This window comes from Rhizobium moroccans (assembly GCF_057559155.1).
The window spans coordinates 30,816-86,467 of record NZ_JBHFJG010000046.1; the positions used below are offsets into that span (position 1 = coordinate 30,816).

Consider the following 55,652-nt stretch of genomic DNA (forward strand, 5'->3'; position numbering starts at 1 on the left):
CGTCTTGAGAGATGCGGGGCGCTGTTTGCGTCTGGGCAGGCGATGCCTTGCCACGTCGAGTATCGGCCGCCCTGGTCATGAGGGCTTCGCCCCGGCTCTGCCTTGTTGTACGCCTAGCTTAATGCCTGATTCGCTGTCCTCACAGGGGCGGGGCAGACACGAGGCTTTGAAGGAGAGAGCAATGACGGACGCCAAGAGCGGTATTTCCGGACTACGGCCGCATATTACTGTGATCGGCGTTGGCGGCGGAGGCGGCAACGCGGTCAACAATATGATTGCGGAAAATCTGCAGGGTGTGGAATTCATCGCGGCAAATACCGACTCCCAGGTGCTCGCCACATCCAAGGCGTCGCGCCGCATCCAGCTTGGCGCAAACGTCACAGAGGGGCTTGGCGCAGGTTCGCTGCCGGATGTCGGCCGCGCCGCTGCGGAGGAGTCGATCGACGAGATCATGGACCACCTGAGCGGTTCGCACATGTGCTTCGTGACCGCCGGCATGGGCGGAGGAACGGGTACAGGGGCCGCTGCCGTGATCGCGCATGCCGCGCGTTCGGCCGGCATTCTGACGGTGGGTGTCGTCACAAAGCCCTTCACCTTCGAAGGAAATCGCCGCATGAAAACTGCGGAAATCGGTATCGAGGCGCTTCGTCAAGCTGCCGACACCGTGATCGTCATTCCCAACCAGAACCTCTTCCGCATCGCTGATGCGAAAACGACTTTCGCCGATGCCTTCATGACGGCCGACCGCGTGCTTTATTCCGGTGTCGGCTGCATCACCGATCTCATCGTCAAGGAAGGCCTGATCAACCTCGACTTTGCCGATGTGAAGTCTGTCATGCGCGGCATGGGGCGCGCAATGATGGGCACGGGCGAAGCCGCCGGAGATAGCCGGGCGATGAAGGCGGCGGAAGCGGCGATCGCAAACCCGCTTCTTGACGATGTCTCGATGAAGGGCGCCAAAGGCGTGCTGATCTCCATCTCGGGCGGTTCGGATATGACGCTCTTCGAAGTGGACGAGGCGGCAAGCCGCATTCGCGACGAGGTGCAGGATTTTGCCGATATTGTCGTGGGGGCGATCTTCGACCGCAACCTCGATGGTCGGTTCCGCGTCTCGGTTGTCGCGACTGGCCTGGAAGGGGACGGACTACCCGCCGCCGTTTCGGGCGCCGCCGAAGAGATCGAGATCCGCACACTGCAGTAAAGTCGCCGGGCGGTGACCTGCCGGATTCGAAACGGATGAAATCGAGGGTGTGGTAGGGGATCACGTCATCCCGTTGGCCGCACCCTCTTTCCGCGCCAGGTCGCGTTCAGAGCGCAAAGAACGGCAAGCCCGACCAGAATGCATCCCGCCCAGGGCAGCGCCTGCAAGGAAGCGCGTTCCAGGATCAGGCCTCCGGCAGCGGTCCCGAGCGCCACTCCGATATGCATGGCGGAGAGATTGAGACCGATGCCAGCCTCCGCAGTCGCGGGATCGGCGGATATCAGGAAGCTCTGCACGACGGGCGATATCATCCAACTGATGCAAGCCCAGACCGCCATGATGGCGATGAAGGCCGCCGGCGCGTTTGAAAACAGCGGAATGGCTGCGAGCGCCAGCAGGTAGAGAAACGGCGTCACGACGATTGCCATGCGCGGCGTGAGCCTGTCTGCAAGCCATCCTCCGCAATATCCGCCGCTCACGCCCGCGGCCCCGAAGGCTATGAAAGCCAAAACGACATGCGGGCCTGCAATGCCGACGGCTTCGGTCAGATATGGCGCGAGATAGGCGAAAAGGACGAAGTGGCCGCCTATCATGAGAATGGATACCAGCTGCGCTGACTGAAGCCTGTAAGATTTCAGATGCGACTTGTAATCGGGGTCGCCCTGCAGGCGCTGCCCCATCCTCGGCAGGAAGGATTGGGCGAGAAACAGGACGATGAGCGCGGCAGATGCCAGGGCGAGGAAGACGGCACGCCAGCCGAACCATTCATTGATCAGCATTCCCGCCGGAACACCCAGCACCATCGACCCGCTGATGCCCATGAAGATGATGCCGATCGCGCGCCCTCTCATGCCGCTGTCGACCAGTTCCGTGGCCAGCATCGTGGCGATCAGGCAAACCACGGCGCTGGCGGCAGCCATGCCGATGCGGGCGGCAAACAGAATGGAGTAGCTGGGGCTGATGCCGGCGACGACATTGCTGAAAGCGAAGACCGCAAGTGCCGAAAGCATGATGCTCTTGCGCTCGAAGCGCATTGTCAGGCCAAGAGCCAAGGGTGCGGTAAGCGCGAAGGTGATCGAGAAAACCGAGGTAAGCTGTCCGGCGATCCCGACCGAGACGCCGAGGCTCGGCGCTATGGTGGGAAGGATGCCGACGATGATGTTCTCCGCCGTGCCTGTGGCGAATGTCGCGAGGGCGAGAAGAAAGAGCCGAAAATACATTTGCCGTTCCCTTCATGGCAAAGCCATGCGGGAAGCGGCGATCCCGGCACGGCATGTTGCGAGCCGGGTTTCGAGGCAGTGCTTCGGTTATCCCTGATGCCGTTTCATAACATCGGCTGGAGCCATTGACTACGGGTTTATTCGGCTAACCCCGTCCTCCCAGACGGGCCTGAATTTGGTTCATCTGCTCGATCTCCTCGCGCTGGGCACGTGAGATCTCGGAGCAGAGCGTGACCAGTTCCGAATCCGTCAATCCTGCTTCCCTGCACATGAGGATAGCGCCCGAGTGATGCGGGATCATCGAGGCGATAAACTGCCGGTCGCCCACCAGCGCCTGGGTACGGGTGCCCGACAAAGCTGCCAGGAAGAGGATTGCTAGGCCGACGTGGATGGCCGCGTTCAGCCTCCCGTTGCCGTACATGCCCCTCATCGTCGCGAGCATGATGATGCCCATGGGCGCCACCATCGTCAGAGCCATGTAGAACATGTTGAGATTGTTGCGAAAGTCCCCCCAGCCGTCGATCATCGAGAACATCACGAAATACATGACGACGAGGCTGAGGATCATGTTCACGGCGAACATGGCATATGGATGCCTGCTCGTGTGTTCATGTGCATTGTGGTGATCGCGCATACCGCCTCCTTCTGGCCGCTATGAGCAGCGGCCGACGCGAGATGCTTCCCTGGCAATGGCGCCAATCTCCGGGAAGAGGCATGCGGCGTAAACCCTCCCATGATCGGTTTGGTTCCGATTCCCGCTGGCTTCGCAGCATCGCCAACGACAATCCATATGCTCGCGGGTGCGGTATGGACACAGGACGTTGCCCGGGCTCTCCGGATAGAATCCCAGGTGCGGGCTGGCACCTTCTGGATCAACGGCTACAAGAAAAAAACCGCACCTTCGTTTCGAAGGCGCGGCTTTCGCATTCCCGATCGGCGGCAGACCACCGATTTGATGTCATCTCAATGGCGCAGCGGCCGAACCCAGTGGCGCCCGCGCTATATACAGCATACCGCCGGATCAGCTGCAGCCGCTGGTCGCGCCGCAGGTGTCGCACTTCTCGCAGGTACCGTTGCGCACCATGGTGAAGTTCTGGCACTCGGAGCACATGTTGCCCGTATAGCCCTGAGCGATGGAGCGCATGCGCCGCTCGTTCTCCACCTTCTTGGCTTCCGCCTTGGCCGAGGCTGCGTCGGCGGCGGCCTTGTCGGAGAAGAGGGCGGTGGCTGCCTGCTGCTCTTCGGAAGCGACGTCGTCGAGCACTTCCTCGGCGATCTCTTCGGCCAGTTCCTTGGCGCGCTCCTCATAATCCCGTTTGAAGGAGACGATTTCGGAGGTTGCTGCGGCAACCGTCGGTTCCAGCTTGCGGGCCGTATTGCCGGCAACGCTGCCGGTGAACGAGGTAACCGTTGCAGAAGCGCGGGCAGGGGCTGCGGTTGCGGCACCCTTCGCTTCGGACGAAGGGCCGGTCTGGCCGCCCTGGATCAGGGTCGGCTTGTAACCGCGGGTCCAGCCGGTCGAGACGAGCTGGGTCTTGCCTTCCTTGATACCCTTGCCGAGTGCGGTGTTGGAGAAGTCCGACGTATCGACATGCGCGAGGTCGTGACGGCCGAGATAGGAGACGGCGAGTTCGCGGAACACGTAGTCGAGGATCGAGGTGGCGTTCTTGATAGCGTCGTTGCCCGTCACGATGCCGGCCGGCTCGAACTTGGTGAAGGTGAAGGCCTCCACATATTCTTCCAGCGGCACGCCGTACTGGAGACCCAGCGAGATGGCGATGGCGAAGTTGTTCATCATCGCGCGGAAGGCGGCACCTTCCTTGTGCATGTCGATGAAGATCTCGCCAAGCCGGCCGTCGCCGAATTCGCCGGTGCGCAGATACACCTTGTGTCCGCCGACATTGGCCTTCTGGGTATAGCCCTGGCGGCGGTTCGGCAGCTTTTCACGTTCGCGGGTAATGCGCTCGATGACGCGCTCCACGATCCTCTCGGTGATCTGCACGGCCTGGGCCGCGGTCGGAGCCTGTACCAGTTCCTCGATCGCGTCCTCCGCATCGTCCTCGTCGATGAGCGAGGCATTGAGCGGCTGGGAAAGCTTGGAGCCGTCACGGTAGAGAGCGTTGGCCTTGAGAGCGAGCTTCCAGGACAGCATGTAGGCCGCGCCGCAATCCTCGACGGTCGCCTCGTTCGGCATGTTGATCGTCTTGGAGATCGCGCCCGAGATGAACGGCTGGGCGGCCGCCATCATGCGGATATGGCTTTCGACCGAGAGGTAGCGCTTGCCGATCTTGCCGCAGGGATTGGCGCAATCGAAGACCGGCAGATGCTCGTCCTTGAGGAACGGTGCGCCTTCCAGCGTCATCGCACCGCAGACATGGATATTGGCGGCGTCGATGTCCTTCTTCGAGAAACCGATGTGCTCGAGCAGGTTGAAGCTCATGTCGCCGAGTTGTTCGTCGGTGACCTTCAGCACGTCCTTCAGGAAGTCGGCGCCGAGCGTCCACTGGTTGAAGACGAACTTGATGTCGAAGGCCGCTTTCAGCGCGCCGTTGACGGCCTCGATCTTCTCGTCGGTAAAGCCCTTGGCCTTCAGCGTGCCGGGGTTGACGCCGGGCGCCTGGTTGAGGTTGCCATGACCGACCGCATAGGCCTCGATCTCGGCGATCTGCGATTCCGAATAGCCGAGCGAACGGAGCGCTTCAGGAACGGCGCGGTTGATGATCTTGAAGTAGCCGCCGCCGGCGAGCTTCTTGAACTTGACGAGCGCGAAGTCGGGCTCGATGCCGGTCGTGTCGCAATCCATCACGAGGCCGATCGTGCCGGTCGGCGCGATCACCGTCGTCTGGGCGTTGCGGTAGCCGTGCTTCTCACCGAGTTCCAGCGCCTTGTCCCAGGCGGCCTTGGCATGGGCGGCCAGGTCCTGGTCCGGGTTTTCCGCATGGAAGAGCGGGACGGGGTTGACCGACAGCTGTTCGTAGCCGGTGGTTTCGCCGTAAGCCGCGCGGCGATGGTTGCGCATGACGCGCAGCATGCTCTCGCGGTTCGGCGCGAAGTTCGGGAAGGGGCCGAGCTCGCCGGCGATTTCGGCGGAGGTCGCATAGGCGATACCGGTCATGATCGCGGTGAGCGAACCGGCGATCGCGCGGCCTTCCTTGGAGTCGTAGGGAATGCCGGTGGACATCAAGAGGCCGCCGATATTCGCGTAGCCGAGGCCGAGCGTGCGGTACTGATAGGAGAGTTCGGCGATTTCCTTCGACGGGAACTGCGCCATCATGACCGAGATTTCGAGCACGACGGTCCACAGGCGCACGGCATGTTCGTAATCGGCGATGTCGATGCGCTTCGTCGCCTTGTCCTTGAACTGCAGGAGGTTCAGGGAGGCAAGGTTGCAGGCCGTGTCGTCGAGGAACATGTATTCCGAGCACGGGTTGGAGCCGCGGATCGGGCCACCGGCAGGCGAGGTGTGCCAGTCGTTCATCGTCGTGTTGAAGTGGATGCCCGGATCGGCGGACGCCCATGCGGCATAGGAGATCTGTTCCCAGAGATCGCGGGCCTTCAGCGTCTTCATCACCTTGCCGTCCTTGCGGGCGGTGAGGTTCCACTCTCCGTCGTTCTCGACGGCCTTGAGGAAGTCGTCCTTCAGCGAGACGGAGTTGTTGGAGTTCTGGCCGGAGACGGTCAGATAGGCTTCCGAATCCCAGTCGGTGTCATAGGTCTTGAACTCGAGGTCCTTGTAGCCTTGGCGTGCGAACTGGATGACGCGGCCCACATAGTTTTCCGGAACCATGTCCTTCTTGGCGGCCTTGATCTCGCGCTTGAGCGCCGGGTTCTTGGCCGGGTCGTAGCAGTCGTCGCCATCCGCTTCGCAGTTGACGCAGGCCTTCATGATCGCCTTCAGATGCTTGGCGACGATCTTCGAGCCGGTGACGAGGGCCGCCACCTTCTGCTCTTCCTTGACCTTCCAGTTGATATATTCCTCGATATCCGGATGGTCGATATCGACCACCACCATCTTGGCGGCGCGCCGCGTGGTGCCGCCCGACTTGATGGCGCCCGCTGCGCGGTCGCCGATCTTGAGGAAGCTCATCAGGCCGGACGAACGGCCGCCGCCGGAAAGCTTTTCGCCTTCGCCGCGCAGATGGGAGAAGTTGGAGCCGGTGCCGGAACCGTACTTGAAGAGGCGCGCCTCGCGGACCCACAGATCCATGATGCCGCCTTCGTTGACGAGGTCGTCGCCGACGGACTGGATGAAGCAGGCATGCGGCTGCGGATGCTCATAGGCCGACTTGGACTTGGTGAGCTTGCCGGTGAAGGGATCGACGTAGAAATGGCCCTGGCCGGGACCGTCGATGCCATAGGCCCAGTGCAGGCCGGTGTTGAACCACTGCGGGCTGTTCGGAGCGACGCGCTGGGTGGCGAGCATGTAGGCGAGCTCGTCCATGAAGGCTGCGGCGTCGTCTTCGGACGTGAAGTAGCCGCCCTTCCAGCCCCAGTAGGTCCAGGTGCCGGCGAGACGGGTAAAGACCTGGCGGGCGTCGGTCTCGGAACCGTAGCGCTCACCTTCGGGGAGCGCCTTCAGGGCTTCAGTGTCGGCAACGGAGCGCCACAGGAAGGAGGGGACGTCGTTTTCCTCGACCTTTTTCAGGATTTTCGGCACGCCCGCCTTGCGGAAATACTTTTGGGCAAGCACGTCGGTGGCGACCTGGCTGAACTGCGCCGGCACGTCGATGTCGGCCAGCCGGAAGACGATGGAGCCGTCCGGGTTGCGGATCTCGCTCACCGCCTTGCGGAATTCGATCTCCGCATAGGCGCCCTGGCCCGGCTTGGTGAAACGACGTTCTATACGCATTGCCCTATCCTCGCGTTGGCGCCCGTTTTCAGACGCAAAAATTCTGATGCCGGCGGCCGTCGATCAACGACCTGCAGCCAGTGTCCGTTCCGTTCCGTCGGTCAGGTTATCCGGAGATGGTCAACCTGTATCTTGTGGCGATGCTGGCTGCAAACACTAAATATAGTATTAACAACTTCTTTCCGCCAGTCTTTTCGTGCTTTGACAGCCCACGAAAATCAAGACAACAAAGCCCCACGGCGGCACGCGCTAAATCAAGGCGAGCCCCCGAATACGGGTACAGGATTTCGTAGATGGGAACCGGCCTCGTTAGATCCGGTCCAGTCGCCGCCGCAACATTGGAACACTGTTGTCCGAGCCAACAGATTCGTCAAGGCGTAGATTGCGACGCTTTTATAACCACAAGATATTGTGCTCGCAGACTGTGGAAAACGGGGATAGAAAAATAATCGAAGAAACTCAGGCATTTGGGCCGAGCGCTTCAAGCTGGCTTGGATGCGATCACAAAATCTTTCAACCCGCGGTCGTTCTTTTGAGGGAATATTGGCCGAGGCTTTGAGCCGCGCGCCGTAGCGCTTTGAAACAGCCCATGAATCCCGGATTACATCAGTTCCGACAATACCATGATGAGGAGGAAGCCGCAGCCGGTGGCAATCGCCGAGGATTGCTGGAAATGGTGCGATTCTGCCTCCGGAACGAGGTCGGTGATCGTCAGATAGAACATGCCGCCGGCGCCCATGGCGAAGAGAAAACCTTGCGCCGGTTCTGGCACGCCCTGGAGAAAGAACCAGCCGGCCATGGCGGAGATGAAGAGCGATGCGCCGATCAGCGACGTCCACAGGGTGATTCGCCGTCCCGCATGATCCCGTCTTTCGCCCAGCACCAGTTCTCCGATGCTCATCGCCTCGCTGATATTGTCGATGAAGATGGCAAGCCCGACGATGACCGCAATGCTCGGGTCGAGCGCGGCGCCTATCCCGATCGATACGCCTTCGATGAGTTCCTCGGCGCTGGTGCCGCCGGCAAGCACGGCGGTGTTGCTGCCGCGCGGTTTCAGGCGCCGGTGCATGCTCTTCACCGCCTCGTTCTGTGCCGCCTCCCGGCCGGCCATTTTCCAGCGGTTGACATAGAGGTCGAGCAGGTAGACGAGCGCAAAACCGAGGGCGAAGCCGCAGGCGGCAAGCGGGATCGAGGAAAGCTCCAGCGCCTTCGGCATCATTTCGAAGGCGAAGGTGCCCAAAAGCACGCCCGCTGCCAGGCCGACGACAAGCGATAGCAGAAGGCTGGAAGGTTTGAGCCAGATGGAAAGTGCCCCGCCGAGCGGCGAGGCGAGGGCGGCGGCAAGCGCCACGCCGAAAACGATCGAAAACTGACTGTCCATCCCAAACCTCGTCGGCCACGGACGGTCAACGGTGCAGGGACAGGATTGTTTCCTCGGGCGAAGGGCCCCGAATCAGCCCTTGGTGCCCTTGGCGATCGGCTCCTGATAGGTGAAGCCCATGTCCCAGGGGAAATAGATCCAGGTATCCTGGCTGACTTCGGTCACGAAGGTGTCGACCGTCGGCACGCCCTTGGGCTTGGCATAGACGCAGGCAAAATGCGCCTCGGGCATCATGGCGCGCACTTCGGAGGCCGTTTTGCCGGTGTCGGTGAGGTCGTCGACGACCAGCACGCCCTTGCCCCCATCCTTGGTGAGATCCGGGCTGATGCCCTTGAGCAGGTTCATTTCGCCCTGGTTGACGTAGTCGTGGTAGGAGGCGATGCAGACCGTCTCGATCAGGCGGATGTTGAGTTCGCGCGAGATGATGGCGGCCGGTACGAGCCCGCCGCGGGTGATGCAGACGATGGCGTGGAAATCCTGGTCGAGGCCGGCAAGCCGCCAGGCAAGTGCGCGGGCATCGCGGTGGAACTGATCCCAGGAAACGGGAAAGGCTTTATCGGGAAGGGACATGTCTTTTTGCCAATTAGCGGGAGCTGCTTTGGCTCTCGCTAATAGCGGCATTCCCGCCCTGATGGCAAGCGGGTGATTCGCGACTGATGGGCCGTACGTTAAAGCGCCGATGTCTGCTAATGTAATCCGAAAGTTATCCTGGATGTCTCGGAGTTCGCATGACGAAGCATCGCGTCTATTCGATCGGCATCGCAAGCGTCTATCCCCACTATGTCGCTAAGGCGGAGAAGAAGGGGCGCACGAAGGCGGAGGTCGATGAAATCATCCGTTGGCTGACGGGACACAGCCAGGAGACGCTGGACGATCAGCTGGCGAAAAACACCAGCCTTGAGGATTTCTTCGCGCAAGCGCCGAAGATGAATCCCTCGCGATCGTTGATTACGGGCGTGGTCTGCGGCATCCGCGTGGAGGAGATCCAGGAGCCCACCATGCGGGAAATTCGCTACCTGGACAAACTGATCGACGAACTCGCGAAGGGGAAGGCGATGCAGAAGATCCTGCGGAAATAGCCGGGCAGGAGTTCAGGAGCCCACCCGGAGCTTGATGCGCGAGCTTGCGCGGGTTGCGTGAGGCCTCAGCGCGACAGGAGCGAGAGCGCTGTCATCGAATCGAGCAGGCTGCGCGTGACGCCGCCGAACAGCATTTCCCACCAGCGCGAATGGCCGTAGGCGCCCATCACGAGAAGGTCGACGCCTCCTTCCGAAAGCCGGTTCTCGATCGCCGCGGAGGCCGAAAGTCCGCCGCTGTCCTGCGTGGTCAGCGTCACGTTGACACCGTGGCGGGAAAGCGCGGCGGCAAGTTCCACGCCCATCATGTCGCGCATCTGATCGCCTCTTTCCGGCGGGTCCACGCAGAAGACCTCGACGCTTTCCGCCTCCTTGAGAAGCGGCAGGGCATCGAAGGCGGCGCGTGCGGCTTCGCGCGAACCGTTCCAGGCGATCAGCACGCGGCGGATCGGCGCCGGCTGTTTCATCGTGTAGGGCACCAAGAGCATGGGCCGGCCGCTTTCGAACAGAAAGGTTTCGAGATCGGCGCGATTGTCGGAGGAATGGGCGGGATCGCTCTGGCTGGCGACGATCAGGTCCACGGCGCGCGCCGTTTCCATCACGGTATGGGCGCCGTAACCGGCAGAGGAGAGGAAGCTGCGCCATTCCATGGAGACGCCGTCGTGGCCGGCACGCTCCTTGAAGATGCGCTCGACCTCGGCGGTTTCGCGGTGGGCCGCCTCCTGCAGCGCCTGGACAGCCGCCGGATCGGGGATTTCCATGGGTGCGATCAGCGGCACGGCGGCCAGCGTCTCGGCGTGGACGCCGATCAGGTGCCCGGAAAACTGGTCGGCGAGCGCGACGGCGAAATCGGTGATCTGGCGCGCATTGCGGGGTGTGTCGAGAACGGCGAGTATGGTCTTGTAAGCCATGGCGGTATCTCCTCAGCGACAGGCTTTCCCCAAGGGATCAAAGACTATCTCAAGATAACGTGGGGCTCCCATTGTTCCCGGTCAAGCAGCCAGCAACAAAGAGGTGATAATGCCGCAGTCGTTCAGGCGTCCGCGGTCGGGTTGGTGCGCGCCTTGCTGGCCTTTATGCCGGCGATCATGTCCGCCACCGCATTGGCGGCGGCATCCAGCGCCTCCTGGTCGCGGGCGCGCACGACGATCTCCGTCGAGAAGCGCTGCCCGTCATATTTCGGGTAGGAGCCGATGTTCGTCTGCGGATGCGCCTTCTGCACGGCCGTAAGCGGCGTGCCTATGTCGCCCTCGCCATAGGGGCAGGGAAGGGCGCGGCTCAGCATCTTCGTACCCGATTTCAGCGTCGGCAGCACGTTGTCGATCATTGCCTGGAAGACCTGCGGCACGCCGGCCATCACATGGACATTGCCGATGACGAAGCCGGGGGCGGTCGAAACCGGGTTGGGAATGTGCCGGGCGCCCTCGGGCATGCGCGCCATGCGCTGGCGCGCCTCGGTGAATTCCATTTCGCGGCGCCTGTACATCTCGGCGAGTAGGCGCATGGCCTCGGGATCATAGATGCAGGGAACGCCGAACGCCTTGGAAACCGCATCCGCCGTGATGTCGTCATGGGTCGGGCCGATGCCACCGGACGTGAAGACGTAATCATACCGGCCGCGCAGCGCGTTCAGCGCCTCGACGATCGCCTCTTCCTCGTCCGGAACGATCCGCACTTCCTTCAGGTCGATGCCGGAAAGCGTCAGCACATCGGCGAGGTGGCCGATATTCTTGTCCTTGGTGCGACCGGAAAGAAGTTCGTCGCCGATGGCAAGCATGGCGGCGGTGACGATAGGCGTATCTGGCATGGCGTCCTCCGTGGTCGGATGATGCTCTACGCCGAAATCGCCGGGCGCAGAAGTGGTTTCCTTCGCCAGACCGGCAGATTGCCGGATAGTCATGATTTTGTGACCGTCCATCGGAAAACGTCGTCAAAAATTGAACGGTGCGTTGAGCGGGCCGGGGCTGTCCGCATTCGGCGAACTTGCTACATCTCGTCATCGAGATCCCAAACGCATTCCACACAAAACGGAGACATGTGATGGCAAAGGTTCTGGTTCTTTATTATTCCGCCTACGGTCATATCGAGAAGATGGCATATGCCATGGCGGAAGGCGCCAGATCGGCGGGCGCCGAGGTGGATGTCAAGCGCGTTCCCGAACTCGTCCCGGAAGAGGTCGCCAAGGCCTCCCATTACAAGCTCGACCAGCAGGCGCCGATCGCCACCGTCGACGAACTGGCGAATTACGACGCGATCATCGTCGGCGCCGGCACCCGTTTCGGCACCGTTGCCTCGCAGATGCGCAATTTCTGGGATCAGACCGGCGGCCTATGGGCCAAGGGCGCGCTGGTCGGCAAGGTCGGCTCGGTCTTCACCTCGTCCGCGACCCAGCATGGCGGCCAGGAATCGACCATCCTGACCTTCATCCCGACCCTGCTCCATCAGGGTTTGGTCGTGGTCGGCCTGCCTTACTCCTTTGCCGGCCAGTCGGGCCTGGATGAGATCAAGGGCGGTTCGCCTTATGGTGCGAGCACCATTACCGGCAGTGACGGTTCCCGCCAGCCCTCGGAGATAGAGCTGGAAGCCGCGCGATATCAGGGCGCGCATGTGGCGAAGATCGCCGGCAAGCTCGCCGCCTGAAATCGTTCATCGCACTCGAATCAAAAGGACGCGGCATGTGGATGCCGCGCCCTTTGCCGTGATTGGCTCAGCCCAAAATGGAAGACTCAGGAGAGGAATGTCCAGGCGGGGACGGTGGCAAGCGCCGTCAGCGACACGCAGAAGGCCGCGATCTTCAGCCGTTTGATCCGCATCGTCCTGACGCCCGTCCAATCATACCGCATTCGAAATCCTCATGATTCTCGGCAAACAACTGCCCGCCTAATTTAGAGGGCGCTTATTGTTCGCGAGGCTTGCGCGAAGCTTGCGGGGGCTGAAGCGGGCCGGCGTCTCGGGATCGAAGATATCCCCGCGCCAGCCCTTGCCGCGGCCACGCCGGAGGGGAGCAGCAGCCCGCAGCAAGAGAAGGTTGTAGCGGCGGGCCGTTTGGTTCCAGAGATGTCAACGGACATGGTGAACGATCGGTAAATTTCCACAGCTCCGTACCATTTTGGGGCAGGTATGCTCGTCGTGGATGCCAAGCTGGAGTGAATCCGGGGGCTTGAGCTGACCTTGGGCGGCGGCAGCGTTGCGCGTTCGGCGAATCTCGCAGAGGCTGGAGTTGGCCGAACGACATCTTTCCGGCAAGCGGCCCTTCCATTTCGTATTCGGTCACGATATTGAAATCGCGCCTCGCGGACGTGGCGAAACTGGTAGACGCAAGGGACTTAAAATCCCTCGGGCTTGCCCGTGCGGGTTCGATCCCCGCCGTCCGCACCAGGCTCATCTCCGAATATTAAAAGCTCTCAATGCCGCCAGAAGACCGGTGTCAGCAGCACGAGCACGGTGAGGATTTCGAGACGGCCGAGCAGCATCATCAGCGAAAGCAGGTAGAGCGCCGGATCGCTGATGGTGGAGAAATTACCGACCGGGCCGATGATCGGGCCGATGCCGGGGCCGACATTCGAAAGCGCAGTGATGACGCCCGACATCGATGTGAGAATATCGTAGCCGAGGGCCGCCATGGCGACGCTGCCCGCCACCCACAGGAAGAGATAGAGGCTGACGAACAGGAAGACGCCTCGTTGCGTTTCGGCATCCACCGTCAGGTTGCCGTAGCGCACGGTATGGACCGCGTTCGGATAGATCAGCTTGGCAAGCCCCGCGCGCACCACGTTGAAGATGATGACGAAACGGTAGGCCTTGATGCCACCGGCCGTCGAGCCGGAACATCCGCCCATGAAGGTCGCGAAGAAAGCCGCGAGCACCGCAAACGGTCCCCAGAGCGTATAATCGTCGCTGGAGAAACCGCCGGTGGAGAGAATGGAGGTGATGTTGAAGAACGCATGGATGAGGGCGTCATCCAGCTCTACGCCGTTATTGAGATGGTGGTAGACGCCGACCGCCACCGAGATGGCGACGAGATATCCGAGGAAGACCACGATCTGCGGATCGCGCAGGGTCTCCAGCCTTCCGCGCACCGCCAGAAGGATGATGACCGAGAAAGGCAGGCTGCAGATCGCCAGGAAAATCGTGCCGATGACGAGAATCGCAGTGTTGTCTTTGAAATAGCCGAACGAAGCGTCATGCGTCGAAAACCCGGCCGTCGCGATTGTCGACATGGCATGGTTCAGCGCGTCGAAACGGCTCATCCCGGCAAAGTCGTAGGCAACCGCACAGGAGATCGTCAGAAGCACGTAGACTGCGAGGAAGGCGCGGGTGAAGCTCGCAAGCCGTGCGAAGGGCTTCTCGTTGGAGGTCTCCGATGATTCGAGCTTGAAGATCGACATGCCGCCGACCCGAAGAAACGGCAGGATGAAGAGGCCGAGGCCGACGATGCCGATGCCGCCGAGCCAGGTCAGCAGTGAACGCCACAAAAGAATGCCGGGCGGCAGATCGTCGAGTCCAACGATGATGGTCGAACCGGTCGTCGTGATACCCGAGACCGATTCGAACAGTGCCTGCGCGAAGGTCGTCTTGTATTCCGCGAGATAGAGGGGAATGGCTCCGACGATGGAGAAGACCAGCCACAGCACGTTGACGAGCAGGAAGCCGAAGCGTTTGTTGAACACCGGCGGCGGTCCGCGCGTTGCGAGCGCCGCGGCCGCCGAAAATCCGCCGACCATCAGCCCGGAAAGCGCAAAGACCTGCCAGTCATCGTGGCCGTAATAGAGATCGAACATCGCCGGCAGGAACATGGCGATGGAAAGATAGAGCCCGCATAGGGCCGCAATATAGACGGTGGGCCGGAGAAGACTGCCGTTCAAGAAGAGATCCCGCGTTTCGTGCCGATGCCGTCGCCGTGGAAAGAAGCTTTGTCTCTCCCGATTGCCTATGGCATAGCGGGACCGTCTAAGGATTTCAATGGATCGACGAGCGTGAACAGATCGGATGTGGATGAAGCGAGGATGGCGCTGCGGGAGATATTTGCCGAAACGCCCCTCCAATTGAATGAGCATCTCAGCCGCCGCTACGGGGCCGAGATCTGGTTGAAGCGCGAGGATCTTTCGCCGGTGCGCTCCTACAAGATACGCGGAGCCTTCAATTTCTTCCGCAAGGTGATCGCCGGCGGGGCCACGGACAAGACCTTCGTTTGCGCCTCGGCGGGCAACCATGCGCAGGGATTCGCCTTCGTCTGCCGACATTTCCAGGTGCCAGGCGTCGTCTTCATGCCGGTCACCACGCCGCAGCAGAAGATCGACAAGACGCGCATCTTCGGCGGCGAGTTCATCACCATCCGCCTCGTCGGCGATATCTTCGACCAATGCTATGCGGCAGCGCGCGCGCATGTGGAAGAGGTTGCCGGCCTCATGGTGCCGCCCTTCGACGATCTCGACATCATCGAAGGCCAGGCGACCGTCGCGGCTGAAATCATCGACCAGCTTCCGCAGGGCACGGTGCCCGATCTCGTCGTCATGCCAGTCGGGGGAGGAGGGCTTTCCTCCGGCATGACGGGTTATCTGAAGGACATCGTCGCTCCGGAAGGTTTCGTCTTCACCGAGCCGGCGGGAGCGCCGAGCCTGAAGAAGAGCCTGGAGGCGAAGGAGCCCGTGACGCTCGCCAAGGTCGACAATTTCGTGGACGGCGCGGCCGTGGCGCGGATCGGCGACCTCAACTTCGAAGCGCTCAAGGAATTTTCACCGGATCAGGTGCTGCTTCTTCCGGAAAACGCCATCTGCGTGACGATCAGCGAGATGCTGAACGTGGAAGGCGTGGTGCTGGAACCGGCGGGCGCGCTCTCCATCACGGCGCTGGAGGCGCTCGGGGCGGAGCGGCTCGAGGGCAAGACGGTCGTCTGCGTGGTTTCGGGCGGCAATTTCGACTTCGAACGCCTGCCGGACGTCAAAGAACGCGCCATGCGCTATGCGGGCGTGAAGAAATACTTCGTTCTCCGCATGCCCCAGCGTCCCGGCGCGCTGCGCGATTTCCTCAACCTGCTCGGACCGGAGGACGATATCTCCCGCTTCGAATACCTGAAGAAATCGGCGCGCAATTTCGGCTCGATCCTGATCGGCATCGAAACGTCGCAGCCGGAGAACTTCTCCGCCCTGATCGAGCGTCTCGAGGCCGCCGGCATGGGCTACGAGGACATCACCGAGAACGATCTCCTCGCAAGCTTCATTATCTGAACATCAGCGTGCGCAGATCGCCGGCGGGGCGGAGAGGGCACAGAAGCCACGGCGCTCGACTTCCGGGCGCGCGGCCTCGATCCGGTTCGTCCAGACGAGGCCGGGAAAGCCGGCCGGCACAAGATCCCAGCTTTCCGCATCGTCGATGCCGGAAGTGCCCGCATCGCCTGCCTCATACGGTCCCATCAATATGACGTCGGAACCGGCCGCCTGCATGCGTGTATAGAATCGCTCCGGCCATCCCCAGAGAAGGAAGGCGTAATTGGCGGGCACGGCGACCAGCGTGTTGCGGCAGTCTTCCGGCACATGGCCGCTCCAGCCGAGCGCGAGATAGTTGAGAAGGCAGGATTTGGCGCTGCGGTTGGAAAAGCCGGCCATGTTTTCGACCAGCGCAACCGTTCTTTCGGTCGGCTCGCCGCCGCCATAGACGCCGAAGACTGCCTGTCGGAATGCCGGCTCGGCGGAAAGCATGGCGGCGAGCGCTTCGCCTTCCTCGGTGCGGCGGCTCTTGAAGTTGACGAGAAAGCGATTTTCGGGAAGCGCCTGGAAAACCTCCGGCAGCGTCGGCATCAGGCCGATGCCCTGGCCGCGAAAGGGAAAGGTCGCGCCGCCATCGGCCGTGTAGCCGTAGCCGATGTCCAGCGCCTTCAGTTTGGCCATCGGCGTCTCCTCGGTCACGCCGGTGCCGTTGGTGCGGCAGTCGAGCGTCCAGTCGTGGAAGACGGCGAATTGCTTGTCCGGCGTCAGATGCACGTCCAGTTCCACCACGTCCGCGCCCGCCTCGAAAGCCGCGCGCATGGAGGGAATGGTGTTTTCAAGGAAGCCATGCGTCGGCGGCAGCATGCGGCTCGCCGTGCAGGTGTCGCTCGCGAGATCGGTGCGGTCGAAGAGTTGGTGCTGGCCGCGATGCGCGATCAGCCTGAGCGGCTCGTCTTCCGGAAACCGCGAAAACACCGAGGTATTGCCGGCCCAGAGCGCCAGCGCGGCGACGGCAGGCACGGCGAGGATGACTTTCCACTTCATGGAGGCTCCGAATCAGGTTGGGGAGAGCACAACCTTCGTCGAATCCGATTGCGACTTTTCCGGGATGAACGCACTTCCGGCATCGCCTGGAATGTGTTAGGCAGCCGCCATGGCTTCATTCCTGTCCAATCTCCTGTCGATGTTCTCGGGCGGCTCCAAGGATGCCGCTTCCGCAACCTCCGCCGCCGAGCCGCAGGCCTATGGTGACTGCACCATCCATGCGACGCCGATCCGCGAAGGCAACCAGTACCGGCTGGCGGGCCGCATCGAGAAGGAAGTGAACGGCGAGGTGCTGGTCAGGCACTTCGTTCGTGCCGATGTCTTCACCTCGATGGACGATGCGGTCGAGTTCACCGTCCGCAAGGCCCAGCAGATCATCGACCAGAACGGCGTTTCGCTGTTTGCCGACGGCGAGAAATCCCGCTCCGCTTAAACCGGCTTCCAGTTTTTCAAAACCAATAACGGCCGGGACGAGGTCCACGGCCGTTATTGGCTTGGGCGGGGCAGGGTGTGGTGGTTAGGCGGCGAGTGCCAGCTCTTCCGAGCGGGCCTGTGCGGCGGCAATTGCCTTCTGGGCCGCTTCCGGACCGAAGGCCACGCCTTCGACATAGATGACTTCGATATCGGTCATGCCCATGAAGCCGAGCACCGTCTTGAGATAGGGTACGGCGTGGTTCATGCCGACTGCCGGGCCTTCGGAATAGACGCCGCCCGAAGAGAGAACGACATAGACCTTCTTGCCGGAGGCAAGGCCGATCGGGCCGTTTTCGGTGTAGCGGAAGGTAAGGCCGGCGCGGGCCACGTTGTCGATCCAGCTTTTCAGCGTGGAGTAGATGTTGAAGTTGATGAGGCCGGTGGCGATGACGACCGTATCGGCCGCCATGAGCTCGTCCACGAGCTTGTCGGAATATTCGGCGGCAGCGGCTTCCTCGGCGTTACGGGCCTCGGCGGGCTTGCGGATGGCGGACGTGGTCACCGTGTCGAGATGCGGGATCGGGTTGGCACCGAGATCGCGGTGGATGACGGAGGTGCCGTTGCCCTTGGCGCTGAGCGTATTGGCAAGGTCGATCGCGACCTTGCTGGAAAGCGATTCGTCGCCGCGCGGGCTGGAGGTGACGAGCAGAATGGAGGACATGTTTTCTTCCTTGCCTGAAGTCTTGAGAGTGGTGAACGAGGCGTTGCCCCGTTGCTTCGATCAGGAAGATAGGTGTGGACTGCTATCGAGAAAACTGTGATAATATCGAAGTCTTTTATCGATAGTTTGGATGATGCCGATGGATGCCAATCCGACCCTCGACCAGCTGCAGGTGTTCCTGGCCGTTGCCGAAACCGGCAGTTTTTCCGCCGCCTCGCGCCAGCTCAACCGCGCGCAATCGGTGGTGAGCTATACCATCTCCAATCTCGAGGCGCAGCTCGAAGTGCCGCTGTTCGAGCGCGGCGGCGCGCGCCAGCCGAAACTGACGGAAGCCGGCAAGGCCATGCTGACGGATGCGCGCCGCATCGTGGCCGACCTGCAGGTCATGCGCGCCCGCGCCAAGAGCATCAAGCAGGGGCTGGAGGCGCAGGTCTCGCTGGCCATCAGCATCATGGTGCCGTCAGAAGCGGTGGTTGCGACGCTGCGCGGCTTCCGCGAAAAATTTCCCGCCGTTTCGCTCAATCTCAATGTCGGCGAGCTCGGCATGGTGATGGGGATGGTGATCGACGGCAAGGCGGATGTGGGTATCGGCGGCGCGCTTTTGAAGCAGGATGATTCCGTCACCGCGGAAAAGATCGGCCATTCCTTCATGTTGCCGGTGGCCTCCGCCGATCATCCGTTGGGGCTAATCGAGCGGCCCCTGACGCTTGCGGATGTGCGTGAGGAAGTGCAGCTCGTCGTGACGGACGCATCCGGTCTGACGAGCGGGCGCGATTTCAACGTGCTCTCCTACAGGACCTGGCGCGTCAGCGACATCGCCACCAAGCACCAGCTCATAAGGGGCGGTCTTGGCTGGGGTGGTCTGCCGGCCTCATTGGTCAGGAAGGACATCCTGAAAGGCAAGCTCGTGGCCTTGAAGCTCGATGCCTACGAACAGGGCGAATATCCGCTTTACGCTCTCCGCAAGGCCTCCAATCCGCCCGGACCCGCGGCAGGCTGGCTGATTGACTCCTTCCGCAAACGGCTTTCCGCATGTCCCAACCATGCGGATTTCACGGCGATTCTGGAGGCCGGGAAAGGCATGCTGGCCGCTGCCGAATAGGGCATCGGCGCCGCTAGCCTCCGATTTGACCGGTCTCCCTCCGCTTGCTATAAGCGCGCCACGGTCTGCAGTTCACCGAGGCGTCGCCGTCCCGAAAGGGAAGCTAAACCTGCCATGCTCCATTGAAGATGATCAGCACTTATCCCGTGCCGAAGTCGGAAGCCGGCGACCACAGACACCTTTTCCAGGGAACGGCACGTTCGAGGATAAGACATGCCGAGATCCATCTTTTCCATGGAGATCGCCGACCTTTCGGCCTTCGCCAAATCCGTTCGCGGTGAGATCGACAAGCTCGAGCGCAAGCCGAGCCATGTGGAGATGCTCAATCTGCTGACCCGCGCTGCGGGCTTCCGCAATTTCCAGCATTTTCGCGCCACCAGAAAGACAGCCGAAGCTCTGCAGGAGTGGAACGTGACGTCGGAGGCTCCGCCGGCGCCCGACGAGGCGCGCGTGCTGAAAACCCTCCGCGTCTTCGATCGGGAAGGCTGCATAACCCGCTGGCCGACCAAACGGTCTCAACAGGAGCTTTGCCTCTGGTTTCTCTGGTCGAAAATTCCCGCGGAACCGATCTTCACTGAGCGTGAGATCAGCGAGTTCCTGAACACGCTGCATCTGTTCGGTGATGCCGCGCTGCTGCGCCGGGATCTCTTCGACCTCGGCCTCGTCACCCGCAAGCGGGACGGCAGCGATTATCGGCGCGTGGAGAAGAAGCCGCCTCCGGAGCTCGGATTGCTGCTTCGGCGGCTCGAGGCGAGGGTGGCTGAGGTCGTCTAGCAGCCGGCAGTCAGAGATCGACCGTGCCTTTGATGCAGGTGGTGACCTCTCCGCCGATCCATATCTCGTCTCCCACCCGGTTCACGTGGACACGGCCTGCGCGTCCGAGGCGCGTACCCTGGGCGGCGATATAGTTCGACGGGGCGATGCCGCTGCCGAACAGCCATTGGGCGAGCCCGGCATTCAGGCTGCCTGTCACAGGGTCCTCGAAGCCGGCGGCGGTGAAGGCGCGCACCTCAAACTGCGCGTCCTCCCCGTCCCATTCGGCGTCGAAGGGGCCGACCACGCCCACCCGCAGGCCGGAGAGAGCGGCAAAATCAGGTTCGAGAGCCAGCACGTCCTGGCGGGACCGCAGGAGAAACCCCATCCAGCCAGGCCCGTTGTCCACCCATTGGGCGGCAAGGATCGCCTCCCTCGGGATGGCCAAACCTTGCGCGACCCTCTCGATGACCGCGTCTTCTATAACGCCTTCTCGCTTCAATGGCGGAGCGAGGAAGGCGAGCCGGCTGCCGTCCCGGCGGATACGGACGAGGCCCGCTTCGCATTCCTGCAGGATTTCATCTTTGTCCGTCGAAGCCGATTGCGCCAGCCAGGCATGGCAGCTTCCGAGCGTCGGATGCCCGGCGAACGGCAATTCCTGCTTCGGGGTGAAGATTCGAACTCTGTAGTCTGCCTCGGGATTTCGAGGTTTGAGAAGAAACGTGGTCTCGCTGAGATTGGTCCAGCTGGCGAATGCCTGCATCTGGGCATCATCAAGCGAATCCGCGCCCACGACGACGGCCAGCGGATTGCCCCGCATGGGCTCGCTGGAGAATACGTCGACTTGCTGGAAGGCAAAGGTGGGCATGGCGCTCACAAAGCTGTTTTACGGGGAAGCAAATGGGCGTCATCCTCACCCTCGGGTTCATCCCGAGCGCGAGGATGACGCCCAGATGGATCACAGCACCAGGCGGAACTTGGCGAAGCCGTTCTCGCCGTCACCGGCATCCTCGATCTTCGCGCCCTTCACTTCGGCCGCATATTGCCGCCCCTTCGGTCCGGTCTCGAACACCGCCGTCGTGCCGGACAGAGGCTTGAACGACCAGTTGGCATCCGCCGATGGGTTGATCGTCCCCTGCTCGACGATATAGCGCACGATCACGTCTCGGTTGGTGTCGGGGGCCACGAAGATCACCTTGTCGCCGGCGATTTCCGGGAACTTGCCGCCGCCGCCGGCGCGGTAGTTGTTCGTCGCCACCACGAATTTCTGCGCCGGATCGATCGGCTTGCCGTCATATTTCAGGTCGACGATGCGGTGGGCGTCGGCGTTCAGGAGCTTGCCGTCCTTGTCGAATCGAACCGGCTGCGAAAGATCGATCTGGTAGGTGACGCCGTCGATAACGTCGTAATTGTAAGAGGGGAAATCGCCGTTCAGCAGCGGCGCATCCTTCGATCCCGCCTTCACCTGGTTGAACATGCCGGCCGACATTTCCAGCCAGTTCTTCACCTGCTCGCCGGTAACGAGCACCGCCTGCACCGTATTCGGGTAGAGATAGAGGTCGGCGACGTTCTTGATGGCGATGTCGCCCGAGGGGACGTCCGTATAGTATTCGGCGCCGCCGCGCCCGCCCGCCTTGAAGGGGGCTGCGGCCGAAAGGACGGGATAGTCCTTGTACTGGCCTTCCTTAAGCATGTCCTTGATGTACCACGTCTGCGCGTTGGAGACGATCTGCACGGACGGGTCGTCCGCCACCAGCGCGAAATAGGAGTAGAGCGGCGCGGAGGTCTTGCCCACTGGCCGTCGCACATAGGCAAGCGTCGCCTCATGCTCTGCCTTTGCCGCGGCTGTGACTTCGGGCTTGTCTGCGACGTCGGCGACGATCTTGCGGTTCTCGTCGCGGTGGTAGATCGGCCGCGCCTCGGAGGTGGAATCGACGATCTTCCAGCTATTGCCGTCCTTTTCGAGCAACAGGTCGATGAGCCCCATATGCGAGCCCCAGAAGCCCGCCATCACGGCCGGCTTGCCCATCAACGTGCCCTTCTTGGCATCGGCTCCGGTAATGCCCTCGAAATCCTTCGGGCCGGGGAAGACGAGATGCTGGTGGCCGGTGAAGACGGCATCGATACCCTCGACGCCGGCAAGGTAGAGCGAGGCGTTTTCCATGCGCTCGCTGAGCCCCGTTCCGTCGATGCCGGAATGGGAGAGCGCGATGACGATATCGGCGCCTTCCTCCTTCATCACCGGCACCCAGGCCTTGGCGGCGTCCACGATGTCGCGGGTCTGCGCCTTACCTTCGAGGTTCTTGGCGTCCCAGGTCATGATCTGCGGCGGCACGAAGCCGATGAAGCCCACCTTGATCGGGCTCGTCGCACCGGAGCCGTCGCGGATCTGCTTCTCGATGATGACATAGGGTTTGAAGAAGAGTTCATCCTGTTTGGGATCGGATGCCAGCAACCCTGTGGTAAGATTCGCACAGACGTAAGGGAAGCCGGCGCCCGCCAGCACCTTGAACATGAAGTCGAGGCCGTAGTTGAACTCGTGGTTTCCGAGCGTTCCGACGTCGTAACCGAGCACGTTCATGGCCGTGACGACCGGGTGCTTGTCGCCGTCCTTCATGCCGCGCTCATAGGCGATGTAATCGCCCATCGGGTTGCCCTGCAGGAAGTCGCCATTGTCGATCAGCATCGCATTGCCGGCCTCGGCGCGAATCGAATCGATGATCGAGGCGGTGCGGGCAAGCCCCATCGTGTCGTTCGGCTTGTCGCCGTAATAGTCGTAGGGGAAGACGTGGACGTGGATGTCGGTCGTTTCCATGATGCGCAGATGCGCCTGGTTGCCTTGCGCGCGTGCGGCGAACGGATGCAGCATCACGAGCGCCGAGGAGGCTGCGATCCCGCCGAGCAGAGAGCGGCGCGTGATCGGGTGAAGGGCGGTGAACGACGACATTATGATCTCCCTCTGGATCGTTTTCGCCGGCAGATTATGCGCAATCGCACAGGCTTGCATCAGCAAAATGACAGGGGATGATCGCAGATTGGGGAAGGGCCGGAGATTGCCTCCGGCCGCTCGGATTTACCGCGTCAGCACCGGCTTCACATCCTGGTGGAAGAAGCGGAAATAGGAGGAGACCTGAGCCAGCGCATTGCTGTTGAGGTTGAACTGCACGCCCACCCGGCCGCCGCGGCACCATTTGACGGTGCCTTCGAGGATGCCGAGTTCCTCGCTTTCGATGCGCACGCGGCTGCCGTTTGCCGCATGGAAAGGGCCGTGGAGTTCGAGAGCCATTCCCGTCTCGGAAAGATCGACGACGCGCCCCTGTGTGGCCTGGTTGAAATAGCGGATGGTGCCGAAGATGCGGGTTCTGCTGCGCTCAGCACTTCGGGTCTTCATGTCGAAATTGGCGTTATCCATGACGAGCATCCGGGTTGTGTTGCCTGCAGCGATAAGTAGCAGACATTTCTTGAACTCCCCTTTTGGGAAAGATTAAAAATCGAACGGTCGCGCTAGGCATTTCTTCGTTCTGGCCGCTCGCCCCTTTGACAAATCCGATGGGGCGTCCGACGCATGGAAGATGCGTTCAACTGATTCCCTCGGGAATGAATTATGACAGGGCGCCCCGCCGGCCATTCGGCTGGATATCCAGGGAAACCGGCCGGGAGCCGGGCCGATTGTGACGGGAGCGGGTAATGAGCACCATCGTCGTCGCGCTGGCCCTTTTCGCCGCTATCCTTCATGCGAGCTGGAACGCTTTCCTGCGCTCCGGTGCCGATCGTTTCTGGATGATGACGATCATGATGCTCGCCATGACGATCGTCGCCATCCCTATTGCTGTCGTTCTGCCGTTGCCGATTGCCGAGGCCTGGCCTTACCTGATCGGCTCGGCATTGTTTCAGGTCGCTTACGGTCTGCTGCTCGTAGCCGCCTATCGGCAGGGAGAACTCGGGCAGGTCTATCCGATCATCCGCGGCAGCGCGCCGCTTCTGGTGACGCTTGCCGGCCTCGTCTTTGCCGGCGACGTGTTGCTGCCGCTGACCATGCTCGGCATCAGCCTCGTAGTCCTGGGGATCATGTTGCTGTCGTTCGGGCGGGGCCGAGCCTCTTCCGGCTCCATGTTATATGCGCTTGCGACGGGCATTTCGATCGCCGGCTACTCGACCGTCGACGCAATGGGTATCCGGATTTCCGGCAATCTGAGTTCCTACATCACCTGGGTTTTCCTGCTGCCGGGCATCCTGATGACGGCCGCCTTCGTCATCCTGCGGGGCCCGTTGCACGTCGATCTCCGCTCGCGCGAAACGTTGAAGGCCGCTGGAGGTGGGCTGGTCTCGCTGGTTGCCTACGGTGTCGTGCTGGTGGCCTATTCCATGGCGCCGGCCGGTCCCGTATCGGCGCTGCGTGAGACCAGCGTGGTATTCGCCGCCCTGATCGGCTGGTTGTTCCTGGGCGAAGCGCTTTCGGCCAAGCGGATCGCCGCATGTCTGGTCGTAACGGCCGGCGCGATCCTCATCGGCATCTCATAGGCCGATATTCGGCCGGTCGATCACCTCGCGGAGCGCAAAGCTGGAATTGATCTTGACCACATGCGGCAGGGCCGACAGCCAGTCGCGGTGAATGCGCTCGTAGTCTTCCAGATCCTTCGCCGCCACGCGCAGGATGTAATCGTACTCCCCGGACATCAGGTAGCAGACGAGCACATTGGGGCAGAGCTTCACCGCCGCCTCGAATTCGGCAAGCGTCTTTGCGAACTGGCCCGATAGCGAGATGTGCACGATCACCATCATCTTGTAGTCGAGCGCCTTGTTGGAAAGGCGCGCGTGATAGCCGCTGATCGTGCCGTTCTTCTCCAGGATATCGAGACGTCTGGAGCAGGCGGAGGGAGACAGGCCGACGCGCTGCGCAAGCTCTGCGTTGGAGATGCGGCCCTCCTGTTGAAGAATGCGCATGATCGCAAGATCGATGGCATCTATCCCGCTCATTCGATGATCCTTCGAAAAAATTTCAACTCATGCAATAATCTGCGAAAATCCGCTTTGTGGCAATTCCTCTTCGCAAGGACATTCTTCCGATTCTCTGTTTTGCTTGATCCGTTGAAAACGAAACGGCTGAAAGCCAAGAGATAGAGAGGAACGCTGAATGCGTGTCGGGTGCCCGAAGGAAATCAAAAACCATGAATATCGTGTCGGCCTCACGCCGGGCGCGGTGCGTGAATACGTGGCGCACGGCCACGAAGTGCTGATCGAAACCAAGGCGGGCGCCGGCATCGGCGCAGATGATGCCGCCTATATCGCGGCGGGTGCCAGGATCGTCGGCACCGCGAAGGAAATTTTCGAAAAATCCGACATGGTCGTGAAGGTCAAGGAGCCCCAGCCGAACGAATGGGTGCAGCTCCGCGAAGGCCAGCTTCTCTATACCTATCTTCATCTTGCCCCGGATCCGGAGCAGACCAAGGGCCTGCTCGCTTCCGGCGTCACCGCGGTCGCCTATGAAACCGTGACCGACGAGCGCGGCGGTCTTCCGCTGCTTGCTCCCATGTCGGAGGTCGCCGGGCGCCTGGCGATCCAGGCCGGCGCGACGGCGCTCCAGAAGGCGAATGGCGGGCGCGGCATCCTGCTCGGCGGCGTTCCGGGCGTTCTGCCGGCCAAGGTGGCCGTCATCGGCGGCGGCGTGGTCGGCCTGCATGCCGCCAGAATGGCCGCCGGACTTGGCGCCGATGTCACCGTCATCGATCGTTCGCTGCCGCGCCTGCGCCAGCTCGACGACATCTTCAATGGCCGCGTCCATACCCGCTACTCGACCATCGACGCTGTGGAAGAGGAAACCTTTTCCGCCGATCTGGTCATCGGTGCCGTCCTCATTCCAGGGGCCGCCGCACCGAAGCTCGTCAGCCGCGAAATGCTCTCCGGCATGAAGCAGGGCGCGGTGCTGGTGGATGTCGCGATCGATCAGGGCGGCTGCTTCGAGACCTCGCACGCCACCACGCATTCCGAGCCGACCTACGAGATCGACGGCATCGTGCATTATTGCGTCGCCAACATGCCGGGCGCGGTGCCGGTCACCTCGGCCCATGCGCTCAACAATGCGACCCTCTATCATGGTCTCGCACTTGCCGATCGCGGCCTGCGGGCGATTGCCGAAGACAGGCATCTTCGCAATGGCCTCAACGTCCACAAGGGCAGGGTGACCAACAAGCCGGTCGCCGAGGCGCTGGGCTACGAGGCCTATGCGCCCGAGAGCCTGCTGAGCGTAGCGTGATCGTTTAGATATATCGAAATATATCGATACGCTAAACACTCCTTGGAACGCCGGCGTATCTTCGCCGGCGTTTCCGATTTTGCCGGAACGTCATCCTCCGGCTTGTCCCGAGGATCTAACCCCGTCAATAACATCCTGCGTTTGCAGATCCTCGGGACAAGCCCGAGGATGACGGCGGGACAGGTACGAACCATGTCAGCAGCCCCGACATGGGCGTTTTCTTTCGTTCAAAATCAGTAAGATATGATTTAGATATAACGAAGACATTGACGAAATCTCTACCTTGACTATCTTTAGATATATCGAACGATAGTCAAGGAGACATGTGATGTTCGGACACAAATTTGAAGGCCGTCAGGGCTGCCATGGCCGGGGACGCAGGAATTTCGAGGAAATGTTCGCGATGGGCGGCGGGCCGTTCCGCCGTGGTTTCGGCGGTCGTGGTGGCCCCGGAGGCGGACGTGGTTTCGGTGACGACGGCGACGGCCGTATCGGCCGTTTCCTCATGCAGGGTGATCTGCGCCTGGTCGTATTGGCGCTGATCGAAAAGGAGCCGCGCCACGGCTACGAGATCATCAAGCATATCGAGGATCTCACCTACGGCTTCTATGCGCCGAGCCCCGGCGTCATCTACCCGACGCTCACCTATCTCGAGGAAGCCGGCTATGTCGTCGCCGAGGCGGAGGGCAACAAGAAGCGCTACGCCATCACCGATGAAGGCCGCAAATATCTCGACGAAAACAGGAGCTTTGCCGCGACGATCCTCGACCGCCTCACCGAGCTTGCGGAGCGCATCCGCCAGAAGCAGGAGCGGATGCAGGCCCGCGGGGCCGAGGGTGGCCCGGCATTGCCGCGCAGCATCGATGCAGCCCTCCTGAACCTGCGCGAGGTGATTGCCCGCAAGCTGGAGGCCGACGAGAAGAAGGCCGGCGAGATCGTCAGGCTCCTCCTGCAGACCGCGGAAGATCTGGATCGGAACGGAAACCAGGGCAATGCCTGATCTGCGTGTCGGGAGGCGTCGAAAAGGTGCCTCCCAGCACGTCAAGCGGCTGCATTCTGCGTGATGACTTCGAGCAATTCCTGCGTATCGTAATAGAACGGTATGCCCTCGATAAGCCGTCCGTCCCGGAACCGAAGGCGCTCGCAGAATGGCTGAATGACGGTTCTGCCGGTCGCCCGTGAAACCATCGTCAGGTTGCAGGACAGATGGATTTCCTCCGATGACCCGGTAACTAGGAGCCCGTCCACTTTCATGTCGCTCCAGACCTCGCCCATCTTCGCGAAAAGGGCGGCGATGCCGTCCAGGCCTCTCCAGTTTCCGCGATAGGGCAGAGAGGCCGGCTCGCGAACGATCACGTCCTCCGCGAATGCTTCGGCCAGTTGCCGGATGTCTTTCTCCTCCGACGCCAGAAATGCCATTTCAACGGAAAACATCCGTTCGACAATTGCCTGCGGGCCGAGACCTGCCGTGCCGTGCACCGTTGCCCCGGACGGTGTGGCGGCATTCTCCAGGTCCGGCACCTTGGTGCCGTCGATCCGGCATTGGAAGCAATTGTTGCGGGCCGAGCGGACATGCACATAGGCGATATCCTCGCGCGCCAGCAGATCTTCCGCCCGCGCGGCGATTTCGCCGGTGGGCGTGACCGCGCCGCTGCCGTAGACGATCCGGTCGTCACGGCCGTAGCCGCGCACGATATAGTCGGGGCTTGTCAGGATCGGCGGTATGACCTCTCGCGCCGCATAGCGCTCGCACGGCTGCTTGTGCAGGAAGATCGGTCCGGTTTCCGCATAGGGCTGCAATTCCGGAAACGGGCGATAGGCGAAGACGAGGAATTCCTCGCCGGCGCCGATATTCCGCAGGCAGTGACGGCAGGGATGGCCGGGACCGTCGGAAACCCTTGTCTCCGGCTGAAGACCATAGGCGTCGGGGCTGCCGCTCCACAGATAAGCGGCATGTTCGGTCGGCATGGCGTTGAAGGTGATGGTCATGGCGATCTCCTTGTCTGAGAACGCCTGTGATGCGCCGAGAAAAACCTCGAAACCACCCGTTTCTTGCGGGCCGTCAGCCGTCCAGCGCTTTCAGAAGCTCCGTGTCCGTCATCGGTTCGATCAGCGCTTCGCTGGTGCCGACGGGGGAGAAACCCATCATCTGGTAGAGCTGCAATGCGCGCGGATGGTCGAGCGTATTGGTGGTAACCGTCACCTTTTGCGGATTGCTCTGCCAGGCGGCATAAAGCGCCTGCAGCAGGAACCATTTTCCGATGCCGAGCCCGATCGCCCGCTCGAACAGGCCGAAATAGGAAAGCTCGACCACATCTTCGCTTTCCTGCAGGAGCTCGAAGAAGCCCGCCGGCGCGCCGTCGACGTAAAGAACCGTCACCGAGACGCGCGGGTCGTGGATCGTCGCGGCAAGCTCCTCGTCGTTCATCTTCAGCCGCTTGTACCAGTGCCAGCGCTTGCCCACCTGCCGGTAGATATAGCGGTAGTAATGCAGCGGAATATCCGACGCGCGGATGATCGCCGTCTGGATATTCGCCGGCACCGGCAGGCTCGTCTTGGGTGGAGCCGTCATTTCGAGGCTCGTCACATGCGCCTTCAGGGGAGCGGGCTTCTTCGCCATGAGTCAGGCCGTTTTCGGCGTCGGCGGGCCGGCAACGATCGGCGTATCTTCCCGGCTGCCCCATTCGCTCCAGGAGCCGTCATAGAGCGCGTTGTCCTCGTGGCCGAGGGATTCCAGCGCAAGCGTGATGATTGCGGCGGTGATACCGGAGCCGCAGCTGGTGATCACCGGCCGGCCGAAATCGATGCCGGCATCCTCGATCGCCTGCCGGAGTTCGGAAAGCGGCCTCAGCTTGCCGCTCGTGGAAAATGTGCCGGAAGGCAGGCTGCGGGCGCCCGGCATATGGCCGGAGCGCATTCCGGCGCGCGGCTCGGGCTCGGTGCCGGCAAAGCGGCCGGCGCTGCGGGCATCGGCGATCTGCCGCGATCCTTCGCCGACGATCGAAAGCATCGTCTGGAAATCGATCACCTTGTCGACGCGGAAATTGGTTTTGAACGTCGCGGGAGCGGGCGAGGGAACCTCGGTTTCGAGGGGCCGCCCTTCCGCCTTCCAGCCATCGAGGCCGCCGTCGAGAACGAAGACTTGTCTCGCGCCCATGGTGCGGAAGAGCCACCAGGCACGGGGGGCGGAGAAGATACCGGGTCCGTCATAGACGACGATGCGGTCCTTCTCGCTGATCCCCATCTTGCCGACGGCCTCGGCGAAGACTTCCGGCGAAGGTACCGTGTGGGGCAGGCCGGTCGAATGATCGGCGACCTTGTCGTGATCGAAGCGGAGCGCTCCGGGAATGTGCCCGGCCGCATATTCGGCATCCGCGTCGCGGTTCTGGGCGGGGAGGTAGAAGGAGGCGTCGAGGATTTTGAGATCGGGACTGCCGAGCTCCTTCTGCAGCCAATCGGCCGAAACCACGAAACGGCTTGTCTCGCTCATCATGCTCTCCTGGAGTTCTTAAGCTTCCGCCGCGGAGGGCTCGCCGAACCGGATTCGGAACCGGCGGTTCTCCTTGCCCTTCTTCTCGATCTTGGCGATGTGGATCGCCCCGACCTCCTGCGTCTCGGAAACATGTGTGCCTCCGCAGGGCTGGCTGTCAATGCTGGAGTTCTCGCCGATGCATACGAGGCTCACCCGGCCGAGGCCCATCGGCGGGCGCACGTTTTTCGATTTCACGATGCCGGGATTGGCCGCCAGTTCCTCGTCGGTGATCCACTGGACATAGACGGGATGGTTCTCCTTGACGAGCGCCATCAGCTTGGCCGTCACTTCATGCCTGTCGATCGTCTCGCTCATGTCGAAGTCGATCCGCGCTTCCTCCTCGCCGACGGCCGCGCCGGTGATCGGATACTGGCAGACGACCGAGAGCAGATGGCAGGCGGTGTGCATGCGCATCAGGCGGTAGCGGCGCGGCCAGTCCACATGCAGCGTCAGCTTCTCGCCGACCAGCGGCTGCGGCTCGCCGACGAGCGGAACATGGACGACGATGTCCTTGGTCGCTCCGTGCTTCGTCGGCGCAAGCTGGATTTTCGCGCCGTCGCTGCGCTCCAGAAAGCCCGTATCGCCCGGCTGGCCGCCGGAAGCGGCGTAGAAGCAGGTGCGGTCGAGCTCTATCCCGCCATCCTCGTGAATGGCGGTCACCACCGCTTCGGCAGTCGAAAGATAGAAGTCGTCGCGGTAGAGGGCTTCCACTGGCATGTCGGTTCCTGGGATTGCGTCAGACGGTTTCGAAAGGAACGGGGATGTGCCGCTTTTCGGTCAACCAGCGCGGGATGGGCAAGCCCTTCGACTTGAGGAAGTCCGGGTTGAAGAGCTTGGACTGGTAGCGGTTGCCGTAGTCGCAGAGAATGGTGACGATGGTGTGCCCGGGACCAAGGTCCTTGGCGAGCCGGATGGCGCCGGCAATGTTGATGCCGGTCGAGCCGCCGAGGCAGAGGCCTTCGTTCTCGACCAGGTCGAAGATGAGCGGCAAAGCCTCCGCGTCGGGGATGCGGTAGGCGAAGTCCGGCGTGAAGCCTTCGAGATTGGCGGTGATGCGGCCCTGGCCGATGCCTTCGGTGATCGAGGAGCCTTCCGATTTCAGCTCGCCATGGGCGTAGTATTCGAAGAGTGCCGCCCCTTCCGGGTCGGCGATGCCGATCTTGACGTTCGGATTCTTCGCCTTCAGGCCTTCCGCGACGCCGGCGAGCGTGCCGCCCGATCCGACCGCGCACACGAAGCCGTCCACCTTGCCGCCGGTCTGTTCCCAGATTTCCGGCGCCGTCGTCTGCACATGCGCCTCGCGGTTCGCGACATTGTCGAACTGGTTGGCCCAGATCGCGCCCGCGGGATCGGTCTTGGCAAGCTCCTCGGCCAGCCGGCCGGAAACCTTCACATAATTATTGGGGTTCTTGTAGGGGACGGCCGGAACCTCGACCAGCTCCGCGCCCATCAATTTCAGCGCGTCCTTCTTTTCCTGGCTCTGGGTCTCGGGAATGACGATCACGGTGCGGTATCCGAGCGCCTTGGCAACCAGCGTCAGGCCGATGCCCGTATTGCCCGCCGTGCCTTCCACGATCACGCCGCCGGGCCTCAGCAGCCCCTTCTTCTCCGCGTCGCGGATGATGTAGAGCGCCGCGCGGTCCTTGACCGACTGGCCCGGATTGAGGAACTCCGCCTTGCCGAGGATTTCGCAGCCGGTCGCTTCGGAAGCGCCCTTGAGCCGGATAAGCGGCGTGTTGCCGATCACGCTGAGAACGGAGGGATGGATTGTCATCGGAGCCTTCTTTCGATTGCTTCATGTAAGCAGGGTCTTTTCGGCGGGCAAGCTCCAAAAGGCAAGAAATTCTGTTCTTTAGGATGTCGATGCGGGCGAATTCCGTTTCGTCTATCCCGCCGCGATCTCCGCCGCGCCCGGACATGAAACTGGACATGAAAAAGGCCGGCGCGCGCTGCGCGGCCGGCGATCATGTCCGGAATAATGCCCGTACGATACGTCAGGACGCTCAGTGCGTATAAAGCCGAGCCTCGCTCACGGCCTGTTCGAACTGTTGCCGCGCTTCCTCGGGGGATTTGCGTCCATCGAGCGCCGCCCGGCAGGCGCTGCGGGCTCTCACGAATTCCGGACCTCGCATGTCCGGCCAGCGGTCGGTCAAGAGTGCCAGTGCCTCGAACGGGCTTTTCACGTATTCCGTGCCGAGATGGCCGAAGGTCACGTGAACAGGCTTCTCCCAACTTGTGTTGCGCATTGCTAGCTCCTCCCAAGATACCAACAGAATGAAACGTCGAATTTGCCGGATGGTTCCTCCAGGTGGCGGACACGTTGCTATCCGCCTAAGGACCAAAGGGCGACATGCTTCCTCGTTCCTGCTCCGGGCGCGAATGTAGCATAAAAAATCCGCGCGCGAGCCGCGATGTTAAGAAATCTCTAACAAAGATGGTTAAGATTTTAACGATTGGAAGAGCATGCGGAACCGATGCGGCGAATGTTCGTTGATGCGCGGAAAATAGGAGGTGCTGGATGACCCTGAAGTTCCTGAACTCGCTTCTGAACAACACCGACAATGCCGAGGCCACCGGCACCTATCCCGACGGCGTGTTCCATCTGACATTGACGGAACCGGCCTCCGCCGAAAAGCGCAACAGCCTGCGCGCTTCCTATGAGCGGGACCACCGGGCCGCTCTCAAGATGGAGAACAGCCCGGTCCATTTCGTCTGATCGGGTTTGCCTTATCCGTGCACGATCTCGCGGTGGCGCTGCAGGCGCTGGCCGTAGGCCTGGCTGATGCGGTCGAAGATGATCGCGATGCCGACGATCGCCAGCCCGTTGAAGATACCCAGCGTGAAATACTGGTTGGAGATCGCCCTCAGCACCGGCTGGCCGAGGCCTTGGACGCCGATCATCGAGGCGATAACGACCATGGCGAGCGCCATCATGATCGTCTGGTTGATGCCGGCCATGATGGTCGGCAACGCAAGCGGCATCTGCACGTCCTTCAACCGCTGCCAGCTTGACGAGCCGAACGCGTCCGACGCTTCCAGAACATCGCGGTCAACCAGCCTGATGCCCAGATTGGTGAGCCGGATCATCGGCGGGATGGCGTAGATCACCACGGCGATGAGGCCGGGCACCTTGCCGATGCCGAGCAGCATGACGACGGGGATCAGATAGACGAAGCTCGGCATGGTCTGCATCACGTCGAGCACGGGGTTGACGATGTTCTGCAGCCGGTCGGAGCGCGACATGGCGATGCCGATCGGAATGCCGATGGCGATCGAGAGGACGGTGCAGACGAAGATCATCGAGACGGTCTTCATCGTGTCGTCCCACATGTCGAAATAGCCGATCGCCAGAAGGGTTGCGACGCAGCCCGTCACGATTTTCCAGTTGCGGCTCGCAAGCCAGGCGATCAGCGCGATCGCGATCAGCACGATCGGCCAGGGCGTGCGCGTCAGCAGGCGTTCGGAATGAATGAGAAAGAGCTGCAGCGGATCGAAGAAGGATTCGATGCAGTCGCCATAGGCGCGGGTGAAGGACCGGAAACCGTCGTCGATCATCTTCTTCAGGTCGCGCAACCTGCTGTCGTCCATATGCGGGAAACGGGTCAGCCATTCCATCTCGGGCCTCCTTCGGGTGCGACATGCGGCTTTGGAAAGCCGTACAACAACGGAGAGGCGGCGCGATCGACATCACGCCGCCCGATCCAAGGTGTTGTTCAGGTCAGAGGGCGGCTTTGACTTTTTCCGCGGCCTCTGGCGAAACCCACGAGGTCCACAGAGCCTCGTTCTCACGGAGGAACTGCTTGGCGCCGTCCTCGCCGGTCGCCTGGTTGTCGGTCATCCAGGCCATCAGCTTGTTGACCGTATCGTTGGTCCAGGCGCGCTTGTTGAGATAATCCATGATCTCCGGCCCGGCGCGATCGGCGAAGCTCTTCGTGAGCAGCGTCTGCACCTTGTCCTTCGGCCAGTCGTTCGGCTTCGGATCGGGGCAGTCGGCCACGGTATTGCAGCGCTTCCATTCGGCCGCGTCATAAGGCACGCCGTGCTCGAGCTTCACCATCTCGTAGCGGCCGAGGAGGGCGGTCGGCGCCCAGTAATAGCCGACCCAGCCCTGCTTGGCTTCGTAGGCCTTGGCGATCGATCCGTCGAGGCCGGCCGCCGAACCGGTATCGACCAGCGTGAAGTTCGCCTTTTCCGCTTCATAGGCCTTGTAGAGCTGCGCGGTCGCCACCGTGCCGCCCCAGCCTGCCGGGCCGTTGAAGATCGCGCCCTTGCTGGAATCCTCCGGATCGGGGAAGAGTTCCGGATGCTTCAGCATGTCCTGGATGGTCTTGATGTCCGGATGGGCATCGGCGAGGTATTTCGGTATCCACCAGCCCTGTACCGCGCCGTCCGAGAGCGCGACGGCCGCGCCCACGAGCTTGCCTTCGGTAATGCCGCGGCCGACGACCTCCGGCAGCAGGTCCACCCAACCCTCGGGCGCGAGGTCCGGCTGGCCCTTCTCCACCATGGAGGTGATGGTCGGCACGGTATCGCCCACGATGATCTCGGCATTGCAGCCGTAGCCTTCGTTGAGGATGAGCTTGTCGAGCGCGGCAAGAACTTCGGCGCTCTGCCAGTTCATGCTTGCGATCGTGACGTCTCCGCATTCGGCCGCGGAGGCCGGACTGCCGATGGCGAGAAGGCCCGCGGCAAGGCAGGTGGCTGCAAGGAGATGCTTCATTTTCGTTCCCTTCTGATTGTTGCAGGCCGTTTGACCGTTTTGGGCAGGTTTATTTCCTGCTCTTTTCCTCGGGTCGAGTTTTGCATGAAGGAAGAAGGACGCTGTTTCGTTTGCGCCCATGTTCTGCCTGTTTCCGCCAACGGAAAACTCATTCTTTTCAGGAACGTTACTCCGATGCGGCGGATGCGGGCGCGAAAAATGCCGGCGCAATAGTTCGGGAAACTTGCAGATTCGATTCGACAAGCGGGCGTTGTCGCGCTAGGCGGATTAAACGATTAATCACCTTCAAGCGCGGGCGCCGACGTGGACCGGTCGAAACCGAAATTGTCGAGGATTGCGGAAACGCTCGGCGTTTCCGTCGCGACCGTTTCGAATGCGCTTTCCGGCAAGGGCCGGGTCTCTCCCGAACTCGTGGAGCGCATCCGCGCCACCGCCGCCGAACTCGGCTATGTGCCGAGTGTCGCGGGGCGGGCGCTGCGCACCGGCCGCAGCGGGGTTCTCGGCCTCGTCCTTCCCGATATCGCCAATCCGCTCTTTCCGCAGATCGCCCAGGCGATCGAACATGCCGCGGCAAGCGCCGGCTACGGCGTGCTGATCGCCGACTCCCGCGGCGAGACCGCCATGCAGACGGAAGCGATCGGCAGGCTCATCGAGCGTGGCGTGGACGGCATGGTCGTCGTGCCCCGCCGCGGCACCCGCATCGTCGAGGCAAGCTGTCCCGTCGCCGTCATCGACAGCCCTTCGACGCCGGGCAATACGGTCGCCGCCGATCATTGGGAGGGCGGCAGGCAGATGGGGGGCCATCTGCGCGAGCTCGGCCATCGCAACGTGCTTCTCATCGGCCACAGCCCCGCCTCCAATGTGCAGAACGACCGCATCGGCGGGCTGAAGTCGGGTCTCGGCCGCGGCGCGGTCACGGAAACCCTCTGGATCGAAAAGCTGGAGGCGGCGGGCGGCGCGGGCTGTCCCCTCGGCCTCGTCGAGAAGGTGCGTAGTGGCGTCACCGCGGTCGCTACCCTTTCCGATCTCATCGCGCTTCGCGCGCTCACCGAATTGCAGGGTGCCGGCATCGCGGTTCCCCAGGCGGTCAGCGTCAGCGGCTTCGACGACCTCATCTGGTCCTCCGTCGTGACGCCGGGGCTCACCACCATGCGCATGGACATGGAAACGGTCGCCGAAATTGCCGTTGCGGCGCTGGTCGATACGATCGAGGCGGAGCGGCGCGGCGGTGAGGAACAGAAAATCCTCGGGCCCGTCTCGGCCGCCGTTCCGAAAGTTCCGATGGAACTGGTGATCCGCCACTCCACGGGTGTCGCAGGCATGGGATTGTCGCAAGCAAGAAACCGGACAGAAGGAGAACTCGCATCATGAAGAAGGTCATTCTCGCATCGGGCGTAGCCCTGATGCTCGGCATGGGCGCGGCGCACGCGCAGGAAAAGACGCTCACTATCTCCGTCTATGCTTTCGCGCAGGACGAGTTCAAGAAGATCGTCTACGATCCCTTCGAGAAGCTGTGCAGCTGCAAGCTGGTGGTGGAAACCGGAAACAGCGTCGAGCGGCTCGCCAAGATGGAGGCCAACAAGGCCAATCCGGTGGTCGACATGGCCGTCGTCTCGATGGCCGATGCGCTCGCCGCCACCCGCTCGGACCTCATCGAGAAGATCGACACCTCCAAGCTTTCCAACTTCGACAAGCTCTACGACATCGCCAAGGACCCGAACGGCGACGGTATGAGCGTCGGCTATACCTTCTATGCGACCTCCATCGCTTACCGCACCGACAAGATGAAGATCGAGTCCTGGGCCGATCTCCTGAAGCCGGAATATGTCGAGCACGTCGCCTTCCCGAATGTCACCACCAACCAGGGCCCGCCGGCGCTCTACATGCTGGGCCAGGCGCTCGGCAAGGATAGCCCGGACCTCAAGGGCGCGATCGAAGCCCTCGGCGAGAAGAAGGACGAGATCGTTACCTTCTACGTGAAGTCCTCGCAGCTCGTTCAGCTCATGCAGCAGGAGGAGATCTGGGCCGCTCCGATCGGCCGCTTCTCCTGGGCGCCCTTCACCAAGCTCGATCTGCCGATCGGCTGGGCGACGCCGAAGGAAGGCCAGACGGGCGGCATGAACGTCATGGTGCTGGCCAAGGGCTCCAAGAACCAGGAGCTTGCCCTGCAGTTCATGGATTTCTGGCTCTCCACCGAAGTCCAGGCGAAGCTCGCCGAAGCCCTCGTCGATAGCCCGGCCAACAAGGAAGTGAAGGTTTCCGACCAGGTCGCGAACAACATCACCTACGGCCAGGAAACCGCCGAGAGCCTGAAGCTGATCCCCTCAGACGTGGCGCTCGACAACCGCAATGCCTGGCTTTCCGAGTGGAACGCCAAGGTAGGGCAGTAAAGTCAGTTTTCCCCTCCCCAACCCCTCCCCACAAGGGGGAGGGGCTCTAGTGCCCCAAGGCTGCTGTTGAGCGGACGAGGGCGTCGCGGCTTGTTTTCTCCCCCCTTGTGGGGGAGATGGCCGGCAGGCCAGAGGGGGCACAAACGCAATTCCGTGCAGCGGGATGCAGGAGAAAGACGAGCGATGTTTCACAATAGAGCCGAAGCCATGGCACTTGCCCTGCCGGCGGCAGTCTTCGCGGCGGCAGTGTTTCTGCTGCCGGTGATCCTGCTGCTGGCGGAAGGCTTCAAGTCTGCGGAGGGCTGGAGCGCCGCCGCCTATACCGGCTTCTTTTCCGAGCCGATCAACCAGACGGTCTTCTGGCGGACATTGAGGCTTGGCGCCATCGTCACCGTCGTCTCAGCGGTGATCGGCTATGCGGCTGCATTTGCGATCGTCAATCTGAAACCCGGCACCAAGGGCCGCATGATCGGCCTCGTCATCCTGCCCCTGATGATTTCGCCGGTTGCGCGCACCTATGCCTGGATCGTCATTCTCGGGCGCACCGGCATCGTCAATCAGGCGCTGCAGGGATTGGGGCTGACGGACGGGCCGCTGCGCATCCTGTTCACCGAGACGGCAGTCTTCATCGGTCTCCTTCAGCTCTTTCTGCCGCTGATGATCATCTCGCTGATCTCGGCGCTCGAGAACATGCCGCGCGATGCCGTTCCGGCCGCCCGCGTGCTCGGCGCCAACTGGTTCCAGGTCTTCTGGAAAGTCATCTTGCCGCTCACCAAGGAGGGTGTGGTGATCGGCGGAACGCTGGTCTTCACCGGTTCGCTCACCGCCTATATCACGCCCGCCATTCTCGGCGGCTCCAAGGTGCTGATGCTGGAAACGCTGCTCTATCAGCAGGTCAGCGTCGCCAATGACTTCGTCTCGGCAAGCGTCATCGCGCTGATCCTGATCGTCATGAGCTTCGCCGCCAATCTGCTCCTGAAGCGCGTCGCAACCGCGAGGAACAACCGATGATCCAGCGCCTCTTCGCTCCCTTTGCGCTCTTCCTGGTGATCGGCTTCCTGATCGGGCCCTTCCTCATCATCGTCGCAGCGTCCTTTTCCGCGGGCGAAACGCTCGCCTTCCCGCCGCAAGGCTTTTCGCTCCGCTGGATCGCCAAGGTCTTCACGGTCGAAAGCTTCCGCGACAGCTTCGCGACCTCGATGATGCTCGCGATCGGCGGCACATTCTGCGCGCTGGTACTCGGCATTCCCGCAGCCTATGCCATGTCGCGCTACAAGCTGCCGCTCTCCGAAACCGTCCGCACCATCGTCTCGGCGCCGGTCATCGTGCCGGGCATCATCGTCGGTCTGGCGCTCTTGCGCTATTTCGTCGTGCCCTTCGGCATCGGCATCACACCGGCTCTGTTCCTCGCCCATACAGCGCTCGTGCTGCCCTATGCGGTGCGCGTGGTTTCCGCGAGCCTTGCGAACCTCCGTTCCGATATTGAGGAGGCGGCCGTGCTGCTCGGGTCCTCGCGGCTCGGCGCCTTCTTCCGCGTGGTGCTGCCGAATATCCGCGGCGGCATTCTTTCCGCCTTCATCCTGGGCTTCGTCACCAGCTTCAATCAGGTGCCGGTCTCGCTCTTCCTCTCCGGGCCCGGTGTGCGCACCCTGCCGATCGATATGATCGCCTATATGGAGATCGTCTTCGATCCGTCGGTGGCCGCGCTTTCCTCGCTGCTCGCCTTCATGTCCATCGGCATCGTCTTCCTTGCCGAACGTTTCCTTGGATTCTCCCGCTATGTCTGATCTCGATTTCCTGAGCCTCGAAAAGTTGACGCTCGCCTATGGCGACAGCATTGCGGTGAAAGAGCTCGACCTTTCCATCCGCAAGGGCGAGCTCGTCGCCTTCCTCGGTCCGTCGGGCTGCGGCAAGACGACCACGATGCGGGCGATCGCCGGCCTGCTTGCACCTGCCTCCGGCCGTATCCGGCTCGATGGTGCCGATATCACCCGCGTCTCGGCCAACAGGCGTTCGGTCGGGCTGGTCTTCCAGTCCTACGCGCTTTTCCCGCATCTGAGCGTCTTCGAGAACGTCGCTTTCGGTCTGCGGCTCAAGAAGCTGCCCGCCGCCGACATCGAAAAGCGCGTCAATGCCGGCCTGAAGTCGGTTGGCCTGACGAGCTTCGCCTCGCGCAAGCCCGCCGAGCTTTCCGGCGGCCAGCAGCAGCGCGTGGCGCTCGCCCGCTCGATGGTCATGGAGCCGAAGGTTCTGCTTCTCGACGAACCGCTTTCGAACCTCGACGCCCGCCTGCGCCTCGAAATGCGCACCGAACTCCAGCGTGTGCAGAAGGAGACCGGCGTGACGATGATCTTCGTGACCCACGACCAGGGCGAGGCGCTGTCGCTCGCAGACCGGATCGTCGTCATGAAGGGCGGCACGATCGAGCAGATCGGCACGCCGGAGGAAATCTATAACCGCCCGGCTTCCGCCTTCGTGGCGGATTTCGTCGGCTTCGAGAACATATTCGAGCTTTCCGGCGGAAAGCTGAAGGCCGCTAACGGCCTGGCGGAGCTTCCCGGACCGGTCCCCTCAGCGGCGGGACTGGCCTGGCGGCCGCGCATGGTGACCCTCGGATCAGGTCCTTTCCGGGGCACCGTGCGCGGCGCATCCTTCTCCGGCGACAGCCGCGAATACCTGCTCGATACGCCGCTTGGGCCCATCAAGGCCGAAATCGACGCGAGCCTGCCTGCCCACGCACCGGATACCGAGCTCGCCTTCGATCTTCCGGTCGAAAAGGCGGCGGAACTCAAGCGGTTCGGCTGATCCGATGGGCGTCTGGATCGATACCGACATGGGCTTCGACGACATCGCCGCAGTGATGGTCGTCCTGGCATCGGGCGAGACGGTGGACGGCGTTTCGCTGGTCTTCGGCAATGCCACGCTTGCCCAGGTGGAAAAGAATGCCGCCGGGGCATCGCAAGCCTTCGGCTGGCGGTTTCCCGTCCATCGCGGTCGCGCGGCGCCGGTTCTCGGCCGCATCGAGACCGCCGAGAGCGTGCTCAGCGCGGCGGGCATGCCGACCGCCGGCCTGCATCTGCCGCAGGTCCCCGTGCCGGAACTGGGGGATGCCTTTTCCGCTCTCTGCCTTTGGCTGGAAGGCGAGGGGCCGCGCCGCATCCTGGCGCTCGGTCCGCTCACCAATATCGCGGTGCTGACACTTGCCCGCCCCGATCTGGCGGCAAGGATTACAGAGATCGTCTGGATGGGCGGCGGCGTGACCAGCGGCAATCACACGGCTTCGGCCGAATACAACGCCTTTGCCGATCCCGAGGCCTTGGCCATCGTACTGGCGCACGGCATTCCCTTCCGCATGGTCGATCTCGATCTTTGCCGCAAGGTGTTGGCCGGCCCGGATGACGTCCTCCCCATACGCGAGGCCGGCGGCCGCAACGCCGCTCTGGTCGCCGATCTGCTGGAAGGGTTCATCGGGATCGCCACCAGCCGGGGCAGGGCGGCGATGTCGCTCTACGATGCCGTCGCGGCCGTCGCCTTCGTCTGTCCCGAAGCGGTGACATGGCGTGAAGCACGGCTCGATGTCGAACTTGCCGGCGCGCTCACCCGCGGCCGCACCATTTTGGAAACACGGCCCGGAAAGGCCGAATTCAACGCTGCCTACGGAGCGGATATCGATGCCGGCCGGGCACGCACGATGATTTTGGATGCCCTGAGAATGGAGGCAGGCCGATGAAGGGAATGATCGCGACCGTTTGCGAGTTCAACGATCCGCAACTGCGCGAGCGCGCGGTCGAGGCGGCGAGGGGCGATGCGCCCTTCGATGTGCTGATTGCCGGCGGTACGCTGGTGGACATGGTGACGGGTGAATTGCGCCGCGCCGATATCGGCCTTGTCGGGCCGCTGATCGCCAGCGTCCATGAAGCCGGCAGCCGCGCCGACGCGGCGGAAACCGTCGATGCCGGCGGGGCCTTCGTCTCGCCCGGCCTCATCGATACGCATATGCATGTCGAAAGCTCCATGGTCACGCCGGCAAACTATGCGGCGGCGGTATTGCCGCGGGGCGTCACCACCATCGTCTGGGACCCGCACGAATTCGGCAATGTCTACGGCGTCGATGGCGTGCGCTGGGCGGTCGAGGCGAAGAAGAAGCTGCCGCTGCGCGCCGTCATGCTGGCGCCCTCCAGCGTGCCCTCCGCGCCGGGGCTCGAAATGGCCGGCGCCGATTTCGATGCCGATGTCATCGAGGAAATGCTGCTATGGCCGGAGATCGGCGGCCTTGCGGAAATGATGAACATGCGCGGCGTCATCGAGCGCGATCCCCGCATGACCGATATCGTCCAGGCGGCGCTCACCTCGGAAAAGCTGATCTGCGGCCATGCGCGCAGCCTCGCCGGCGGCGATCTCCAGGCTTTCATGACCGCCGGGGTCACGTCGGATCACGAGCTGGTCTCGGGCGGCGATCTGCTGGCCAAGCTGCGCGCTGGCCTGACGATCGAGCTGCGCGGCTCGCACGATCACCTTCTGCCGGAATTCGTCGAGGCGCTGAACAAGCTCGGCCATCTGCCGCAGACGGTGACGCTCTGCACCGACGACGTGTTCCCCGACGATCTCTACCATCAGGGTGGATTGGACGACGTGGTGCGCCGGCTGGTGCGCTACGGCATGAAGCCGGAATGGGCGCTGCAGGCCGCCACCTTCAACGCCTCCCGCCGCATCGGCCGGGCCGATCTCGGTCTCATCGCCGCCGGACGGCGGGGAGATATCGTCCTCTTCGAGGATCTGACGGATTTTCGCGTGCGCGAGGTTTTCGTCAGCGGCAGGCGGGTCGCCAAGGGCGGAAACATGGTCGTGGAGCTGACCGCCGCGGACCCGATGCCGCTTCGCGATTCCGTGAAGCTCCAGCCTTTGCGGGAAGAGGATTTCCGGTTGCGCGCGGAAGGCCGCAAGGTTCGCCTCGCGACGATCGACCAGCCGCGATTCACTTGCTGGGGGCAGACGGATGCGGATGTCGTCGACGGTTACGTGGTACCCCCGGAGGGAACGGCGCTGATTGCCGTGACCCACCGCCACGGCCGCGCCGACAGCCGCACCCGTCTTGGCTTCCTGAGGGGTTGGGGCGCCTGGCGCGGAGCTTTCGCCACCACCGTTTCGCATGACAGCCACAATCTCGCGGTGTTCGGCGGCAACCCCCGTGACATGGCGGCGGCCGCCAATGCGGTGATCGAGGCGGGCGGCGGCCTGGCGGTCGCTTCCGCCGGCAAGGTCGATGCGATTTTGCCCCTGCCACTGGCGGGCCTTGTTTCCGAAGCCGGATTGAAGGAAGTCTCCGAAGGCTTTTCGGCGATCCGCGCGGCGGTGGACCGCATCGTGGACTGGCAGCCGCCCTACCTGGTCTTCAAGGCCTGCTTCGGCGCGACGCTTGCCTGCAATGCCGGGCCGCACCAGACCGATCGCGGCATTGCCGATGCCACGACGGGTCGCCTTCTGGAATGCCCTATCCTGGAAACGCTCTGAGAGGGCTCGTCAGAAGCCCAGAAGGTGGCGGCAGACCATTGCCGCCGCCCAGCCGGCAGCGAGCATGATGAGGCCGGGGTAACGCAGCGCCACGAGAAGGGCTGCCCCCATGGCGATCTTCACGTCCCAGCCGCCGGTAAAGAAGGCAGGTGCCACGAGCGTCGCCAGAACCGCGGCGGGCACCGCATTCAGTGCCGCTTCCATGCGCGGCGGAATGGTTTTCATGCGCGTGATCAGCACATAGCCGCCGATGCGCGTGAGGAAAGTCGCGACCGCGGCGGCGGCGATCAGCAGCACCATGCCCATGCTGGAATGGTCTTCCATCTCAGGCCTCCGTCTCGCTTGCGGGCTCGCCCTCGGGTTCGGAAGCCGGCAACGGCAGAAGCGCGGCGACGATGATGCCGACGACCGCGCCGATGCTGACATGCCAGGGGGAGCCGACGAAATGGTAGCCGAGGACGGAGCCCAGCACGCTTGCGAGCACGACCGGGTAGAAGCCGGGCTTGCTGCGGAAGCCGAGCACCAGGCCGAGGAAGTATATCGGCAGCAGCACGTCGATGCCGAGCGTCCTCGGATCGCCGATCATCCGGCCGAAATAGGCGCCGACGACGCTGAAGAACAGCCAGGGAAAATAGATCGCGGCCCCGAAGCCGAGATACCAGATGAAGCTGACACCGCGCCCGTCCTCGCCGCGCCGCACGCTTTCGGCGAATTGCGGATCGGTCAGCAGGAAGAAGGTCAAGAACTTCTGGACGGGCGAAAAATGCCGGATGAAGCGGGCGATCGCGGCCGAATAGAGCACATGCCGGAAGTTCACGGCGAAGACGGACAGCACCACCAGCCAGGGCGCGACGTTCTGCCCGAAGAGCTCGATGCCGACGAGCTGGCTGGCGCCGGCATAGACGACGGCGCTCATCAGCCCGGCCTCGGCGACTGAAAGCCCGTTATCGACGGCCACGGCGCCGAAGAGCACTGCAAACGGTGCGGAAGAGAGCGCGATGATGGCTCCGCCCCTGACGCCTTCTAGAAGATCGCTGCGGTTCATGGGAATACCTCTGGCGCAGCGTTTAAGCGTCAAGCGTGCCGGAGGCAATTCAATTGGGCTGATGGATCTATCGATTCCGCTGAAGCATGCCGCCGATCCTGTTGCGCCGGCGGCCCGCTCAGGAGCGCAGGATATCCCGGCTCGTCAGGATGGTCACACCCTTGGCCTCCATCTCGGCGATCGCCTGTTTCACGCCTTTCGGATCGATGCCGCGGCTCGCGTCCTTGATGAAACGCACCTTCACGTCCGGGAGCATTTCCAGCGCGTCGAGCGCTGAAAACTTCACACAGTAATCGGTGGCCAGCCCGCAGAGATCGAGTTCGGTCACCTGCTGGGCCCTGAGATAGTTGGCAAGTCCCGTCACCGCCGCCCGGTCGTTGTCGCGGAAGGCGGAATAGCTGTCGATCGCCGGGTTCTCGCCCTTCTGCTGAATGAAGTCGATGGCGTCCGTGTTGAGATCGGGATGGAAATCCGCATCCGCCGTTTCCTGCACGCAGTGATCCGGCCACATCATCTGCGGCTGGCCGGAAAGCTCGCCCATCTCGAACGGCTTCTTGCCTGGATGCCGGGAGGCGAAGCTGCCATGGTTCTCCGGATGCCAGTCCTGCGAGGCGACGATCAGGTCGTAGCCGCCGTCCTCGATCAGCCGGTTCACGATCGGCACGATCTTGTCGCCTTCGGGCACGGGCAGATTGCCGCCGGGGCAGAAACCGTTCTGGATGTCGATCAGGAGCAGGGCCTTCATCGCGCTTCCTCCAAATTCCCTTGCTTGCGCGTAAGATGACAAGCCATGCGTCGAGGATCAAGCTCTAAGGGCAATCGGGGGTGGTTCCCTCGACATAAGGAAGCTTTTTAGGCGTGGGCGGCGAAGACGGAAAGACGAATCCGCATGCTTGGCGGAGGTTGAAACCTCGTTCCTCGCGAGGCTTGGACGCGGCGTTTATACACACTCCAAAGATTGGAGTTTCATCATGTCCGTTTCGTCTTCCATCGAGCCGCGTGCCGCCGGCCTGCCTCCGCTCGGCGCGCCAGGACTTGCAGCACTCGCGGCGCTCGTTGTCGGCACTCTGTTGCTCGGGCTCTATTACGGCCCCGTTCAAGGTGTGCTGTTCCTGATCGGCGGCGCGCTCGGCATTTCGCTTTATCATGCGGCCTTCGGCTTTACCTCCGCCTGGCGCGTCTTCATCGCCGAGGGCAGGGGACGGGGGCTCCGCGTGCAGATGATCCTGCTCGCCATCGCCGTCATCCTGTTCTTCCCGGCGCTCGCCAATGGCGTGCTCTTCGGCAACGAGGTGCGCGGCTCGGTTTCGCCCGCCGGTCTCGGCGTCATCGTCGGCGCCTTCATGTTCGGCCTCGGCATGCAGCTTGGCGGCGGCTGCGCCTCCGGCACGTTGTTTACCGCCGGCGGCGGTAATGCCCGCATGCTGGTCACGCTCTTCTTCTTCATCCTAGGCTCTGTTCTCGCCACCATCCATTTCGACTGGTGGGTGAGCCTGCCGTCGCTGCCGCCGACCTCGCTCGTCACCAGCTTCGGCGCGGCGGGTGGCATCGCCGTCTCGCTTCTGATCTTCGCGGCGATCGCGGCTCTAACCGTGTGGATCGAGAAAATCCGTCACGGCACGCTCGAAAAGGAACCCGCATCGCCGCGCGAAGGCTTTGCGCGCTTCCTGCGTGGTCCCTGGCCGCTGGTGTTCGGCGCGGTCGCGCTGGCGCTTCTCAACTTCGCCACCCTGGCGCTCGCCGGCCGGCCCTGGGGCATCACCTCGGCATTCGCGCTCTGGGGCGCCAAGGGTGCACAGGTGATCGGCATAGACCCCACCGCCTGGACCTATTGGCAGACACCCGCCAACGCCAAGGCGCTCGCCGGCAGCGTCTTTGCGGATGTCACCTCGGTCATGGATTTCGGCATCGTCGCCGGCGCCATGCTGGCTGCAGCACTCGCTGGCCGCTTTGCGCCGAGCCTCGATATTCCGCTGCGCTCGATCCTCGCCGCGGTCATCGGCGGGCTCCTGCTCGGTTACGGCGCGCGCATCGCCTATGGCTGCAATATCGGGGCCTATTTCTCCGGCATCGCGTCGGGCAGCCTGCACGGCTATCTCTGGGCGGTCGCAGCCTTCGCGGGCAATGTGCTCGGCGTCAAGCTTCGTCCATGGTTCTTCATGGAGCGCGCCACCATCCGCAGGATCGACGGCTAAGCCGTCTGCCCCGGCCTCATCAGCCGCTCCGAATGCTCCGCTGACACCTCCCCGCCGCATTTTCGCTAAATTTTGGGCAATTTGCGGCTGTATTCGCGATTCCGAAAATATTGACAGGGCGGCGTATCACATCGGGGCGGTGTAAACACATTGGTTACCATACTCGTTCATTCTCATGCGTATTCGCCCGTTTCCCCGCCGTTCGCGGGGGCCGCGAGAAAAGCGGCGGGCATCGGTGTGAGTGACGGTACGGGTAACGGGTGATGGTGCGTTCGATCCAGGTTTCCAAGAACAGCGGACATATGCAGGTAACGGGTCCGCGCCGCAGGAAACCCCGCCGCTCGCTTCTGACGAACATGGTCATCGGGACCGGCCTCGTCGTCGCGACGCTGATGACGGCAAGCGTCGTGACGCTCGCCATGTCGGTCAGGGGCGCTTCCAGCGTCGGCTTCGAAACCGCTCTGGTGCGGCCGCTCGCAGCTCCACCCGTGGCCTCGGATCGGCATCTCGAAGTTTCCAAGTTCTCACGGCTGGAAAACCGCTTCGCCGCCGCACCCAAGGCAGCCCGTCTTGAAGGGGCCGAACTTGCAGCCCTGAATGCGCGCCGCCCGGAGACCGCCGTCGTCAGGCAGAACCTGGAAGTGGCTTTCGCGCGCGCCGCCCATGAGGAGAAATTCGCCGAGCTTGCGGCGAGCCGGCCCGAAGCAAAGACCATCAAGGCGGCGCTCGCTCCCGCCATGGCAAGCCTCGTCGTAGTCGCGCCGCGTGGTGCATCGGCGCCGGATCTGGTTCAGGAAGCCGCGCCGCCGGTGAGCGTCGCGGAACTCGAGAACATGCCGCCAGTCGAAATGGCAGCCCTTGAGGAAGCGCCCGCGATCGTAGAGGAACCCGCTCCCGCTCCCGCTCCCGCTCCCGCTCCCGCTCCTGCTGACGCCAGCGGTCTGCCGATGGCCGGCCCGCTGCCCGACACGCGTCCGGCAGCCGCTCCGAAGCCTGCGACCGCCAACGCGCTGGCCGCGATCGACCAGGTCGCGCCGCAGAAGCCCCGCAAGGTGGAGAAGGACAAGGACGACGAGCCGACCGCGCTTGCCTTCGCAAAGCCGAACAATCCGATGCGCGAAGAGCCCGCGGCTCCAGCACCCAAATGGCCGGGAATCGGCAGCAAGGTCGCCATCTACGACATCACCAACGGCGTCGTGCACATGCCGAACGGCACGAAGCTCGAGGCCCATTCCGGCATCGGCAAGATGCGCGACAACCCGAAATACACGCATGTGAAGATGAACGGCCCAACGCCTCCCGGCACCTACAGACTGTCGATGCGCGAAAAGCCCTTTCATGGCGTCGCCGCCATCCGCCTGACCTCCGTCGACGGCAAGCATCCGCAGGGCCGCACCGGCCTCCTGGCGCACACCTATCTCCTGCGCTCCAATCCCGGCGATTCGCACGGCTGCGTCGCGTTCAAGAACTACGACAAGTTCCTGGCCGCCTTCCGCCGCGGCGAGGTCACCCATATGGTCATCGTGCCCGAACATGACGGCCGCCGCCCCGGCAGGAGCAACAACCTGCTGGTCAACCTCTTCGGCGGCCGCGACACGTAACGTATTGGGTCAGCCGAGAATATCCCGGCCTACGCGCATGAACACGCTCGCGCCGATCGGGATCAGCTCGTCCGGAAAATCGTAATTGGGATTGTGCACCGCCGGCATGTTCTCGCCCGCGCCGAGGAAGAACATGGCCGATCTGGAGACCGCGCCGAAACGGCCGAAATCCTCCGACGCCCGCAGCGCTTCGCCGTCCTCGTGGCTCACCTTTTCCGCATCCATTGCGGCGCGCAGCAGCCTCGTGGCCTCCGCGTCGTTTTCGCAATGGCCGAAGATGTCGTGATATTCCATCTGGCACTGGAGCCCGCCGGCCGCGGCTGCGTCGCTGGCCAACGTCTCCGCCGCCGCGACGAGCGCCTCCATCTGTCCGTCCGTCATGGTGCGTAGCGTCACCCATAGCTCGGCCCGTCCCGGCGCAATCCCGAAGGCCGGTTCGCCGATCGAGGCATGCGTCACGGTCGCAAGCACGAGATCGCCGGCGGCGACCGTGCCTCTGCTCAAGCCCGTGAGCGCCGGCATCAGGCTTGCGACGGCAGGCGCGGGAGAAATGCCGGTTTCGGGCATGGAGGCATGCGCCGTCCTGCCTTCGAGCACGATCTTCAGGCCCCGCGAGGCGCAATTGGCCGTGCCCTCCTTCAGCCAGGCATGGCCAAACGGCAGGCCCGGCATATTGTGCAGGGAGAAAGCGTAATCGGGCCGCAGTTCGGCAAATTTCTCGTCGGCGATCACCGCCGCCGCGCCCGCGCCGGTTTCCTCGGCCGGCTGGAAGAGCAGGATCGCCCGCCCGCGCTCCGGCCGTTTCCGGCCGAAGGCCCGGCCGAGTGCCGCGAGCGTCGCCATATGCCCGTCATGCCCGCACATGTGACCCTTGCCGGGAATGCGCGAACGATGTTCCGGCTGGCCCAATTCCTCGATCGGCAGCGCGTCGAGCTCGGCGCGGAACATCACCGTCGGCCCCGGCTTTCCGCTGTCGTAGATCACCGCCACGCCCGTGCCGCCGAGACCGGAGACCACGCGGTCCGGCCGCGTCTCGCCAAGAAAGGACATGACCTCGGCGGCGGTCGCCACCTCTTGCCCCGAAACCTCCGGCATGGTGTGCAGCTTCCGCCGCCATGCGGTCAGTTCGATCACGTCCTGATTGGTGAGCTGCATCGGCGTCCTCCGTATTTTTGCGTGCAGGAAGAGGTATCCGTCCACGAAGGCAGGCGCAATGCCGATCCCTGCGCGCAGGGAACCCTGGCGGCTGTGGAGAATTCCTTCTTGAACCCAGGAGGAGGACCCGATGCACATCATTCTTGGTGGAACCGGCCATGTGGGATCTGTGGCGGCCGAGACGCTTCTTTCGCGCGGCGAGCCGGTGACGATCGTTGCGCGGCATCCCGAAAAGGCGGATCGGCTGCGCCGCAAGGGCGCGGAAATCGCGGCCGCGGATGTCCATGACACCGAAGCGCTCCGAAAAATCCTTCGAAAGGGCGGGCGCCTTTATGCGCTCAATCCGCCCGCGCCGCCATCGAGCGATACGGACGCCGAGGAGAAGGCGACGATCGCCTCGATCCTCGCGGCAATCGAGGGCTCAGGGCTGGAAAAGGTCGTCGGCCACTCCACCTATGGCGCCCAGAAGGGCGAAGGGATCGGTGATCTCGGCACGCTTTACGGGCTGGAGGAGGGGCTGAAGCGGCAACCGATCCCGGCAAGCATCCTTCGCGCGGCCTACTATATGAGCAATTGGGATTTCGCGCTGGAAGCGGCGCGGGCAGAGGGCGTGCTGAATACCTTCTTCCCGGAGGATCATCGCTTGCCGATGGTGGCTCCGCAGGATTTGGGTGAGGCGGCGGCCGATCTGATGATGGAGCCGGCCGAGCAGGCTCGGCTGCTGCATGTGGAGGGGCCCGAGCATTACTGCCCGGCCGATGTCGCTGCGGCTTTTGCCGAAGTTCTGGGAAGGCCGGTCAGGACCGTCACCACGCCGCGCGAAGAATGGGAGCGGGCTTATCGCGCGCTCGGCTTTTCCGATGCGGCCGTGAAATCCTATGCGGGCATGACGGGGCTGACGCTGGACGCGCCGATGCGGCCTGCGAACGGGGTGAGGCGGGGAAGGATGACGCTACGGGACTATGTGAGAGGGCTTGTCTCGCCAGGCTGATTCCAGGAGATGAAATGTTCCGGCCGATCGTGTAGAAGGTTGCAGAGGAATCTCCTCTCAACTGCGGGAGAACTGAATGCTCACGGAACGCGCATCCGCCCTGTCGCGAATGGCTGCCGCGGCAATCGCGATTTCCGCCTGGCTCGGCCTCCTGATCGAGTTGCGCACGGTGATAGTGAATGGGGCAAGTCTGGCCGGTGCGCTCTGGGCGATCTTCGGCTATTTCACGATCATCACGAATTTCCTGGTCGCCATCGTCTTCAGCCACATCGCCATCGCGGGACTTCGCCCGAAAGATAGCTGGCGGGTCGGCGGTTTGGCGCTCAGCATCATGCTGGTCGGGGTCGTCTTCGCTCTTCTGCTGCAAGGGCTGCGGGAGCTTCAAGGCGCGCGCCTCCTCGCGGATTTCCTGCTGCACCGGCTCAATCCGGTCCTCGTTCCGCTGTTCTGGCTGCTCTTCGTTCCCAGGAACGCGCTCACCTTCCGTGCGCCGTTCCAGTGGATGCTCTATCCGCTTCTCTATTTCGCCTACGGCACCATCCGCGGCCGGGCGCAAGGCTCCTATGCCTATCCCTTCCTCGATGTCGGCGCTCTCGGATGGACGCAGGTTCTTCTCAACGCGGTGATGATAGCGATCGGTTTTCTGGTCGTCGGGGCGACAATGGTCTGGCTCGACAGGCGGATTGCGGCACCCGCCGCACCGGAATGATGTGGAAACAGCCTATCAGACCCTCTCCACAAACCCGTCCAGCACCCGCTTCTGGCCGGCCTTGTCGAAATCGATGGTGAGCTTGTTGCCCTCGATGGCCGAGATATTGCCGTTGCCGAACTTGATGTGGAACACCCGGTCGCCGATGGAGAATTTGGACGGCGTGTCGGCCACGGATTTCGCCACGAGCTCGCCTTCGATCGTGCGCCCGCGCGGGCCGCTCTCGCCATAGCCGATCCGCTCCACCGCATGGCCAGAGCGGGTGCCCCAATTGTCGCGGGTGGCATCCGTGCGGTTCGCTTGAGCGCGCCGCCAGCCGGGCGTCGAATAGCTGTTGGCGAACGGTTCCGCCTTGTCGAAACGCGATTGGCCATAGCCGCCGCGCCCACCATAACCGCCGTAACTGTTGTCGGAGGCGGCGACCTCCACATGGGAGGGCGGCAGCTCGTCGAGGAACCGTGAGGGCATGGTGGATTGCCAGAGCCCGTGGATGCGGCGGTTCGAGACGAACCAGATATGGCAGCGGTGCTTGGCGCGGGTGATGCCCACATAGGCCAGCCGCCGCTCCTCTTCGAGCCCCGAACGCCCGCCTTCGTCCAGCGCCCGCTGGTGCGGAAAGAGGCCTTCTTCCCAGCCGGGCAGGAAGACCGTGTCGAATTCCAGCCCCTTGGCCGAATGCAGCGTCATGATCGAGACCGCATCCATGTCCTCGTTCTGCTCCGCCTCCATCACCAGCGAGACGTGTTCGAGGAAGCCGCGCATGCTCTCGAAAGCCTCCATGGAACGGATGAGTTCTTTCAGGTTTTCGAGCCGTCCCGGTGCTTCCGCCGATTTGTCGTTCTTCCACATGTCGGTATAGCCGGACTCTTCGAGGATCTGCTCGGCAAGCTCTAGATGAGTAACTGCTTCAAGCTTTTGCTGCCAGTTCCTGAAGTTTTGCACGAGGTCGAACAGGGCCTTGCGCGCCTTCGGCTTCAGCTCGTCCGTCTCTATGATTTCGGAAGCCGCTGCCAGCATCGGGATGTCGCGGGCACGGGCATAGTCGTGCAGATAGCGCACCGTGGTATCGCCCAGCCCACGCTTCGGCGTATTGACGATCCGCTCGAAGGCGAGGTCGTCGGCCGGCTGGCAGGTCAGGCGGAAATAGGCCATGGCGTCGCGGATTTCGAGCCGCTCGTAGAAGCGCGGACCGCCGATGACGCGGTAGTTGAGGCCGAGCGTCACGAATCGGTCTTCGAATTCGCGCATCTGGAACGAGGCGCGCACCAGGATCGCCATGTCGTTCAGGGCGTGCTTCTTGCCGCCGCTATTGCCATTGCCGTCGCCCCGCTGCAGCCGCTCGATCTCCTCGCCGACGGCGCGGGCCTCTTCTTCCGAGTCCCAGGCGGCGTGCACGATCACCTTCTCGTCGTCCGGATCGACCCGGTCGGTGAAGAGCGTCTTGCCGAGCCGGCCCTCGTTATGGGCGATCAGATGGCCGGCCGCGCCGAGAATGTGCTCGGTGGAGCGGTAGTTGCGCTCCAGCTTGATGACCTTGGCGCCCGGAAAATCCTTCTCGAAGCGCAGGATGTTGTCCACCTCCGCGCCGCGCCAGCCGTAGATCGACTGGTCGTCGTCGCCGACGCAGCAGACGTTTTGGGCCACGCCCTTCGGCCGTTGCGCGAGCAGCCTCAGCCACATGTACTGCGCCGTGTTGGTGTCCTGATATTCGTCCACCAGGATGTAGCGGAACCTGTCGTGATAGTCCTTCAGCACGTCCGGGTTCTGGCGGAAGATCGCGATCGGATGCAGCAGCAGATCGCCGAAATCACAGGCATTGAGGCTTTTGAGCCGCGCCTGGTAGGCGGCGTAGAGTTCGCGTCCCTTGCCGTTGGCAAACGCCCGCGCGTCTCCCTCCGGAATGTCCTTCGGCAAGAGCCCCTTGTTCTTCCAGCCGTCGATCATGCCGGCGAACTGACGGGCGGGCCAGCGCTTGTCGTCCAACCCCTCGGCCTGGATGAGCTGCTTGATGAGCCGGATCACGTCGTCCGTGTCGAGAATGGTGAAATCGGAGCGAAGCCCCGCGAGCTCCGCATGCCGGCGCAAAAGCTTGACGCCGATCGAGTGGAAGGTGCCGAGCCAGGGCATGCCTTCGACCGCGCCGCCGACGAGCACGCCGATGCGCTCCTTCATCTCGCGCGCCGCCTTGTTGGTGAAGGTGACGGCCAGCATCTGTGAAGGGAAGGCGCGGCCGGTGGCGAGGATATGGGCGATGCGGGTGGTCAGCACGCGCGTCTTGCCAGTACCGGCGCCGGCGAGCACCAATACGGGCCCGTCCAGCGTCTCCACCGCTTCGCGCTGTTCCGGGTTGAGACCGGAGAGATAATCCGGCGCGGCGCGGCGCTGGTCGCGGGCCGCCATGGCGCGGGCGGCGATGCCGAGGCCGCCGGCCGCCGGCTCGGGATTTTTGCGCGGCGCGGGTTCCTCGTCGAAGAACGGGATGTCGTCGAAACTGTTAGTCATGCGGCCAATGTAGTGATTCGAGCCTGAAAGGCTAGAAAATGTTCCTCTTTTATTCCCAATCTCTCCACAAGGAGCGGCTAAATTGTGGAGAGACTGCTTCCGGACTCTCGTAGGTCGTCCGACCCTGGACTTTTCACGGGTAAATTACATTTCCGTAAGGTTGTCGATCCGCCATTGCCTGCGCGCCCGCAAAAATGGATACTTGGCCGGAAAATCAAGGCTTTTGCGCGCGCCCGACCCGGAGAACTGAATGCGGATTTGGAAACAGCTTGTACTCGGCATGGCTATACTTGCCGGAGCGCTCTGTCTCTGGGTTTTCCTGGTGCCGAGCGCCGGGGGGATTTTGGCGAAGATCGGCGTGCCGGGCCAGGTGGTTGCCGCTATCCGTCCGGAACAAGGCGGTCAGGCTGCCTCGCCGGAGAACGAGCCCGACGCACCGCGTCAGGGTGGGACCCAAGGTGCAGGGCAGGGCGGTGGAAACCGCGCGACCACGGTGGCGATCCGTCCCGTTGCGACCGGCACCGTCAACGACCGCTTCTCCGCGATCGGCAGCGGCGAGGCCATCCAGTCGGTCGTCGTCATGCCGCAGTCCATCGGAACCATCTCGGAGATCATGGTCCGCTCCGGCGAGAAGGTTAAGAAGGGCCAGGTTCTCGCCCGCCTCGACGATGACGAGCAGATCATCGAGCGCGACAAGGCGCGGGTGACGCTGCAGAGCGCCACGGAAAAATCCGCCTCCTACAGAAATCTCCGGTCGGTCTCCCGCCTCGACGTCCTGGATGCGCAGATCGCCGAGCAGTCGGCCAAGCTCGCCCTTGCCACCGCCGAGCTCAACCTGAAGCGCCGCGATATCACCGCGCCGATCGACGGCATTACCGGCATCGTCGCGGTCAATATCGGCGACAACGTCACCACCCAGACCAACATAGTGACGATCGACGACCGTTCCGCCATCCTCGTCGATTTCTGGGCCCCGGAACGGTTTGCGACTGCCGTTACCGCCGGCCTGCCGGTGGAGGCGACCTCGATCGCCCGTCCGGGCAAAGTCTTCTCCGGCGCGGTCGAGTCGATCGACAACCGTGTCGATGCCGCGAGCCGCACCATGCGCATCCGCGCCCGCGTCGATAATGCCGAAGACGAGCTGCGCGCCGGCATGTCCTTCAGTGTCTCCATGCGCTTCCCCGGCGAGACCTATCCCACGGTCGATCCGCTGGCCGTCCAGTGGGACGGCGAGGGCTCCTATGTCTGGCAGGTCCAGGACGGCAAGTCGGTGAAGGCCCGCGTGCGCATCATCCAGCGCAATCCGGATTCGGTCCTCGTGGAGGCCGCGTTGAAGGAGGGCGATCCCGTCGTGGTGGAAGGCCTGCAGCGCGTGCGTGAAGGCGGCGCGGTCCGCGTTCTCGGAGCCCCGGCATCGGCGGAGGTGGCGAGCCAATGAAGATAGAGGTTCCCCCGACCGGCCCGATCCCGGGCGAGGAGAAATCCAGCCAGACCTTCACTGCGCTCTTCGTCCGCCGCCCGATTCTCGCGGCGGTGCTCAACACGCTGCTCGTGGTCGCCGGACTTGCCGCGCTCTTCGGCATTGAGGTCCGCGAGCTGCCGGATGTCGATCAGCCCGTCATCACGGTGCGCACCAATTACGACGGCGCATCGCCGCAGACCATGGACCAGGAGGTGACCCAGGTCATCGAGGGGGCGGTGGCGCGCGTCAGCGGCCTGAAGGCGATTTCCTCGCAGTCGCAGTTCGGCTCCAGCCGCGTGACGCTGGAATTCTCCGATTCCGTCGATCTTTCGGAAGCCGCCAACGACACGCGTGATGCGATCGGCCGCATCACCAACCAGCTGCCGGATGACGCCGACGATCCCCGCATCGTGAAAGCGGATTCCGATTCCGAAGCCATCATGCGGCTTGCCGTCACCTCCAGCAAACTTTCGATGGACGACCTGACCCAGCTCGTCGACAACGAGATCGTCGACCGTCTGGCGGCGGTCGAGGGCGTGGCCGATGTCGAGCTTTACGGCGACCAGGAGAAGGTCTTCCGCGTCGACGTGAACCAGGCGGCACTCGCCGGCCGCGGGCTGACGGTGGGCGATGTCTCGAATGCGCTCGAAAGTGCGGCCCTCGACGTTCCGGCCGGCTCACTGAAGAGCACGACGCAGGACATCGTGGTGCGCGCCACCGCCAACCTCACCACGCCACATGATTTCGAAAACGTCCTCATCAGTCCCAACGTGCGCCTGCGCGACGTCGCGACCGTGAGCCTCGGTCCGGACGACGGCACGACGGTGCTGCGCTCGAACGGCGTGCAGGGCGTCGGCCTCGGCATCATCCGCCAGGCCCAGTCGAACACGCTGAACATTTCCGAAGGCGTCAAGACCGCCGTCGCCGAGATGCAGTCGATCCTTCCCGAGGGCACGCGGATTGCGGTCACCAGCAACGACGCCGTCTTCATCGAGGGCGCGCTGCACGAGGTGGAGATCGCCCTCCTGCTCTCGGCGACCGTCGTCGTCGTCGTCATCTACCTCTTCCTGCGGGATTGGCGCGCGACGCTCATTCCGGCGCTCACCATGCCCGTGGCGCTGATCGGCACCCTGATCGCGATGTATCTGGTCGGCTTCTCGATCAACATCCTCACGCTGCTGGCGATCGTGCTGGCGACCGGCCTTGTGGTGGACGATGCGATCGTTGTCTTGGAAAACATCGTCCGGCGGCGGTCGGAGGGCATGGGGCCGCGTGCCGCGGCCGTCCTCGGCACCCAGGAAGTCTTCTTCGCCGTCATCGCCACCACGGCGACGCTGGCGGCCGTGTTCATTCCGCTCTCCTTCCTGCCCGGCCAGATCGGTGGCCTGTTCAAGGAATTCGGCTTCGTGCTCGCCTTTGCCGTCGCGCTGTCTTCCATCACCGCGCTGACCCTTTGCCCGATGCTGGCCTCGCGCATGCTGGTAAAGCCGATCAAGGAAAAGCACGGGCCGCTGCATTGGTTCGGCCAGAAGTTCGCCCGCCTCTATGCCTCGGCGCTGCACTCCTGCCTGAACGCTCCGCTCGTCGTCATCGTCGTTGCGGTGCTCTTCTCGGTCGCC

General features: G+C 62.9%; 51 protein-coding genes, 1 tRNA gene and 2 pseudogenes (1 of these 54 only partly in view). 26 read left to right on the forward strand and 28 right to left on the reverse strand.

Going from position 1 to position 55,652, the window contains the following annotated elements; translation table 11 throughout:
• Positions 1-181: 181 nt before the first annotated feature.
• Positions 182-1,201 carry a cell division protein FtsZ gene (ftsZ, locus tag ACE04I_RS21240; protein ID WP_046792659.1) on the forward strand — a complete coding sequence of 340 codons (1,020 nt, stop codon included), beginning with the start codon at positions 182-184 and terminating at the stop codon, positions 1,199-1,201.
• Positions 1,202-1,266: 65 nt separating this feature from the next.
• Here the strand turns inward: ftsZ and ACE04I_RS21245 are convergent, their stop codons facing one another.
• Both ACE04I_RS21245 and ACE04I_RS21250 read right to left on the reverse strand, forming a co-directional pair.
• Entirely contained in the window at positions 1,267-2,421 is a 1,155-nt protein-coding gene (locus ACE04I_RS21245; protein ID WP_046792658.1) for an MFS transporter, read from the reverse strand.
• A gap of 145 nt (positions 2,422-2,566) precedes the next feature.
• Entirely contained in the window at positions 2,567-3,055 is a 489-nt protein-coding gene (locus ACE04I_RS21250) for a DUF305 domain-containing protein (protein WP_046792657.1), read from the reverse strand.
• A 134-nt stretch (positions 3,056-3,189) separates the two neighbouring features.
• Between ACE04I_RS21250 and ACE04I_RS21255 the strand changes: the two are divergent.
• Positions 3,190-3,307 (forward strand): annotated as a pseudogene (locus tag ACE04I_RS21255) (aldehyde dehydrogenase family protein); the annotation flags it as partial.
• A 135-nt stretch (positions 3,308-3,442) separates the two neighbouring features.
• Here the strand turns inward: ACE04I_RS21255 and ACE04I_RS21260 are convergent.
• The 3 genes from ACE04I_RS21260 to gpt all read right to left on the reverse strand — a co-directional run bounded on the left by ACE04I_RS21260 (position 3,443) and on the right by gpt (position 9,221).
• The gene (locus ACE04I_RS21260; protein ID WP_046792656.1) at positions 3,443-7,270 is read right to left on the reverse strand and encodes a vitamin B12-dependent ribonucleotide reductase; all 3,828 of its coding nucleotides are present in this window, start codon (positions 7,268-7,270) and stop codon (positions 3,443-3,445) included.
• A gap of 601 nt (positions 7,271-7,871) precedes the next feature.
• Complete coding sequence (locus ACE04I_RS21265) at positions 7,872-8,651, reverse strand: ZIP family metal transporter (protein ID WP_046792655.1); 780 nt, start codon at positions 8,649-8,651, stop codon at positions 7,872-7,874.
• A gap of 72 nt (positions 8,652-8,723) precedes the next feature.
• Positions 8,724-9,221 (reverse strand): xanthine phosphoribosyltransferase, encoded by a 498-nt coding sequence (gpt, locus tag ACE04I_RS21270; protein WP_046792654.1) that lies wholly within the window; start codon positions 9,219-9,221, stop codon positions 8,724-8,726.
• Between the two features lie 158 nt (positions 9,222-9,379).
• Here gpt and ACE04I_RS21275 point away from each other — a divergent pair, with 158 nt between their 5' ends.
• A complete protein-coding gene (locus ACE04I_RS21275) occupies positions 9,380-9,730 on the forward strand; it encodes a DUF2200 domain-containing protein (protein WP_046792653.1) in 351 nt (116 codons plus the stop codon).
• 65 nt (positions 9,731-9,795) lie between these two features.
• Here ACE04I_RS21275 and ACE04I_RS21280 read toward each other — a convergent pair whose 3' ends face one another.
• On the reverse strand, positions 9,796-10,638 hold the full coding sequence (locus ACE04I_RS21280) for a universal stress protein (protein ID WP_046792652.1): 843 nt from the start codon (positions 10,636-10,638) through the stop codon (positions 9,796-9,798).
• A 122-nt stretch (positions 10,639-10,760) separates the two neighbouring features.
• Positions 10,761-11,534 carry a competence/damage-inducible protein A gene (locus ACE04I_RS21285; protein ID WP_046793016.1) on the reverse strand — a complete coding sequence of 258 codons (774 nt, stop codon included), beginning with the start codon at positions 11,532-11,534 and terminating at the stop codon, positions 10,761-10,763.
• 233 nt (positions 11,535-11,767) lie between these two features.
• Here ACE04I_RS21285 and wrbA point away from each other — a divergent pair, with 233 nt between their 5' ends.
• Positions 11,768-12,367 (forward strand): NAD(P)H:quinone oxidoreductase type IV, encoded by a 600-nt coding sequence (wrbA, locus tag ACE04I_RS21290; protein ID WP_046792651.1) that lies wholly within the window; start codon positions 11,768-11,770, stop codon positions 12,365-12,367.
• A gap of 653 nt (positions 12,368-13,020) precedes the next feature.
• Positions 13,021-13,105: transfer RNA gene (locus tag ACE04I_RS21295), tRNA-Leu, on the forward strand.
• Between the two features lie 26 nt (positions 13,106-13,131).
• Here ACE04I_RS21295 and ACE04I_RS21300 read toward each other — a convergent pair.
• Positions 13,132-14,592 carry a TrkH family potassium uptake protein gene (locus tag ACE04I_RS21300; RefSeq protein WP_046792650.1) on the reverse strand — a complete coding sequence of 487 codons (1,461 nt, stop codon included), beginning with the start codon at positions 14,590-14,592 and terminating at the stop codon, positions 13,132-13,134.
• Between the two features lie 111 nt (positions 14,593-14,703).
• On the opposite strand from ACE04I_RS21300, the gene ilvA reads away from it, so the two are divergent.
• On the forward strand, positions 14,704-15,954 hold the full coding sequence (gene ilvA / locus ACE04I_RS21305) for a threonine ammonia-lyase (protein WP_046793015.1): 1,251 nt from the start codon (positions 14,704-14,706) through the stop codon (positions 15,952-15,954).
• Positions 15,955-15,957: 3 nt separating this feature from the next.
• On the opposite strand, the gene ACE04I_RS21310 is transcribed toward ilvA, so the two are convergent.
• A complete protein-coding gene (locus ACE04I_RS21310; RefSeq protein WP_046792649.1) occupies positions 15,958-16,977 on the reverse strand; it encodes a glycerophosphodiester phosphodiesterase family protein in 1,020 nt (339 codons plus the stop codon).
• Positions 16,978-17,086: 109 nt separating this feature from the next.
• Between ACE04I_RS21310 and ACE04I_RS21315 the strand changes: the two genes are divergently transcribed.
• Positions 17,087-17,410: an HlyU family transcriptional regulator gene (locus ACE04I_RS21315; protein ID WP_046792648.1), complete on the forward strand. Its 324-nt coding sequence runs from the start codon at positions 17,087-17,089 to the stop codon at positions 17,408-17,410.
• An 84-nt stretch (positions 17,411-17,494) separates the two neighbouring features.
• On the opposite strand, the gene ACE04I_RS21320 is transcribed toward ACE04I_RS21315, so the two are convergent.
• Positions 17,495-18,112, reverse strand: a complete 618-nt coding sequence (locus ACE04I_RS21320) for an FMN-dependent NADH-azoreductase (RefSeq protein ID WP_046792647.1) — start codon at positions 18,110-18,112, stop codon at positions 17,495-17,497.
• 139 nt (positions 18,113-18,251) lie between these two features.
• Between ACE04I_RS21320 and ACE04I_RS21325 the strand changes: the two genes are divergently transcribed.
• Together ACE04I_RS21325 and ACE04I_RS21330 are read left to right on the forward strand one after the other, a co-directional pair.
• A complete protein-coding gene (locus tag ACE04I_RS21325; RefSeq protein ID WP_137326750.1) occupies positions 18,252-19,214 on the forward strand; it encodes a LysR family transcriptional regulator in 963 nt (320 codons plus the stop codon).
• 213 nt (positions 19,215-19,427) lie between these two features.
• Positions 19,428-19,988 (forward strand): DUF2087 domain-containing protein, encoded by a 561-nt coding sequence (locus ACE04I_RS21330; protein ID WP_046792645.1) that lies wholly within the window; start codon positions 19,428-19,430, stop codon positions 19,986-19,988.
• A 10-nt stretch (positions 19,989-19,998) separates the two neighbouring features.
• On the opposite strand, the gene ACE04I_RS21335 is transcribed toward ACE04I_RS21330, so the two are convergent.
• From ACE04I_RS21335 to ACE04I_RS21345, 3 genes are all read right to left on the reverse strand, one after another.
• Positions 19,999-20,835, reverse strand: a complete 837-nt coding sequence (locus ACE04I_RS21335) for a PhzF family phenazine biosynthesis protein (RefSeq protein ID WP_046792644.1) — start codon at positions 20,833-20,835, stop codon at positions 19,999-20,001.
• 90 nt (positions 20,836-20,925) lie between these two features.
• Positions 20,926-22,914 carry a bifunctional 2',3'-cyclic-nucleotide 2'-phosphodiesterase/3'-nucleotidase gene (locus tag ACE04I_RS21340; RefSeq protein WP_046792643.1) on the reverse strand — a complete coding sequence of 663 codons (1,989 nt, stop codon included), beginning with the start codon at positions 22,912-22,914 and terminating at the stop codon, positions 20,926-20,928.
• A 126-nt stretch (positions 22,915-23,040) separates the two neighbouring features.
• Complete coding sequence (locus tag ACE04I_RS21345) at positions 23,041-23,379, reverse strand: PilZ domain-containing protein (RefSeq protein ID WP_046793014.1); 339 nt, start codon at positions 23,377-23,379, stop codon at positions 23,041-23,043.
• Positions 23,380-23,654: 275 nt separating this feature from the next.
• Between ACE04I_RS21345 and ACE04I_RS21350 the strand changes: the two genes are divergently transcribed.
• Positions 23,655-24,488 carry a DMT family transporter gene (locus ACE04I_RS21350; protein ID WP_046792642.1) on the forward strand — a complete coding sequence of 278 codons (834 nt, stop codon included), beginning with the start codon at positions 23,655-23,657 and terminating at the stop codon, positions 24,486-24,488.
• Here the strand turns inward: ACE04I_RS21350 and ACE04I_RS21355 are convergent.
• Positions 24,483-24,944, reverse strand: coding sequence for an Lrp/AsnC family transcriptional regulator (locus tag ACE04I_RS21355; protein WP_046792641.1), 462 nt, complete (start codon positions 24,942-24,944; stop codon positions 24,483-24,485). The genes ACE04I_RS21350 and ACE04I_RS21355 overlap by 6 nt on opposite strands.
• Before the next feature lie 157 nt (positions 24,945-25,101).
• Here ACE04I_RS21355 and ald point away from each other — a divergent pair, with 157 nt between their 5' ends.
• On the forward strand, positions 25,102-26,220 hold the full coding sequence (gene ald, locus ACE04I_RS21360; RefSeq protein WP_487207588.1) for an alanine dehydrogenase: 1,119 nt from the start codon (positions 25,102-25,104) through the stop codon (positions 26,218-26,220).
• A gap of 328 nt (positions 26,221-26,548) precedes the next feature.
• Positions 26,549-27,220 carry a PadR family transcriptional regulator gene (locus tag ACE04I_RS21365; RefSeq protein ID WP_052760333.1) on the forward strand — a complete coding sequence of 224 codons (672 nt, stop codon included), beginning with the start codon at positions 26,549-26,551 and terminating at the stop codon, positions 27,218-27,220.
• 41 nt (positions 27,221-27,261) lie between these two features.
• Here the strand turns inward: ACE04I_RS21365 and ACE04I_RS21370 are convergent, their stop codons facing one another.
• From ACE04I_RS21370 to ACE04I_RS21400, 7 genes and pseudogenes are all read right to left on the reverse strand, one after another.
• The gene (locus ACE04I_RS21370) at positions 27,262-27,654 is read right to left on the reverse strand and encodes a nuclear transport factor 2 family protein (protein WP_170986335.1); all 393 of its coding nucleotides are present in this window, start codon (positions 27,652-27,654) and stop codon (positions 27,262-27,264) included.
• Between the two features lie 66 nt (positions 27,655-27,720).
• Positions 27,721-28,209: pseudogene (locus ACE04I_RS21375) on the reverse strand (DUF1203 domain-containing protein); the annotation flags it as partial.
• A gap of 73 nt (positions 28,210-28,282) precedes the next feature.
• A complete protein-coding gene (locus tag ACE04I_RS21380) occupies positions 28,283-28,840 on the reverse strand; it encodes a GNAT family N-acetyltransferase (protein WP_046792639.1) in 558 nt (185 codons plus the stop codon).
• Positions 28,841-28,843: 3 nt separating this feature from the next.
• A complete protein-coding gene (gene sseA, locus ACE04I_RS21385; RefSeq protein WP_170986334.1) occupies positions 28,844-29,710 on the reverse strand; it encodes a 3-mercaptopyruvate sulfurtransferase in 867 nt (288 codons plus the stop codon).
• An 18-nt stretch (positions 29,711-29,728) separates the two neighbouring features.
• On the reverse strand, positions 29,729-30,469 hold the full coding sequence (locus ACE04I_RS21390; protein WP_046792637.1) for an alanyl-tRNA editing protein: 741 nt from the start codon (positions 30,467-30,469) through the stop codon (positions 29,729-29,731).
• A gap of 19 nt (positions 30,470-30,488) precedes the next feature.
• Positions 30,489-31,526 carry a cysteine synthase A gene (locus ACE04I_RS21395; protein WP_046792636.1) on the reverse strand — a complete coding sequence of 346 codons (1,038 nt, stop codon included), beginning with the start codon at positions 31,524-31,526 and terminating at the stop codon, positions 30,489-30,491.
• A 229-nt stretch (positions 31,527-31,755) separates the two neighbouring features.
• Positions 31,756-31,998, reverse strand: coding sequence for a DUF982 domain-containing protein (locus ACE04I_RS21400; protein WP_046792635.1), 243 nt, complete (start codon positions 31,996-31,998; stop codon positions 31,756-31,758).
• Between the two features lie 272 nt (positions 31,999-32,270).
• On the opposite strand from ACE04I_RS21400, the gene ACE04I_RS21405 reads away from it, so the two are divergent.
• Complete coding sequence (locus ACE04I_RS21405) at positions 32,271-32,468, forward strand: hypothetical protein (RefSeq protein WP_046792634.1); 198 nt, start codon at positions 32,271-32,273, stop codon at positions 32,466-32,468.
• A gap of 11 nt (positions 32,469-32,479) precedes the next feature.
• Here ACE04I_RS21405 and ACE04I_RS21410 read toward each other — a convergent pair whose 3' ends face one another.
• Both ACE04I_RS21410 and ACE04I_RS21415 read right to left on the reverse strand, forming a co-directional pair.
• The gene (locus ACE04I_RS21410) at positions 32,480-33,367 is read right to left on the reverse strand and encodes an ABC transporter permease (RefSeq protein WP_046792633.1); all 888 of its coding nucleotides are present in this window, start codon (positions 33,365-33,367) and stop codon (positions 32,480-32,482) included.
• A 103-nt stretch (positions 33,368-33,470) separates the two neighbouring features.
• Positions 33,471-34,472, reverse strand: a complete 1,002-nt coding sequence (locus ACE04I_RS21415; RefSeq protein WP_487207589.1) for an ABC transporter substrate-binding protein — start codon at positions 34,470-34,472, stop codon at positions 33,471-33,473.
• A gap of 303 nt (positions 34,473-34,775) precedes the next feature.
• Here ACE04I_RS21415 and ACE04I_RS21420 point away from each other — a divergent pair, with 303 nt between their 5' ends.
• From ACE04I_RS21420 to ACE04I_RS21450, 7 genes are all read left to right on the forward strand, one after another.
• Positions 34,776-35,843, forward strand: a complete 1,068-nt coding sequence (locus ACE04I_RS21420) for a LacI family DNA-binding transcriptional regulator (RefSeq protein ID WP_046792632.1) — start codon at positions 34,776-34,778, stop codon at positions 35,841-35,843.
• Positions 35,840-36,862, forward strand: a complete 1,023-nt coding sequence (locus tag ACE04I_RS21425) for an ABC transporter substrate-binding protein (RefSeq protein ID WP_046792631.1) — start codon at positions 35,840-35,842, stop codon at positions 36,860-36,862. The genes ACE04I_RS21420 and ACE04I_RS21425 overlap by 4 nt, the downstream gene beginning before the upstream one ends.
• 183 nt (positions 36,863-37,045) lie before the next feature.
• The gene (locus ACE04I_RS21430; protein ID WP_046792630.1) at positions 37,046-37,873 is read left to right on the forward strand and encodes an ABC transporter permease; all 828 of its coding nucleotides are present in this window, start codon (positions 37,046-37,048) and stop codon (positions 37,871-37,873) included.
• Positions 37,870-38,649 (forward strand): ABC transporter permease, encoded by a 780-nt coding sequence (locus ACE04I_RS21435; RefSeq protein ID WP_046792629.1) that lies wholly within the window; start codon positions 37,870-37,872, stop codon positions 38,647-38,649. The genes ACE04I_RS21430 and ACE04I_RS21435 overlap by 4 nt, the downstream gene beginning before the upstream one ends.
• Entirely contained in the window at positions 38,642-39,667 is a 1,026-nt protein-coding gene (locus ACE04I_RS21440; RefSeq protein WP_046792628.1) for an ABC transporter ATP-binding protein, read from the forward strand. Before ACE04I_RS21435 ends, ACE04I_RS21440 begins: the two co-directional genes overlap by 8 nt.
• A gap of 4 nt (positions 39,668-39,671) precedes the next feature.
• Positions 39,672-40,592: a nucleoside hydrolase gene (locus ACE04I_RS21445; RefSeq protein WP_046792627.1), complete on the forward strand. Its 921-nt coding sequence runs from the start codon at positions 39,672-39,674 to the stop codon at positions 40,590-40,592.
• Positions 40,589-42,373, forward strand: a complete 1,785-nt coding sequence (locus ACE04I_RS21450; RefSeq protein ID WP_046792626.1) for an adenine deaminase — start codon at positions 40,589-40,591, stop codon at positions 42,371-42,373. Before ACE04I_RS21445 ends, ACE04I_RS21450 begins: the two co-directional genes overlap by 4 nt.
• Before the next feature lie 9 nt (positions 42,374-42,382).
• Here ACE04I_RS21450 and ACE04I_RS21455 read toward each other — a convergent pair whose 3' ends face one another.
• The 3 genes from ACE04I_RS21455 to pncA form a co-directional block, all read right to left on the reverse strand.
• Positions 42,383-42,697 (reverse strand): AzlD family protein, encoded by a 315-nt coding sequence (locus tag ACE04I_RS21455; protein ID WP_046792625.1) that lies wholly within the window; start codon positions 42,695-42,697, stop codon positions 42,383-42,385.
• Between the two features lies 1 nt (position 42,698).
• Complete coding sequence (locus ACE04I_RS21460; protein ID WP_046792624.1) at positions 42,699-43,418, reverse strand: AzlC family ABC transporter permease; 720 nt, start codon at positions 43,416-43,418, stop codon at positions 42,699-42,701.
• A gap of 118 nt (positions 43,419-43,536) precedes the next feature.
• Positions 43,537-44,163: a bifunctional nicotinamidase/pyrazinamidase gene (pncA, locus tag ACE04I_RS21465; protein WP_046792623.1), complete on the reverse strand. Its 627-nt coding sequence runs from the start codon at positions 44,161-44,163 to the stop codon at positions 43,537-43,539.
• A 226-nt stretch (positions 44,164-44,389) separates the two neighbouring features.
• On the opposite strand from pncA, the gene ACE04I_RS21470 reads away from it, so the two are divergent.
• Both ACE04I_RS21470 and ACE04I_RS21475 read left to right on the forward strand, forming a co-directional pair.
• A complete protein-coding gene (locus ACE04I_RS21470) occupies positions 44,390-45,613 on the forward strand; it encodes a YeeE/YedE family protein (RefSeq protein ID WP_046792622.1) in 1,224 nt (407 codons plus the stop codon).
• Between the two features lie 263 nt (positions 45,614-45,876).
• The gene (locus tag ACE04I_RS21475; protein WP_487207590.1) at positions 45,877-47,214 is read left to right on the forward strand and encodes a DUF2778 domain-containing protein; all 1,338 of its coding nucleotides are present in this window, start codon (positions 45,877-45,879) and stop codon (positions 47,212-47,214) included.
• 9 nt (positions 47,215-47,223) lie between these two features.
• Here the strand turns inward: ACE04I_RS21475 and ACE04I_RS21480 are convergent, their stop codons facing one another.
• Entirely contained in the window at positions 47,224-48,369 is a 1,146-nt protein-coding gene (locus ACE04I_RS21480; protein ID WP_046792621.1) for an amidohydrolase, read from the reverse strand.
• A 130-nt stretch (positions 48,370-48,499) separates the two neighbouring features.
• Here ACE04I_RS21480 and ACE04I_RS21485 point away from each other — a divergent pair, with 130 nt between their 5' ends.
• Positions 48,500-49,360, forward strand: a complete 861-nt coding sequence (locus ACE04I_RS21485) for an NmrA family NAD(P)-binding protein (protein WP_046792620.1) — start codon at positions 48,500-48,502, stop codon at positions 49,358-49,360.
• A 76-nt stretch (positions 49,361-49,436) separates the two neighbouring features.
• Positions 49,437-50,069: a Pr6Pr family membrane protein gene (locus ACE04I_RS21490; protein WP_046792619.1), complete on the forward strand. Its 633-nt coding sequence runs from the start codon at positions 49,437-49,439 to the stop codon at positions 50,067-50,069.
• A gap of 15 nt (positions 50,070-50,084) precedes the next feature.
• On the opposite strand, the gene ACE04I_RS21495 is transcribed toward ACE04I_RS21490, so the two are convergent.
• Positions 50,085-52,571, reverse strand: coding sequence for an ATP-dependent helicase (locus ACE04I_RS21495; protein WP_046792618.1), 2,487 nt, complete (start codon positions 52,569-52,571; stop codon positions 50,085-50,087).
• Between the two features lie 250 nt (positions 52,572-52,821).
• Here ACE04I_RS21495 and ACE04I_RS21500 point away from each other — a divergent pair, with 250 nt between their 5' ends.
• Entirely contained in the window at positions 52,822-54,009 is a 1,188-nt protein-coding gene (locus tag ACE04I_RS21500) for an efflux RND transporter periplasmic adaptor subunit (protein WP_046792617.1), read from the forward strand.
• Positions 54,006-55,652, forward strand: the 5' portion of a protein-coding gene (locus ACE04I_RS21505) for an efflux RND transporter permease subunit (RefSeq protein WP_046792616.1). Its footprint extends 1,524 nt past the window's final position; 1,647 of the gene's 3,171 nt are visible here — the first part of the coding sequence; its start codon is at positions 54,006-54,008; its stop codon lies off the right edge, out of view. The genes ACE04I_RS21500 and ACE04I_RS21505 overlap by 4 nt, the downstream gene beginning before the upstream one ends.

Bases quoted from the DNA above. Each gene is read 5' to 3' on its own strand.
- ftsZ (WP_046792659.1), top strand. From the start codon at position 182: ATGACGGACGCCAAGAGCGGTATTTCCGGACTACGGCCGCATATTACT.
- ACE04I_RS21245 (WP_046792658.1), bottom strand. From the start codon at position 2,421: ATGTATTTTCGGCTCTTTCTTCTCGCCCTCGCGACATTCGCCACAGGC.
- ACE04I_RS21250 (WP_046792657.1), bottom strand. From the start codon at position 3,055: ATGCGCGATCACCACAATGCACATGAACACACGAGCAGGCATCCATAT.
- ACE04I_RS21260 (WP_046792656.1), bottom strand. From the start codon at position 7,270: ATGCGTATAGAACGTCGTTTCACCAAGCCGGGCCAGGGCGCCTATGCG.
- ACE04I_RS21265 (WP_046792655.1), bottom strand. From the start codon at position 8,651: ATGGACAGTCAGTTTTCGATCGTTTTCGGCGTGGCGCTTGCCGCCGCC.
- gpt (WP_046792654.1), bottom strand. From the start codon at position 9,221: ATGTCCCTTCCCGATAAAGCCTTTCCCGTTTCCTGGGATCAGTTCCAC.
- ACE04I_RS21275 (WP_046792653.1), top strand. From the start codon at position 9,380: ATGACGAAGCATCGCGTCTATTCGATCGGCATCGCAAGCGTCTATCCC.
- ACE04I_RS21280 (WP_046792652.1), bottom strand. From the start codon at position 10,638: ATGGCTTACAAGACCATACTCGCCGTTCTCGACACACCCCGCAATGCG.
- ACE04I_RS21285 (WP_046793016.1), bottom strand. From the start codon at position 11,534: ATGCCAGATACGCCTATCGTCACCGCCGCCATGCTTGCCATCGGCGAC.
- wrbA (WP_046792651.1), top strand. From the start codon at position 11,768: ATGGCAAAGGTTCTGGTTCTTTATTATTCCGCCTACGGTCATATCGAG.
- ACE04I_RS21310 (WP_046792649.1), bottom strand. From the start codon at position 16,977: ATGAAGTGGAAAGTCATCCTCGCCGTGCCTGCCGTCGCCGCGCTGGCG.
- ACE04I_RS21315 (WP_046792648.1), top strand. From the start codon at position 17,087: ATGGCTTCATTCCTGTCCAATCTCCTGTCGATGTTCTCGGGCGGCTCC.
- ACE04I_RS21320 (WP_046792647.1), bottom strand. From the start codon at position 18,112: ATGTCCTCCATTCTGCTCGTCACCTCCAGCCCGCGCGGCGACGAATCG.
- ACE04I_RS21325 (WP_137326750.1), top strand. From the start codon at position 18,252: ATGGATGCCAATCCGACCCTCGACCAGCTGCAGGTGTTCCTGGCCGTT.
- ACE04I_RS21330 (WP_046792645.1), top strand. From the start codon at position 19,428: ATGCCGAGATCCATCTTTTCCATGGAGATCGCCGACCTTTCGGCCTTC.
- ACE04I_RS21335 (WP_046792644.1), bottom strand. From the start codon at position 20,835: ATGCCCACCTTTGCCTTCCAGCAAGTCGACGTATTCTCCAGCGAGCCC.
- ACE04I_RS21340 (WP_046792643.1), bottom strand. From the start codon at position 22,914: ATGTCGTCGTTCACCGCCCTTCACCCGATCACGCGCCGCTCTCTGCTC.
- ACE04I_RS21345 (WP_046793014.1), bottom strand. From the start codon at position 23,379: ATGGATAACGCCAATTTCGACATGAAGACCCGAAGTGCTGAGCGCAGC.
- ACE04I_RS21350 (WP_046792642.1), top strand. From the start codon at position 23,655: ATGAGCACCATCGTCGTCGCGCTGGCCCTTTTCGCCGCTATCCTTCAT.
- ACE04I_RS21355 (WP_046792641.1), bottom strand. From the start codon at position 24,944: ATGAGCGGGATAGATGCCATCGATCTTGCGATCATGCGCATTCTTCAA.
- ald (WP_487207588.1), top strand. From the start codon at position 25,102: ATGCGTGTCGGGTGCCCGAAGGAAATCAAAAACCATGAATATCGTGTC.
- ACE04I_RS21365 (WP_052760333.1), top strand. From the start codon at position 26,549: ATGTTCGGACACAAATTTGAAGGCCGTCAGGGCTGCCATGGCCGGGGA.
- ACE04I_RS21370 (WP_170986335.1), bottom strand. From the start codon at position 27,654: ATGTTTTCCGTTGAAATGGCATTTCTGGCGTCGGAGGAGAAAGACATC.
- ACE04I_RS21380 (WP_046792639.1), bottom strand. From the start codon at position 28,840: ATGGCGAAGAAGCCCGCTCCCCTGAAGGCGCATGTGACGAGCCTCGAA.
- sseA (WP_170986334.1), bottom strand. From the start codon at position 29,710: ATGAGCGAGACAAGCCGTTTCGTGGTTTCGGCCGATTGGCTGCAGAAG.
- ACE04I_RS21390 (WP_046792637.1), bottom strand. From the start codon at position 30,469: ATGCCAGTGGAAGCCCTCTACCGCGACGACTTCTATCTTTCGACTGCC.
- ACE04I_RS21395 (WP_046792636.1), bottom strand. From the start codon at position 31,526: ATGACAATCCATCCCTCCGTTCTCAGCGTGATCGGCAACACGCCGCTT.
- ACE04I_RS21400 (WP_046792635.1), bottom strand. From the start codon at position 31,998: ATGCGCAACACAAGTTGGGAGAAGCCTGTTCACGTGACCTTCGGCCAT.
- ACE04I_RS21405 (WP_046792634.1), top strand. From the start codon at position 32,271: ATGACCCTGAAGTTCCTGAACTCGCTTCTGAACAACACCGACAATGCC.
- ACE04I_RS21410 (WP_046792633.1), bottom strand. From the start codon at position 33,367: ATGGAATGGCTGACCCGTTTCCCGCATATGGACGACAGCAGGTTGCGC.
- ACE04I_RS21415 (WP_487207589.1), bottom strand. From the start codon at position 34,472: ATGAAGCATCTCCTTGCAGCCACCTGCCTTGCCGCGGGCCTTCTCGCC.
- ACE04I_RS21425 (WP_046792631.1), top strand. From the start codon at position 35,840: ATGAAGAAGGTCATTCTCGCATCGGGCGTAGCCCTGATGCTCGGCATG.
- ACE04I_RS21430 (WP_046792630.1), top strand. From the start codon at position 37,046: ATGTTTCACAATAGAGCCGAAGCCATGGCACTTGCCCTGCCGGCGGCA.
- ACE04I_RS21435 (WP_046792629.1), top strand. From the start codon at position 37,870: ATGATCCAGCGCCTCTTCGCTCCCTTTGCGCTCTTCCTGGTGATCGGC.
- ACE04I_RS21440 (WP_046792628.1), top strand. From the start codon at position 38,642: ATGTCTGATCTCGATTTCCTGAGCCTCGAAAAGTTGACGCTCGCCTAT.
- ACE04I_RS21445 (WP_046792627.1), top strand. From the start codon at position 39,672: ATGGGCGTCTGGATCGATACCGACATGGGCTTCGACGACATCGCCGCA.
- ACE04I_RS21450 (WP_046792626.1), top strand. From the start codon at position 40,589: ATGAAGGGAATGATCGCGACCGTTTGCGAGTTCAACGATCCGCAACTG.
- ACE04I_RS21455 (WP_046792625.1), bottom strand. From the start codon at position 42,697: ATGGAAGACCATTCCAGCATGGGCATGGTGCTGCTGATCGCCGCCGCC.
- ACE04I_RS21460 (WP_046792624.1), bottom strand. From the start codon at position 43,418: ATGAACCGCAGCGATCTTCTAGAAGGCGTCAGGGGCGGAGCCATCATC.
- pncA (WP_046792623.1), bottom strand. From the start codon at position 44,163: ATGAAGGCCCTGCTCCTGATCGACATCCAGAACGGTTTCTGCCCCGGC.
- ACE04I_RS21470 (WP_046792622.1), top strand. From the start codon at position 44,390: ATGTCCGTTTCGTCTTCCATCGAGCCGCGTGCCGCCGGCCTGCCTCCG.
- ACE04I_RS21475 (WP_487207590.1), top strand. From the start codon at position 45,877: ATGGTGCGTTCGATCCAGGTTTCCAAGAACAGCGGACATATGCAGGTA.
- ACE04I_RS21480 (WP_046792621.1), bottom strand. From the start codon at position 48,369: ATGCAGCTCACCAATCAGGACGTGATCGAACTGACCGCATGGCGGCGG.
- ACE04I_RS21485 (WP_046792620.1), top strand. From the start codon at position 48,500: ATGCACATCATTCTTGGTGGAACCGGCCATGTGGGATCTGTGGCGGCC.
- ACE04I_RS21490 (WP_046792619.1), top strand. From the start codon at position 49,437: ATGCTCACGGAACGCGCATCCGCCCTGTCGCGAATGGCTGCCGCGGCA.
- ACE04I_RS21495 (WP_046792618.1), bottom strand. From the start codon at position 52,571: ATGACTAACAGTTTCGACGACATCCCGTTCTTCGACGAGGAACCCGCG.
- ACE04I_RS21500 (WP_046792617.1), top strand. From the start codon at position 52,822: ATGCGGATTTGGAAACAGCTTGTACTCGGCATGGCTATACTTGCCGGA.